Here is a 57,671-nt window from a genome sequence, read left to right on the forward strand (position 1 = left end):
AGGAAGCTGATAAGAAGTACGATACGGGTCATGCGACTGTCAAATCGATGTCGTTTTCGCATACTGGTTGCCTGACTCACAATGGTTCCTTAGGAATACCCGAACAACGGGCGACGGGGACATTAAGTCACACTCTCTTATTAAGATCAATCGTGCTTGCCGCAAAAACAGTGTGAATAAAATATCACCACACTTTATATAAGATAAATTAATTATTTACACCTTAAATAAAAAAGCGCGAGATCGGTAATAATCAGCCGAATATAACCGCGTCGCGGCGGATTACTTGATCTAAAACAATTGTCACTCCGCATTGACCTCTTAAATTTCTTATCATTTGCGCACTGCCACGCTGTTTGGGCTTCGTGTAGTCAGGCTGGAAACCTGTCTTAACCACCTCTCTCGCGTTATGCGGGTTTGCTGAGTGATTATGTCATTGATAAGAAGTTACAACAGATACAAAGACAGATGGTGGGCGCTGCCGCTCATCATCACCCCCGTTTTCTACCCGCTCGTTAATCTGGCAAATACGTTCACCATTATTTCAGGTCAGGAGGTGATGCTCTATTACCTGCCGATGGCCCTGTTCACCACCATGATGACATTCTTTGGCTGGGCCGCATTGCCGGGTGTGATCATCGCCTTAACCTGGCATTATGCCTCTGCTGGCCCGTTCGTCGTGGTGGAGCGATGCGTGCATATGCTGATTCCGCTGCTGCTAAGCTGGTTCGGCTACCGGCTTTTTGTCGCCCGTCGCCATCAAATTGCCTATGGTTCGACGCGGCAGATGACGCAGCGGGTCTTCTGGCAGGTGCTCAGCCCCGCCACGCTCTACCTGATCCTGCTTGAACTGGGTGTCTGGCTGAATCTTGATGTTGCGGTTAATGAGGGCGGGGCGCTGGCGCTTAATGTGCCCACGTTGATTAACTACCAGGCGCTGCTGGTGGGGGCCATCACCGGCGTGCCCTTTAGCTATTTAGTGATCCGTATTTTGCGCCATCCGCGCTATGCGATTGCCTGGTTCTCACAGCTGCGAGCAGAGTTCGACCGAAAAGTTACGCGAATAGAGCTGCTGATCTGGTTAGGCATTATCACCGCCATTTTGCTGCTGTTGCTGCGGCCGCTGAATAATAACAGCTCGATATTCAGCACTAACTACACGCTGTCACTGCTGCTGCCGGTGATGCTGTGGGGCTCAATGCGTTACGGCTTTCGCTTTATGCTCTTTATCTGGACACCGCTGCTGGTGCTCTCGGTTCACTTTTACTATCACTATCTGCCCAATTCGCCGACCTGGGATGTGCAACTGGCGATTGCCTCCTCCAGCTATCTGGTCTTCTCTTTTATGATCCTCGCGATGGCGATTATGGCGACCCGCCAGCGGCAGGTGCACGATCGCGCCCGGCGGCTGGCCTATATCGACCCGGTCACCCATATGCCGAACCTGCGCGCCCTGAGCCGATCGCTTGCGGATACTCCCTGGTCGGTGCTCTGTTTTTTACGCGTGCCGGAGCTGGAGCTACTCGGGCGCAACTATGGCGTCTGGCTGCGTATTCAGTACAAACAGCACATGGCGGACTGGCTTAAGCCGCTGCTCTCGGCAGAAGAGAGTGTCCACCAGCTCTCCGGCCACGATCTGGTGATTCGCCTGAATACCCAATCACACCAGACGCGCATCGAGGCGCTGGATGCGCGGGTCAAACAGTTTCGTTTCGTCTGGGATGAGATGCCGCTCCAGCCGCAGGTCGGCTTTAGCTACTGTTATGTGCGCTCGCCGGTCAAACATCTCTATATGTTGCTGGGGGAGCTGAGCACAATTGCCGATCTGTCGCTGGCGACCCACCACCCGGAAAGCCTGCAAAACCGCGGAGCGGCGAATGTGCAGCGCGGGGTGAAAAGCAAAGTGGAGATGATGAACCGCCTGCAACTGGCGCTGGAGCAGGATCATTTTGTGCTGATGGCGCAGCGGATCCAGGGCGTGCGCGGCGACGATTATCACGAAATCCTGCTGCGGATGCGCGAGGAGAGCGGCGAGATCATCAAGCCCGATCTCTTTTTGCCGGTGGCCCATGAGTTTGGCCTCTCATCGCGCATCGACCTGTGGGTGACGGAGCATGTCCTGCGCTTTATGGCGCAGCACCACGAGGCGCTTCCCGGCCAGCGTTTCGCCATTAACCTCTCTCCATCCTCCCTCTGCCGCACGCACTTCGCCCAAGAGGTGCTCAACCTGCTTGAGATGTACGGCGTTGAGCCGTGGCAGCTTATTTTTGAGATCACCGAAAGCAATGCTTTGCCGAGCCTGGCGCAGGCGATCAATACCTTATCGCAGCTGCAACAGATGGGCTGCCGGGTGGCGATTGATGATTTTGGCACCGGCTATGCCAGCTATGCGCGGCTGAAAACCGTGTCGGCGGATATTTTGAAGATTGATGGTAGTTTTATCCGCAACATTGTTGCCAGCAGTCTCGATTACCAGATTGTGGCCTCGATCTGCCATCTGGCGCGGATGAAGAAGATGCAGGTGGTGGCGGAGTATGTGGAGAGTGAAGAGATACGCAGCGCGGCGGTCGCGCTGGGTATCGATTATCTTCAGGGGTATTTGATTGGCAAACCCGCGCCGCTGGCGGCGCTGGTGGAGGAGTAGCGACTGTGGCGGTTTACGCCGCCACAGTCGGGGACTGCTCCTCTTCGATCTTCAGCCGCCAGCCGGTTACCGCTTCCCAGTACTCCTGCTCTTTTTCCAGATCCAGCAGCACCAGCGCATTCTGGCTAAACCAGTCATGGGGGAAGCTCAGCGTCCAGTGGTTGTCATCGGTTTTCAGCCGCAGCGTCGGCGGCGTGGTGGTCGCCTGGCGCTGGTTATTCAACAGCACGCCGAGACGCAAGATCTGCACCAGCGGTAAAAACTGTTTCTTTTTAAACAGCGTAAAGCGCGGGATCTCATCGAGCTTGATCGCCTTGCGGTGGTAGCGCACCATCGTCGCCATCATCAGCTGCTGCTCCTGGTTAAAGCCGGGCAGATCGCTGTTTTGCAGAATGTAAGCCGAGTGGCGGTGCATGCCGCTGTGGTTAATATTCAGCCCCACTTCATGCAGCATCGCCGCCCATTTCAGCAGTGCCGCCAGCTGCGGGCTGCCAAGTTTCGGGTTCTGCGCTTGCCACTGATCGTAAATCAGGGTGGTGGTATCCAGCACGCGGCGCGCCTGATCGCGGTCGATGTTGTACTGGCTTGCCAGGCTCTGCGCGGTACGGCTGCGAATATCCTGATGGCGGAAACGCCCCTCCATCTCATACAGCACCCCTTCACGCAGCGCGCCGTCGGAGAGCCGCAGTTCGCGGATCGCCAGCGCGTCGAACACGCCGCAAAGGATCGCCAGACCCGGCACGAACACCACTTTACGCTCATCGGAGAGGCCCGGCAGGGTCAGCTCGCTGAAACTCTTAAATTTCAGCACTTCGGCGACCACTCTCTCCAGCCGCTCCGGGGTGATAATGCCATCCTTCTCGCCCAGTGCGATCAGCACTTCATGCACCGCTTTAATCGTGCCGGAGGCGCCAAGCGCCACGTTCCAGCCCTGAATGCGGTACTGCCAGGCCAGCGACTCCAGCTTCTGCGTCGCTGCCATGCGCGCGCGGCGGAAGTTTTCGCCGTTAATGGTGCTGCCCGCAAAGTAGAGCTGGGCAAAGCTGACGCAGCCCATCCGACGGCTCTCAACCAGCTGCGGCTGAAAATCTTCGCCGATTACCAGCTCCGTCGAGCCACCGCCGATATCAACCACCAGCTTGCGGCCTTTCTCCGGCTGCGTGTGCTCAACGCCCATAAAAATCAGGCGCGCCTCTTCGTTGCCGGGGATGATCTCAATCGGGTAGGGGATCACTTTTTCGGCGCGTTTGAGAAACTCTGTCGCGTTCAGCGCCTGGCGCAGCGTATGCGTACCGACGATGCAGACGCTGGCCGGATCGAAGCCCTGTAAGCGTTCGGCAAACAGCGACAGGCAGGCAAGCCCGCGCTCCATCGCCTCTTCGCTCAGCATGTTATTGCTGTCCAGCCCGTCAGCCAGATGCACGCGCTGCTTAAGGCGACCAATGATTTGCATCGCGCCATCCACCACACGGGCAATCACCATGTGGAAACTGTTTGAACCCAAATCGACCGCGGCGAACTCCTCCGGTCTTGGCATCTTCTCTTGTATCGGCATAGATTATTCGGACTGTTCGAGGGATTTGATATAGTCGTAAATCGCTAGTTGGGAGCGTACTTTACGACGATTCCCGCGTGGCACATAGCGATTACTCAGTTCTTTGTCGATATAACGAGCTTTCACCGTATCACTGAATTGCAGCTCCATAATATCCAGCACCCGCTGTTTCAGGCGCGGATCGAGAATGGGCGCGGCCACTTCAATACGGTAATCAATATTGCGCGTCATCCAGTCGGCGGAGGAGAGCCAGACGCGCTTTTCGCCGCCGTGTTCGAAAATATAGATGCGATCGTGCTCAAGATAGCGGTCAACGATACTGATCACCCGAATATTGTCGCTGATGCCTTCAAGATTGGGGATCAGCGAGCACATGCCGCGCACCAGCAAGTTCACCGGCACGCCGGAACAGGACGCCGCATAGAGCCTGTCCACCAGCCCTTTATCAACCAGGTTATTCAGCTTCAGCGTGATGCCGGACGGGTTACCCTTCTGCGCGTTGGCGATTTCCGCATCGATCATGTCATAAAGCAGGCGGCGCGAGTTTTGCGGCGACACCAGCAGATAGTCGAACTGCACCGGTCGATAGGGGTTCTCGATAAAGTTAAACACCCGGCGCACTTCGTTAGTAATACGCGCGTCGGCGGTCAGCAGCGAGTAGTCGGAGTAGATGCGCGCGGTTTTCTCGTTGAAGTTACCGGTGCCGATATGGGCATAGCGCACGATCTCTTCGCCTTCCATACGCGAGATGAGGAACAGCTTGGCGTGAATTTTTAAGCCTGGCGCGGAGAAGATCACCTGCACGCCCGCTTCCGTCAGCCGTTTGGCCCAGTGAATATTGGCCTCTTCATCAAAACGCGCCTGCAGCTCCACCACCACGGTCACTTTTTTGCCGTTGTGCGCGGCGTGGATCATCGAGTCGATGATGCGCGAATCTTTTGCCACGCGGTAGATGTTGATTTTGATTGCCAGCACGTTCGGGTCGAATGACGCCTGGCGCAGCATCTCCAGCACATGCTCAAAGGTGTGGTAGGGATAGTAGAGCAGCACATCGCGCTCGCGGATGGCGTCGAAACCGTTGCGGAATTTATCAAACCAGACGTGACGCAGGCGCGGCAGCGGTTTGTTGACCAGATTGGCTTTGCCGACATTCGGGAAACCAATAAAGTCTTTAAAGTTGTGGTAACGCCCGCCGGGAATAATCGAGTCGTAGCGGGAGATGGTCAGCTTCTCGCGCAGCATCTCAACCATCGCATCCGGCATATCGCGCTGGTAAACAAACCGCACCGGCTCGGCGGTCAGGCGCTGTTTCAGGCTTGAGGACATCAGCTCCATCAGGCTCGACTCCATCTCGTGCACCAGGTCATATTCGGCGTCACGGGTCATTTTCATCGAGTAGGCGTTGAGCGAGTCGTAATCGAAGAAGCCTTTGAAGATATCATCCAGGCAGTAGCGCAGAATGTTATCCAGCAGGATCATTGGCTTGCGGCGGCGCGGCGTCTCCGGCGGCAGGTTGACGAAGCGCGGCACTTTGTCTGAGGGAATTTCCAGCAGCGCGTAGCGGATATCGTCGCCGCGAATGATCTCCACCGCCAGATAGGTGTAATCATCCTTCAGGAAGCGCACCAGATTGGTTTCGCGGGTGATAAGCGTCGGCGTGATGTGCTGGCGCAGGTACTGTTTAAAGTAGCTGCGCAGCCAGCTTTGCTGGTTTTGCGAGAGCTGGCGTTCGTTAATCAGGAAGATCTGATTACGCGCCATCTCCAGCAGCAGGTCGTTATAGAGCCCGTCGAACTCCTGGTCGGCTTTCAATACGCGAGACTGAATTTTGCCCAGCAGATGACGTGAATTGGTCGCCACGCCCTGTTCTTCGCTGATGATCAGCCGCCGCTTAAGCTCGGCGAAACGGACCTTATAGAACTCATCAAGGTTGTTGGAATAGATCCCCAGAAAACGCATGCGTTCGATAAGGGGGTTACTTTTGTCCGCGGCTTCCTGAAGCACGCGTTCGTTAAAGCATAACCAGCTTAGTTCTTTTTCGAGATATAACTTTTCCTGACCCATTCCTGTTTACACTCCGGTTCTTTCTCGAAGCACGGACACTCCCGCTCGCACATGCGGTGCTTCGACTTGCAGGTGAACGTTGCTGGCGTTCCTTCGTATAAGACAACTTATTATGGCGAGCTTTGTTAGCAGATGTCCAACTGTGGCAAAAAAGTATGACAGTAATCAGTTTTATTGCTTAACGTGATGAAAAATAGTGCGGAGTAGTGAGGGAAGGGGGAGGAGCCGGAGATGGTTTCGCCTCTCCGGCACAGAATAGAGCCAGGCTGCGAAAGCCGCAGCCGGGGAAACGCGCAATTATTCGTCCGCTGCATACCCTTCAGGCGGTAAACGCAGGCCATCAAGCCAGGCACCGCCCTCCTGCATGGTCAGGCGACCCTCGACAAACCAGCTCACCACCAGCGGATAGATCGCATGCTCCTGCGCCTGCACGCGGGCAGTAATATCCTCTTCGCTATCACCCGCAAACACCGGTACTTTCGCCTGCAAAATTACCGGGCCGCCATCCAGTTCGTCAGTGACAAAGTGCACGCTGGTGCCGTGCTCCTCATCGCCGTTTTCCAGCACTTGGCGGTGGGTATGCAAACCGGGGTATTTCGGTAACAGGGAGGGGTGGATATTGAGCAGGCGACCGGCGTAGTGGGCAACAAACGCCGGGCTGAGGATGCGCATATAACCCGCCAGCACCACAACATCCGGCGCGTAGGCGTCAATCTCCTGCATCAGCTCACGATCGAATGCGTCGCGGTTGGCAAACTGATCTGCGCTCAGCGCATGAGCGGGAATATTCGCTTCCCGCGCACGCTGAAGGCCGAACGCGTCGGCCTTATTACTGAAAACTGCCCGCAGGGTGCCGTTGATTCTTTTCTGTTTGCAGGCGTCGATAATCGCCTGCAAATTACTGCCGTTGCCGGAAATCAGCACCACAATGTTTTTCATTCAATAACCACACGCTCGCTGGAATCAGAAGCTTTGATCATACCGATTTTCCATGCCTTTTCACCTTTGGCATTCATCAGCTCAATCGCTTTATCCACTTCCTGCGCGGGCAGGGCGATCACCATGCCAACGCCGCAGTTAAAGGTGCGGTACATTTCGTGACGGCTGACGTTACCGGCGCTCTGCAGCCAGTCAAACACCGCCGGCCACTGCCAGGAGGATTCGTCAATAACGGCCTGGGTGTTATCCGGCAGCACGCGCGGAATATTCTCCCAGAAACCGCCGCCGGTGAGGTGCGCAACCGCATGAACCTCAACCTTTTCGATCAGCTCCAGCACGGATTTGACGTAAATGCGGGTCGGTTCCAGCAGATGATCGGCCAGTGATTTGCCTTCCAGCTGCGTGGTCAGCGGATCGGTGCCGCTCACTTCGAGGACTTTGCGCACCAGCGAGTAGCCGTTGGAGTGCGGGCCGCTGGAGCCAAGGGCAACCAGCACATCGCCATCGGCGACTTTGCTACCGTCGATAATCTCTGATTTTTCTACTACGCCGACGCAGAAACCGGCCACATCATAGTCGTCGCCGTGATACATGCCCGGCATCTCTGCCGTTTCGCCGCCGACCAGCGCGCAGCCGGACTGCAAACACCCTTCGGCAATACCGTTAATCACGCTGGCGGCGGTATCGACATCCAGTTTGCCGGTGGCGTAGTAGTCGAGGAAGAAGAGGGGCTCTGCGCCCTGTACCACCAGATCGTTAACGCACATCGCGACAAGGTCGATGCCGATGGTGTCGTGACGTTTCAGATCCATCGCCAGACGCAGTTTGGTGCCTACGCCATCAGTGCCGGAAACCAGAACTGGCTCACGATATTTTTGCGGCAACGCGCACAGCGCGCCGAAGCCGCCCAGCCCGCCCATCACTTCCGGGCGACGGGTCTTCTTCACCACGCCTTTGATTCGGTCTACCAGAGCATTGCCCGCGTCAATATCAACACCGGCATCTTTATAGCTGAGAGAGGTTTTATCGGTCACTGCTTCTGTCCCCACGCGTTTTCTAGCGGTAGCAATAAAAATTCGGCGCAATTCTAACAGCCAAGGCAAACGTTTGCGAGTCCATTGTTGCAGGGCGCGGTCGATTATTGTTTTATACTCTTCTCCAGCTGAATTGATCGCGATCAAGCGGCTGCCTGTAGCGAAACGGGAAAAAAGCGGTATAATCCGGCGATTTTTTTTGTGGTTGCCACCTGTCAGCGGAAGGAGAAGAGTATGAAGGTCGTGGAAGTAAAACACCCACTCGTCAAACACAAGCTGGGCCTGATGCGAGAGAACGACATCAGCACCAAACGCTTTCGTGAACTCGCCTCAGAAGTAGGCAGCCTGCTGACTTATGAAGCTACTGCGGATCTGGAAACCGAGAAGGTGACTATCGAAGGCTGGAACGGCCCGGTAGAGATCGACCAGATCAAGGGTAAGAAAATTACCGTGGTGCCGATCCTCCGCGCCGGTCTGGGGATGATGGAAGGCGTGCTGGAGCATGTGCCAAGCGCGCGCATCAGCGTTGTCGGTATCTACCGCAACGAAGAGACGCTGGAGCCGGTGCCTTACTTCCAGAAACTGGTATCGAACATCGATGAGCGTATGGCGCTGGTGGTTGACCCGATGCTGGCGACCGGCGGTTCAATGATCGCCACCATCGATCTGCTGAAAAACGCCGGCTGCACCACTATTAAGGTGCTGGTGCTGGTGGCCGCGCCGGAAGGCGTCGCTGCGCTGGAGAAAGCGCACCCGGATGTAGAGCTCTACACCGCATCTATCGACCAGGGTCTTAACGAGCAGGGGTACATCATCCCGGGGCTCGGCGATGCCGGCGATAAGATTTTTGGGACGAAGTAACTGACAACACAATGAAAGCCGACTTTGATAGTCGGCTTTTTTTTGGGAAACAGAACACTGCCCGCCGCACCGGACGGGGAGATTAACAACAACACTCAGAGGAAAACACTATGACGCGCCGTGCTATCGGGGTGAGTGAAAGACCGCCGCTTTTGCAGACGATCCCGCTTAGTTTGCAGCACTTGTTCGCCATGTTTGGCGCAACCGTGCTGGTGCCAATCCTGTTTCATATCAACCCGGCCACCGTGCTGCTGTTTAACGGTGTCGGTACGCTGCTCTATATCTTTATCTGTAAAGGGAAGATCCCCGCTTACCTCGGCTCCAGCTTTGCTTTTATCTCGCCGGTGCTGCTGCTGTTGCCGCTGGGTTATGAAGTGGCGCTGGGCGGATTCATTATGTGCGGCGTGCTCTTCTGCCTGGTGGCGCTGATTGTCAAAAAAGCGGGCACCGGCTGGCTGGACGTGATGTTCCCGCCTGCGGCAATGGGCGCCATTGTGGCGGTGATCGGCCTCGAGTTAGCGGGCGTGGCGGCGAATATGGCCGGCTTGCTGCCCGCAGACGGACAGAGCGCTGACAGCAAAACCATCACCATTTCGCTGGTGACGCTGGCGGTGACGGTCTTTGGTTCAGTGCTGTTCCGCGGTTTTCTGGCGATTATCCCGATTCTGATCGGCGTGCTGGCGGGCTATGCGCTCTCCTTCGCCATGGGCGTTGTCGATACCACACCTATCGCCCAGGCGCACTGGTTCGCGCTGCCAACCTTCTACACCCCGCGTTTTGAGTGGTTCGCTATCTTCACCATACTGCCGGCGGCGCTGGTGGTGATTGCTGAGCACGTCGGGCATCTGGTGGTGACGGCGAATATCGTCAAACGCGATCTGATCCGCGACCCGGGCCTGCACCGCTCGATGTTCGCCAATGGCCTGTCGACGATGATCTCCGGCTTCTTCGGTTCGACGCCCAACACCACTTACGGTGAGAATATCGGCGTGATGGCGATTACCCGCGTCTATAGCACCTGGGTGATTGGCGGGGCGGCGATTATCGCTATTCTGCTCTCCTGCGTCGGCAAGCTGGCGGCGGCGATCCAGATCATTCCGGTGCCGGTAATGGGCGGCGTGTCGCTGCTGCTCTACGGGGTGATCGGTGCTTCGGGGATCCGCGTGCTGATTGAGTCGAAAGTGGACTACAGCAAAGCGCAAAACCTGATCCTCACCTCGGTGATCCTGATTATCGGCGTCAGCGGCGCGAAGGTGCATATCGGCGCGGCAGAGCTGAAAGGGATGGCGCTGGCGACCATTGTCGGCGTTGGCCTGAGCCTGATCTTCAAGCTGATTAGCGTGCTGCGTCCGGAAGAGGTGATACTGGATGCGCCAGAAAATGAGCAGGCGAAACCGTAAGTAGCGCACAGAATTGAACCGGGCCTCGCGCCCGGTTCAAACGGCGTCGATTTTTATGATAGACTCACTGCGTTTTTTGTAAGCCCTGTTGAGGTACCTCTGAACACGCCGGCACAGCTCTCCCTGCCATTATTTTTACCCGATGATGAAACCTTTGCGAGTTTCTGGCCGGGTGATAACCCCTCCTTACTGGCGGCGTTACAAAACGTTTTGCGCGAGGCGCACAGCGGTTATATCTATTTCTGGTCACGCGAAGGTGCCGGGCGCAGCCATCTGCTGCATGCCGCCTGCGCCGAACTCTCCCAGCGCGGCGATGCCGTGGGCTATGTGCCGCTCGATAAACGCACCTGGTTTGTCCCGGAAGTGCTGGAAGGGATGGAGCATCTGTCGCTGGTCTGCATCGATAATATCGAATGCATCGCGGGCGATGAGCCGTGGGAGATGGCGATCTTTAACCTCTACAACCGCATTCTGGAGCAGGGTAAAACTCGCCTGCTGATCACCGGTGACCGGCCGCCGCGCCAGCTCAATCTCGGCTTGCCGGATCTGGCCTCGCGTCTCGACTGGGGGCAGATCTATAAGCTGCAACCGCTCTCCGATGAGGACAAACTGCAGGCGCTGCAATTACGCGCGCGCATTCGCGGCTTTGAGCTGCCGGAAGATGTCGGCCGTTTTCTGCTGAAAAGGTTGGATCGCGAGATGCGCACGCTGTTCGACACCCTCGATCAGCTGGATCGCGCTTCGATCACCGCCCAGCGCAAGCTCACCATCCCGTTTGTGAAAGATATTCTGCAGCTGTAGGTGCTTCTTCTGCCGGATGGCGGCGTGCCGCCTTCTCCGGCCTACAAGGGCCTGGAATCTGTTGCGTAGGCCGGATAAGCGTGAGCGCCATCCGGCACTGCACTGCGGCCTCTTCTGCCGGATGGCGGCGTACCGCCTTATCCGGCCTACAAGGGCCTGGAATCTGTTGCGTAGGCCGGATAAGCGTGAGCGCCATCCGGCACTGCACTGCGGCTTCTTCTGCCCGATAGCAGCGTACCGCCTTATCCGGCCTACAAGGGCCTGGAATCTATTGCGTAGGCCGGATAAGCGTGAGTGCCATCCGGCATTGCACTATGGCTTTTCTGCCGGATAGCAGCGTACCGCCTTATCCGGCCTACAAGAGCCTGGAATCTGTTGCGTAGGCCGGATAAGCGTGAGCGCCATCCGGCACTGCAATGCGGCTTCCTCTGCCGGATGGCGGCGTAACGCCTTATCCGGCCTACAAAAGCTTGTGGCCTACGGCCCGGCAATCACACTTACCCGACGATCTCCATTACGCTTTCCGGCGGGCGGCCAATGCGTGCTTGACCGTTGGCTACCACGATGGGCCGCTCGATCAATTTCGGATTCTCCACCATCGCCTGCACCAGCGCCGCTTCGGACAACGCACTGTCGCCGAGATTGAGCGATTTATAGAGCTCCTCTTTCGTGCGCATCAACTCCCGCGCGCTCGACATGCCAAGCCACTGCAACAGCTGTTTAATCGTTGCCGCATCCGGCGGCGTCTCCAGATAGAGCACCACCTCCGGGTCAACACCGTTGGCTTGCAGCAGGCTCAGGGTTTCGCGGCTCTTGGAGCAGCGGGGGTTATGGTAGATTTTTACTGCGTCTGACATCTTCTCTCCTGATTACATCTTTTCGTACGGGCGGAAGCGCTGCTGCATCTGGCGCAACTGGTCGATTCGCGCGTCATAGCGTGCCTGTTGCAGGCTGCCAAGCTTCACCTGCGCGCTAGCACTGCTCAGCAGCGTAATCGCCTGGTCGAGCCTGCCGATCAGCGCCTGGCCTTCGGCACGTGCCGCCAGCTCCTGATCGCGGTTGCCGAGCGCCGCTTCCGTTTGCGCCAGCAGATCCCAGCCGTTGATATCGTCTTTGTTGGTGAAGGTGTAGCGATTGAGGATCTGCGCCGCCTGTGCCGGCTGGCCGCCCTGTAAGTAAGCGTTCGCCAGGTTGAGTTGCAGCACCGGGCTGTTCTTAAGCCCGCTGGCACCATTCAGGCGTTTAATCGCCTCGCCGCTTTTATTCAGGCCAAGATCGATATCCGTCGCCAGATCGAGATACCAGGCATTGTTCGCATCCGCGCTCAGCAGCGGCTGCAACAGTTTCTGCGCCCCGGCAAAATCTTTCGCCTCCATCGCTTTCAGTGCCCGGCCATACTGCGCGGCGCGCTGCTCGCGCACGTTGCCTTTCGCCCAGCTGTCGAGCAGATCGTCGGTCAGCTGGTTACGGCCAGAGTTATACATGCCCAGGGTGCGGGCCTTTGCCATATAGAACGATTCAGAAGATTGCACCACTACCGGGCGCATCTGGTTGGCGCGGTTGCGGGCGTCTGACAGTCGGCTCTCCGGCAGGGGGTGCGTCAGCAAAATTTCCGGCGGTCGGCTGGAGTAGCGGGACTGATCGAGCAATTTTTCGAGGAAGGTCGGCATCGCCTGCGGATCAAACCCGGCGCGTTGCAGCACCTGAATGCCGATGCGGTCCGCCTCCTGCTCATTCTGCTGCGTAAAGCTGATCATCCCCTGCCGCGTGCCGGCCAGTGTACCGGTCAGCGCCGCCATCCCCGCCTGCGGGCTGGCCATCGCCAGCAGAATCGACCCCAGCGCGCCTGCCCAGGTAAGCGGCGCGCTGCTTTTCTGATCTTCCATCGCGCGCGCAAGATGGCGCTGGGTAACGTGCGAAATTTCGTGCGCCATTACCGACGCGAGCTGGCTCTCATTATCCGTGTAACGGAAGAGGGCAGAGTGCAGCACCACGTTGCCGCCAAAGAAGGCGAAGGCGTTAATTTCGTCGTTATTCACCAGGTAGAAGTGGAAAGGGGTTTTCACTGAGTAGGCATGCGCGACCAGCCGCATACCGAGGGAATTGATGTACTGCACCAGCAGCGGATCGTTAATCAACGGCGCGCTGCCGCGCAGCTGGCGCACATAGAAGTCGCCCATCTGCATCTCCTGGCCGATGGAGAGCGTGCTGCCAGCCGAGGTGCCCATATCCGGCAGGCTATCTGCCGAGTCTGCAAAAACCGGCGCAGCCTGGCCTGCGGTAAGGGCGGCGATAAGGGTTGCGACCAGCGTTCGTTTCAACTGCCTGAACATAACCTCTTTCCTGTGTTGGAGGTGACACAACGATAACCGGGTTCCATTCGGCTTACCCGCCCTGCGAGTGTAGCCGCGTTAATGGTCATTGAAAATCTTATTCACGGCAATGATATGTTTCCCGCAAAGGGAACGAAAAGCGAAGTCTTTTTTGTGACATTTCGATAAACTTCCCGTTCTGAACGTCCGCCAGTGAGGCGAAATAAGGAACGTTATGCTCGAAATGTTGACGCAGTGGTATCGCCGTCGCTTCAGCGATCCCGAAGCGATTGCCCTGCTGGTTATTCTGCTTGCCGGTTTTACCATTCTTTTCTTCTTTAGCGGCCTGCTCGCGCCGCTGCTTGTTGCGCTGGTGATTGCCTATCTGCTGGAGTGGCCAACGGCCCGCCTGCAGCGCATTGGCTGCTCGCGCAGTTGGGCGGCAAGCATTGTGCTGGTGTTGTTCGTCGGCATTCTGCTGGTGATGGCTTTTGTGGTGATGCCGATTGCGTGGCAGCAGGGGATCAACCTGATCCGCGATATGCCCGGCATGTTAAACAAGCTCTCCGGTTTTGCTGCCACCCTGCCGCGCCGTTATCCCGCGCTGATGGATGCGGGCATTATTGATGCGATGGCTGAGAATATGCGCTCGCGCATGCTGTCGATGGGTGACTCGGTGGTGAAATACTCCCTCGCCTCGCTGGTCGGGCTGCTTACCCTTGCAGTCTATCTGGTGCTGGTGCCGCTGATGGTCTTCTTCCTGGTGAAAGATAAAGAGCAGATGCTGAGCGCCGTGCGCCGCGTGCTACCGCGTAACCGCGGGCTGGCAGGCCAGGTGTGGAAAGAGATGAATCAGCAGATCACCAACTATATTCGCGGCAAAGTGCTGGAGATGGTGGTGGTCGGCGTCGCCACCTGGATTGGGTTCATTCTTTTTGGGCTCAACTACTCGCTGCTGCTGGCGGTGCTGGTGGGCTTCTCGGTGTTGATTCCCTATATCGGCGCGTTTGTGGTGACCATTCCGGTGGTTGGCGTGGCGCTGTTTCAGTTCGGGCTGGGCACCGAGTTCTGGAGCTGCTTTGCGGTCTATCTGATTATCCAGGGGCTGGATGGCAACCTGCTGGTGCCGGTGCTCTTCTCGGAAGCGGTTAACCTGCACCCGCTGGTGATTATCCTGTCGGTGGTGATTTTCGGCGGCCTGTGGGGCTTCTGGGGCGTCTTCTTCGCCATTCCGCTGGCAACGTTGATTAAAGCGGTGATCCACGCGTGGCCGGATTCGCTGGCCAGCGAAGATGAAGTGATAAGCGGATAAGACGACAGGAAGAGCAGCAGAGGAGGGCGACCCTGACGGGTTGCCCGCAGCAGAAGAGGGGACGTTTAGGCGTTCTCTTTTAACCAGTTCACGACGATATCGTGGTGATTGCTGGTTTTGAAATCATCAAACACATGTTCGATGGTGCCGGCAGCATCAATCAGAAAACTGATGCGGTGAATGCCGTCATAGGTTTTCCCCATAAAGGTCTTCTCACCCCAGACGCCAAACTGCTGGCACACTTCATGGCTTTCATCGGACAGCAGGGTAAAGTTGAGCAGCTCTTTCTCGGCGAAGCGGGAGAGTTTTTCCGGTTTATCAGTGCTGATACCGAGAACTTCTACGCCTGCTTTTTTTAGCTCATCCATATTATCGCGCAGGCCGCAGGCCTGGACGGTACAACCCGGTGTCATGGCTTTCGGGTAGAAATAGACCAGAACACGCTGTCCCTGGAAGTCGGCTAAATTTACTTGTTCACCGTCCTGATCGGGCAAGCTAAATTTCGGTGCGATATCACCGGCTTTCAGTGGATTCATTGCTTCACTCCATCCTGTTCATCATGCTGAGAATAGTTGACGACGTTTATACTGCCTTGCGCATTCAATTCTGTACAGAGCGCCCGAAACGCCTGCTCAATATTTGATGCATCCCGCGAGGCGGGGCTGTGGGCGGTAATCTGAATAAAGAGTTGCGGAACACCATCGACGCTGGCGGGCTGGGTACGGGAAACCAGCTCGGCAATATTCATCTCGTGAGCGTCGAATAACGCCGTAAAGCGTTCAATCAAATGGGGCGAATCCGGTACGTCAACCTGCACCCAAACGGTGGCGGGCATATCAGGACGCGGGCGAGCCTCGGTGCGCTTCATCACAATCAACAGATCCAGTTCGGCGCCTTTCAGCGGCAGGGTCGATTCGATAAGGGTGATGGCGTTCCACGACCCTGAAAGCAGCATGATAAACGTGAACTCTTCTCCCAGCATCGCCAGCCGGCTGTCTTCGATATTACAGCCGCAGCTGCTGACGTGGCGTGTGATCGTATTCACAATGCCAGGCCGGTCGGCCCCCAGCGCAGTGATAACCAAAAAGTGTTGTGATGAGGTTGTCAAACCTGAGCTTCCTGTCAAACATGAGGTAATCATAAGGAAAGCATAAAAAAAACCGGCATACAACCGCCACAGACCGTCAGGTCTCTTGCTTTTCTTACGGCACCGCACGTACCATTGAGGCTCTTGTTTGCACAGAGGATGGCCCATGTTCACGGGAAGTATTGTTGCGCTTATTACGCCGATGGATTCGCAAGGTAAAGTCTGCCGGTCAAGCCTGAAGAAACTGATTGATTATCATGTCGCCAGTGGAACCTCGGCGATCGTTTCGGTAGGGACTACCGGCGAATCCGCAACCCTTAGCCACGACGAGCATGCCGATGTGGTTGAACTGACGGTTGAGCTGGCTGACGGGCGCATTCCTGTTATTGCCGGCACGGGCGCAAACGCCACCGCCGAAGCCATCAGCCTGACGCAGCGTTTCAATAACAGCGGCATCGTCGGCTGCCTCACCGTTACCCCCTATTACAACCGCCCGACGCAGGAAGGTCTGTTCCAGCACTTCAAAGCCATCGCCGAACATACTGACCTGCCGCAGATTCTGTATAATGTGCCGTCGCGTACCGGCTGCGATATGCTGCCGGAAACCGTGGGCCGTCTGGCGGAAGTCAAAAATATTATCGGTATTAAAGAAGCGACCGGGAACTTAAGTCGCGTTCATCAGATCAAAGAGCTGGTTTCAGACGACTTTATCCTGCTGAGCGGCGATGACGCCACTGCGATGGACTTCATGCAGCTCGGCGGTCACGGTGTAATTTCCGTCACCACTAACGTGGCGGCGCGCGAAATGGCCGAGATGTGCAAACTGGCCGCTGAAGGGCAGTTTGCCGATGCCCGCGCGATTAACCAGCGTCTGATGCCGTTACACAACAAACTATTTGTCGAACCCAATCCGATCCCGGTCAAATGGGCATGTAAGGAGTTGGGACTTGTGGCAACCGATACGCTGCGTTTGCCGATGACACCGATTACCGACCACGGTCGTGAGGTGGTTCGTGCGGCGCTTAAGCATGCCGGTTTGCTGTAAAGTTTAGGGAGATTTGATGGCTTACTCAGTACAGAAGTCGCGCCTGGCGAAGGTAGCGAGTGTTTCACTTGTGATGTTGCTCGCCGCCTGCAATTCCGATTCACGTTACAAGCGTCAGGTCAGCGGAGATGAATCCTATCTGGATGCTACGCCGCTTGCTGAGCTTCATGCGCCCGCCGGGCTGATCCTGCCGGTGCAGACTGGGGACTACAATGTCCCTTCCGCCAGCGGCAGCGGTGCCGTCGGTAAAGCGCTGGACATTCGCCCGCCGGCACAGCCGCTGGCGCTGGTGACCGGTGCGCGTACCCAGTTCAACGGCGATACCGCCACGCTGATGGTAGAAAATGGTCGCGGCAATACCTTATGGCCGCAGGTTGTTAGCCTGATTCAGGCGAAAAACTTCACCATCGCCAAACGCGACGATGCCGCGCAGACCCTGACTACCGATTGGGTTGAGTGGAACCGTCAGGATGAAGATCAGCAGTATCGCGGTCGCTATCAAATCGCGGTGAAACCGCAGGGCTATCAGCAGGCGGTGGTCGTCAAGCTGGTGAACCTGGAGCAGGCGGGTAAACCGGTTGCTGATACCGCATCGCTGCAGCGCTACAGCACCGAAATGCTGAACGTTATCTCCGCTGGCCTCGATAAAACTGCCACCGATGCGCAGAACGCCGCTGAGAAGCGCAGCGTGACCACGCTCGACGTGCAGAGCGGCGCGGATGATACCGGTCTGCCGATGCTGGTGGTGCGCGGTCCGTTCAATATCGTCTGGCAGCGCCTGCCGAACGTGCTGGAAAAAGTGGGCATGAAAGTGACCGACAGCACCCGTTCTACCGGCAGCATGGCCGTGACCTACAAACCGCTCTCCGACAGCGGCTGGCAGGCACTGGGCGCGCGCGATCCGGGTCTCAGCTCCGGCGACTATAAACTGCAGGTCGGCGACCTTGATAACCGCAGCAGCCTCCAGTTTATCGATCCGAAGGGCCACACCCTGACGCAATCTCAGAACGACGCGTTAGTCGCCGCCTTCCAGGCCGCGTTTAACCAGTAAGATCCAGGGCCGGAATACCTCCGGCCTTTTTTTATCAGCGTGACGCAAACGTGTGCGTCGGCGTAAGATAGTGCAATTAGCCTTGTAATCACACCTGGAGTAATAAAATGCAAAAGCAAGCTGAGTTGTATCGCGGCAAAGCGAAAACCGTCTACAGTACCGAAAACCCGGATCTGTTGGTGCTCGAATTCCGTAACGATACGTCAGCAGGGGATGGCGCGCGCATTGAACAGTTTGATCGTAAAGGCATGGTGAACAACAAGTTCAACCATTTCATTATGACCAAGCTTGCCGAAGCCGGCATCCCGACCCAGATGGAAGCGCTGCTCTCGGATACCGAATGTCTGGTGAAAAAGCTGGATATGGTGCCGGTCGAGTGCGTAATCCGCAACCGCGCCGCGGGCTCGCTGGTGAAACGTCTGGGCATTGAAGAAGGCATTGAGCTTAATCCGCCGCTGTTTGACCTGTTTTTGAAAAACGACGCCATGCACGATCCGATGGTCAACGAATCCTACTGCGAAACCTTCAACTGGGTGAACAAAGAGAACCTGGCGCGCATGAAGGAACTCTCCTACAAAGCCAACGACGTGCTGAAAAAGCTGTTCGATGACGCAGGCCTGATCCTCGTCGACTTCAAACTGGAGTTTGGCCTGTTCAACGGCGAAGTGGTGCTGGGCGATGAGTTCTCCCCGGACGGCAGCCGCCTGTGGGACAAAGAGACGCTGGATAAAATGGACAAAGACCGCTTCCGCCAGAGCCTCGGCGGGCTGATCGAAGCCTATGAAGCCGTCGCGCACCGCCTGGGCGTGAAACTGGACTGATCCCCTACATTAACGTCTCAGCCAGAGGATGCCCGCATCCTCTGGTTTTTTTACGTCTTTTTCCCAGTGGTAATCCTTCCCTAACCGCCTACGATCATATATACACAGAGTCCATTATTGGCATAGGGAGGCAGTATGCGCTGGCAAGGGCGACGAGAGAGTGACAACGTAGAAGACCGACGGAGCCAGTCGGGCGGCCCCTCAATGGGCGGCGGGGGTTTCCGCCTGCCGCGGGGCAAAGGCGGGTTAGTCCTGCTGGTGATCGTGGTGGTAGCAAGTTATTACGGCGTGGATTTAACCGGCATGTTGACCGGGCAACCCGTCAGTGCGCCGTCGTCACAGCAGGCGGCGGTTAATCCGAAAGAGGATGAGGCCGCGCGCTTCTCCAGCGTGATTTTTGCTTCCACGGAAGATACCTGGGGGCAGCTGTTCCAGAAAATGGGGCGTCAATACCAGCAGCCAAAGCTGGTGCTCTACCGTAATCAGTTCAATACCGGCTGCGGCATGGGCCAGTCAATCATGGGACCGTTCTACTGCCCGGCAGACAGCAAGGTCTATATTGATCTCTCCTTCTACGATGAGATGAAAAACAAACTCGGCGCGGGTGGCGATTTCGCTCAGGGCTATGTGATTGCCCATGAAGTGGGTCACCACGTGCAAAAACTGCTCGGCACCGAGGCGAAAGTGCGCCAGTTGCAGCAGAACGCCAGCGAGAAAGAGGTCAATGCACTTTCAGTTCGCATGGAGCTGCAGGCCGACTGTTATGCCGGTGTCTGGGGCCACAGCATGCAGCAGCAGGGCGTGCTGGAAGAGGGCGATCTCGCAGAGGCGCTGAACGCGGCGCAGGCAATTGGCGATGACCGTTTGCAGCAGCGCAGCCAGGGTCGCGTGATCCCGGACAGCTTTACGCACGGCACCTCGGCGCAGCGCTACAGCTGGTTCAAACGCGGCATGGATAGCGGCGATCCGGCGCAGTGCGACACCTTTAGCGGGCGTCTGTAAGCCCTCACTATGCAATCTCTGGTTACACTGAGCGCGCAGATGGCGCGGGAAGGGATCCGTCGCCTGCTGGTGCTCTCCGGCAGCGCGGCGTGGTGTGCCGATCAAGCAGAAAAACTGCGTGACGCGCTCCCCGGCGACTGGCTGTGGGTGGGTGAAGAGGGCGACGGGCCGCCGCACTGCTCGCCGCGCGCGCTCACCACGTTGCTCGGGCGCGAGTTTAGCCATGCGGTGTTTGATGCGCGCGACGGCTTTGATGTTGCCGCTTTTGCCGCCCTCAGCGGCACGCTAAAAGCGGGAAGCTGGTTGCTGCTACTGGTTCCGCCGCTCGATCGCTGGGCGCAGCAGCCGGACGCTGACAGCCGCCGCTGGAGCGACACCGCCGATCCCATCCCCACGCCGGTTTTTGTTGACCACTTTAGCCGTACCCTTTTTCACGACGGGCAGACGCTGCTCTGGCGTGAAGGCGGCGCGCAACCTGTTCCTGATTTCCCACCCCGCGCTGGCTGGCATCCCGCCAGCGGTGCGCCGCAGCGCAAGCAGGCGGCGATCCTGGCCGAACTGGCTGATATGCCGCCCGGCGTGATGGTAGTAACCGCGCCGCGCGGACGCGGTAAATCCGCTCTTGCCGGAATGCATATCGCAACCCTAACCTCACCCGCAGTGGTAACTGCCCCGACGCGTGCTGCCACCGATGTGCTTGCGCACTACGCGGGCGAAAAGTTTGATTTTATCGCCCCCGATGCACTGGCCGGGCGGATAAACCAGCAGGGAAGCCAGCCCGGCTGGCTGGTTGTCGATGAAGCCGCCGCCATCCCCGGCCCGCTGCTGCATACCCTGACCGCCGCCTTTAGCCATGTGCTGTTAACCACCACGGTGCAGGGGTACGAAGGCACCGGGCAGGGTTTTTTACTGAAGTTTTGCGCCGGTTTCCCGCACTTGCGCCACCGCGCACTGACCACGCCTCTGCGCTGGGCGGCAGGTTGCCCCCTTGAGCGCGCGGTGGCCGATCTGTTACTGCTTGATGACGCTGTTGCCACGGATAAACCCACCGGCCCGCTCACGGTGGCGCCGCTGCCCGCCAGCGCCTGGCAGCGTCATCCTGCGCAGCCTGCCGCACTCTATCGCCTGCTGGCGAGCGCCCACTACCGCACCTCGCCGCTCGATCTGCGGCGCATGATGGATGCGCCAGGCCAGCACTTCTGGCTGGCGAAAAAAGCAGAACAGATTGTCGGCGCGCTCTGGCTGGTGGAGGAGGGCGGTTTATCGCCTGAATTAAGCCAGGCGGTATGGGCCGGTTTTCGCCGCCCGCGCGGCAACCTGGTGGCGCAATCTCTCGCTGCGCACGGCGGCAGCCCGCTGGCCGCGACGCTGCGCGGGCGGCGCATCAGCCGCATTGCCGTGCATCCTCACTGCCAGCGGGAAGGCATTGGCCGCGCGCTGGTGGCGCAGGCGCAGGGCAGCAACTGCGACTATCTGTCGGTCAGCTTTGGCTTTACCCAGGCGTTGTGGCACTTCTGGCAGCGCTGCGGCTTTATGCTGGTGCGCCTTGGCAGCCAGCGAGAAGCGAGCAGCGGCTGCTTTACCGCCATGGCGCTGTTACCGTTAAGCGAGGCCGGGCAGGCGCTGGCGGAGCATGAGCAGCAGCGTCTGGCGCGCGATCTCCCGTGGCTTTCTCACTGGCAGGGGGAAAAGTTAGCTCTGCCACCTATCCTGGAGTCTACCCTTAATGATGAGGACTGGCTGGAGCTGGCCGGGTTTGCTTTTGCCCATCGCCCGCTCTCGGCCGCCACTGGCGCACTTTCACGCCTGCTTGCGCAGAGCGATTTACCGCTCCCGGCGCTGCGTGGACAGCTTGTCCACTCTGAGCGCGAGGCACAGCTCTGCGCGCGTTTAGGCTTACCGGGGCGCAAAGCGCTACTGGCGCAGCAGCGCACCGAAGCCGGTCTGGCGTTGCGGGCAAGTGATGAAGTGCGTACAGACACCCTGAAAAAGCAGGTGCAGGCCAGACAGTTTTTTTAACGATCTCAATCAGTTAAATGGCATTGTCACTCTTTTTGTCCGGCGTAGACTGCACCTGACACGTTAAGGAGATCCTGATGAAAGATGCCCATTTTGTTGTGCAACGCCCGACAAGCCCTGCGAAGCAACTGCTGTTGCTGTTCCACGGCGTCGGCGATAACCCGGTTTCAATGGGCGAGATTGGTCGCTGGTTCGCGCCAGCCTTTCCCGACGCGCTGATTGTCAGCATCGGCGGCGTTGAGGCGAGCGGTGCCGCACCCGGTCGCCAGTGGTTCTCCGTCGGCAATATCAGTGAAGAGAACCGCCAGCAGCGCGTCGATGCGGTGATGCCGCAGTTTATTGAGGTGGTGCGCTACTGGCAGCAGAAGAGCGGCATCAGCCCGCTTGCCACGGCGCTGATTGGCTTTTCGCAGGGAGCGATTATGGCGCTGGAGGGGATTAAGGCGCAGCCGGATCTCGCCTCACGCGTGATTGCTTTTAACGGTCGTTACGCCAGCTTGCCGCAGCGGGTAGCCACTACTAATACCATTCACTTGATCCACGGCGGCGACGATCCGGTGATCGATCTGGCCTGGGCGGTGAAAGCGGAAGAGGCGGTTGCGGCGTTAGGCGGCGATATCACGCTCGATATCGTTGAAGACCTGGGACATGCGATTGACGATCGCAGCATGGCGCTGGCGCTGCATCATTTGCAGTACACCGTGCCGAAGCACTACTTTGATGAGGCGTTAAGCGGCGGCAAGCCGAACGATGATGACATCATTGAGCTGCTATAAAAGATTCACCCCCAGACGGGGGTGAAAAGTTACTTCTTCGGCTGGTCCTTATTCGGCCAGTCATCCTCGTCATCCCACTTATCGTTGAAATCACGATGCGGCGGCAGATCCGGCTTGTTGGCGAGAAACTTTTTATGATCGACGCGGCTAAGATCTTTGATCACGTTGATCAACACGCCGACTAAAAAAACCAGCACCAGAATCCACCAATATTTTGACAGCCAATCCATGCGAACCTCCAGCCCGTCAGGCGATGAGTTGTTCCATAATGCGCTGGTACATCCGCGCCAGCAGTTGCAAATCTGCGGCGTTTACGCATTCGTTAATTTTGTGAATCGTTGCGTTCACCGGCCCAAGCTCGACAACCTGTGCGCCCATCCGCGCGATAAAACGGCCATCGGAAGTGCCGCCGGTGGTCAACAACTGCGGTTTAATCTCATTATAGTGCTCAATGGCGTTAACCACCGCATCCACCAGCTTGCCGCGTCCGGTGAGGAACGGCTGGCCTGAAACCCACCACTCCACGGAGTAGCGCAGCTGATATTTCTCCAGCAGCGCCTGCACCTTCGCTTTGATCATCTCGTCCGTCAGTTCAGTACTGAAACGGAAGTTGAACTGCACAAACAGCTCGCCGGGAATGACATTATTGCTGCCGGTACCGGCCTGAACGTTGGCGATCTGCATGCTGGTCGGCGGGAAGTAGTCATTGCCGCGATCCCACTCAATGCCCACCAGCTCGGTTAACATCGGTACCGCGCGGTGAACCGGGTTATCCGCCAGATGCGGATAGGCCACGTGTCCCTGCACGCCATGAATGGTCAGGTTGCAGGTCATGGAGCCGCGACGGCCATTTTTCACCACGTCGCCCACCACTTCGGTGCTCGACGGTTCGCCTACCAGGCAGTAATCGAGACGTTCGTTGCGCGCCATCAGCGCTTCAACCACTTTTACCGTGCCGTTGGTGGCGCTGGCCTCTTCATCAGAGGTAATAAGAAAGGCGAGGCGGCCTCTGTGCTGCGGGTGCTGTGCCACGAAACGCTCGGCCGCAACCACCATCGCCGCCAGCGAGCCTTTCATATCCGCCGCGCCGCGACCAAACAGCAGGCCGTCGCGAATGGTGGGTTCGAAAGGTGGGTTGATCCAGCGGTCGACATCGCCCGCCGGGACAACGTCCGTATGACCGGCAAACGCCAGCGTCTCTCCCTGGCCGCGCCATGCCCAGAAGTTCTGCGTGTCGCCAAAATCCATCGGCTCAACGGTGAAACCGATAGCGCGCAGGCGTTCAATCATCAGCGCCTGGCATCCCGCATCATCGGGACTCAGAGAAGGGCGACGAATAAGCTGCTGCGTCAGCTCAATAACCGGGCATGACATAAACTACACCTCGTGAATAAACTTCCCATAACTGGATTCATTGAAACCCAGCAGCATAGGCTTACCGGGCGCGCAGAGCAATGGTCGTTTGATCATTGCAGGCATTTCAACCATTAAGGCAATGGCGCTCTCGGCGTCAACGACTGCCGCGCGCTGCGCTTCATCCAGCTTGCGCCAGGTGGTTCCGCGCGTATTCAGCAGCGCTTCCCAGCCAAGCTCTGCGACAGCGGGGCGCAGCAGATCTGCATCAATCCCGTCGACGCGGTAATCATGAAAGCGGTATTCAACCTGCTCAGCCTCCAGCCAGCGGCGGGCTTTCTTGATGGTGTCGCAATTTTTGATGCCATACATGGTGATCATGTTGAATCCTTTTGTCTCTTTTTTGCCTTATTCGAACAGAAAATTAGAATAACGGAATCTAATTCGAATATCATTCGCGTGGTAATAATAATTCACTTAACGGTGAGTTGGGTGATTTTAGTTAAATAACTTTTGGTCACCGCTAGTTCATCGCGTAATAACAAAACTAAAGATTTATCTGACAATGTGATCGCCATTTCATTTAGCCCTCAAGTTTTTGGGAAATATTGCCGTTAATCACAGTATGAGGCCGCAGAGCGGCGCATAGTAAGCCCAAGCCAAAGAGAAATGCCCGGTAAAGAGCGATTAATTCGATTGGTTTAAATAGCTTCACAGCGCATCCGGGCATTGAGTAGAATGGCCGTAATAATAAGAGAGGTAGTTATGATTGAACACGAAATGGGGAACTGGAAAGATTTTATCGAAGGCATGCTTCGTAAATAATTTTCAGACGAATGATTGAGCAGTGACGGCTTAATAATAATATCCACGTAAAAAAGGCGACCTGAATCCAGTCGCCTTTTTTGTTGCCCGCGATTAGCGCGGTTTCGCCTTAAGCGGGAAGCGGCGGCGCACCAGCACAAAGAAGAGCGGGACAAAGAAGATCGCCAGCACCGTGGCGGAAATCATCCCGCCCATCACCCCGGTGCCGACTGCATGCTGGCTGCTTGAGCCTGCACCGGTGCTGGTCGCCATCGGCAGCACGCCAAAGACAAAGGCCAGCGAGGTCATCAGGATTGGCCGCAGACGCTGGCGGCAGGCGTGCAGCGTCGAGGCGAGCAGATCTTCGCCGCGGGCATTCATCTCGTTGGCAAACTCAACAATCAAAATCGCGTTCTTCGCCGAGAGGCCAATCACCGTCAGCAGCCCGACCTGGAAGTAGACGTCGTTCTCCAGCCCGCGCATCCAGGTCGCCACCAGCGCGCCAATCACGCCCAGCGGCACCACCAGCATCACCGAGAAGGGCACCGACCAGCTCTCATACAGCGCGGCCAGGCAGAGGAAGACCACCAGCAGCGAGACGGCGTAGAGCGCAGGCGCCTGCGCGCCGGAGAGCCGCTCCTGATAGGACATCGCCGTCCACTCAAGACCAAAGCCGGTCGGCAACTGGCGCACTAACTTTTCCATCACATCCATCGCCGTACCGGTACTGACGCCCGGCGCAGCTTCGCCGACAATCTCTACCGCCGCATAACCGTTGTAGCGCTCAAGACGCGGCGAGCCGGTTTGCCAGTGCGAGGTGGCAAAGGCGGAGAAGGGCACCATCCCGCCGCTGCTATTGCGGACATACCAGCGGTTAATGTCATCCGGCAGCATGCGGAATTTCGCCGCCGACTGCACATAAACCTTCTTCACGCGGCCGCGATCCATAAAGTCGTTAACGTAGCTGGAGCCCCAGGCGGTCTTCAGCGTGTCGTTAATATCATCAATCGAGACGCCCAGCGCCTGCGCTTTGCGCTGGTCGATATCAATCTGTAACTGCGCGCTGTCATCCAGGCCGTTGTGGCGCACGCGGGTCAGAGCCGGATCCTGCGAGGCGAGCTGAATCAGCTGGTCGCGCGCCGCCATCAGTGCATCGTGACCGGCACCAGCGTGATCCTGCAACTCCATATCAAACCCGGCAGAACTGCCCATACCGCTGATCGCCGGTGGGCTACCGGCAAAGACGCGCGCCTCTTTAATGCGGCTAAAGGCTTTGGTGGCGCGCTCGATAATGGCAAAGGCGCTGCCGTCCGTGGTATCACGCGACTCCCAGTCCTTCAGGCGAATAAAGAGACGGGCAACGTTTTGCCCGTTGCCGCCGGGGCCGGAGCCGACGGTCGCGAACACCGACTGCACATTCTCTTTCTCATGAGTGAAGAAGTACTTTTCGACCTTCTGCACCACCTTCAGCGTCTGCTGCTGCGTTGAACCGCTCGGCAACTGAATGGAGGTGGTAAACATGCCGCGATCCTCCAGCGGCAGAAATGAGGTGGGCAGGCGCATAAACAGCAGCACCATCACGCCAATCAGCAGCAGATAAAGCAGGATCCAGCGAAGAGCGTGGTGGAGGATTTTACCCACCGCATTTTGATAGCGGTCGGCATTACGGTTGAAGACCCGGTTAAAGGCGCCGAAGAAACCTTTCTGCCCGTGCTGCTCGCCTTTGTGCAGCGGTTTAAGCAGCGTGGCGCAGAGGGCAGGTGTCAGGATCATCGCCACCAGCACCGAGAGCACCATCGCTGAAACAATGGTGATTGAGAACTGGCGATAGATGGCGCCGGTGGTGCCGCCGAAGAAGGCCATCGGCACAAACACGGCGGAGAGCACCATCGCAATGCCGACCAGCGCGCCCTGAATCTGCCCCATTGATTTGCGCGTCGCCTCGCGCGGCGAAAGGCCCTCTTCGCTCATGATGCGCTCGACGTTCTCCACCACCACAATCGCATCATCCACCAGCAGGCCGATGGCGAGCACCATCGCAAACATGGTCAGGGTGTTGATGCTGTAGCCAAAGGAGTAGAGCACGCCAAAGGTGCCGAGCAGCACCACCGGCACGGCGATAGTCGGGATCAGCGTGGCGCGGAAGTTCTGCAAAAAGAGGTACATCACTACAAATACCAGCACAATCGCTTCAAGCAGCGTCTTCACCACATCAATGATTGAGGCTTTAACAAACGAGGCGGTTTCATAGGCCACTTTGTACTCAAGGCCATGAGGGAAGTAGTGCGACAGCTCATCGAGCCGCTGGAGTGCCAGCTCTGCCGTCTCCATCTCATTCGCCCCGGAGGCCAGCTTCACGCCAAGCCCGGAGGCGGCTTTGCCGTTATAACGGCTGAGATAGTCATACTTTTCCGCACCCAGTTCGACGGTTGCCACATCGCCAAGGCGCACTTCCGACCCGTCAGGATTGACGCGCAGGGTAATAGCGCGGAACTGCTCCGGCGTCTGTAACAGCGACTGCGCATTGATGGTGGCATTCAGCGCCTGGCGGTCAACGGAGGGCGTACCGCCCAGTTGACCAACGGCAATCTGCGCATTTTGTGAGGTAATCGCACGGGTCACATCGCCGGTGGTGAGTTGATAACTGGTGAGCTTCGACGGGTCGAGCCAGATGCGCATGGCGTACTGCGAGCCGTAGGCGTCGATATCGCCGACGCCGTTGACGCGGCTTAACGGGTCCTGAATGTTACTCGCCACATAGTCGGCAATATCCTGCTTATCCATCGACCCGTCGGTGGAGACAAACGCGATGGTGAGGATGTTGGTATCGCCGGTTTTGCGCACCGTCACCCCCTGGTTCTGCACGGTCTGCGGCAGCTTGCGCATCGCGGACTGCAACTGGTTTTGCACCTGCTGCACCGCTTCATCGGGGTCGGTACCGGCGCGGAAGTTCAGGGTGATCGACGCCTGGCCCGTGGCGCTGCTTTGGGAGGACATATACATCAGGTTATCGAGCCCGGTCATATTCTGCTCAATCACCTGCGTGACGGTGTTTTCCAGCGTCTGCGCCGACGCACCGGGGTAGTTGGCGGTGATACGCACATTTGGCGGCGCTAAATCGGGGTATTGCTCAACGGGCAATGAGCTAATGGCGAGCGCCCCGGTCAGACAGATCAGGATCGCCAGCACCCACGCGAAAATGGGGCGATCGATAAAAAAGTTCGCCATCAGAAACAGGACCTCATATTGCTGCGCATGATTAGGGTGAGAATAACCGCCTCAATGTAGCGGTAATAGCGACACCAATCGTGGAGAAATAAAGGAGAAAGTGTAAATTATCATGCCCGATTGAGGCATCACGAGGCAGAACGCAATTTAAGCCAAATTTTCTGCTGCGCGAACCCACTCTCAACGTCGATTCTTTACCTTTACTTAGCTTTCGTCCAGCAAAGAGACGATTACAGGGACTGTAGACCATCTGGCGCGATTGCGCAGGCCTGCAACTTTTCTGAAAAGCAGAGATAAATTGATCTGCTACATGTTCGTGACAAATAGATAACCTTTCTGGGCAAACGGACATTGCCTGCCCGCAGGCACCCCGGTAAATAGAGTAGTCATATAAAAGATAAGGTTTATCCAGCCAATCAAGAAGGGTGCCATGAACCGTTTTATTATGGCGAATAGCCAACACTGTATTGGATGTCATGCCTGCGAAGTGGCCTGCGTAATGGCGCACAACGACGAGCAGCATCCCCTTACCCCTGATGTGTTTTACCCACGTATTACCGTTATCAAACATCCCCGGCAGAACAGCGCGGTGACCTGCCATCACTGCGAAGCCGCCCCCTGCGCGCGCAGCTGCCCGAACGGTGCCATCACCCGCGTCGATGATGCGGTGCAGGTTAATCAGCAGAAATGTATCGGCTGCAAATCCTGCGTTGTCGCCTGCCCGTTCGGCACGATGCAGGTGCTGGTCACGGGCGCAGACGGGCAGGTGAAAGCGACCGCCCACAAATGCGATCTCTGCGCGCAGCGCACGGCAGGCCCGGCCTGCGTGGAGAACTGCCCGGCGGATGCGCTCACCTTAGTCAACGCAGAGACGCTGGCAAAGATGGCGAAAGCGCGGCGATTGCGCACCGCCAGCCAGCAGGCGCTGCCGTGGCACGATGTTCCGGCGCAGAACGACAGCAAAATGCGCCAGTTGCGCAGTGCCGGCGCGCGCGGCGAGCCGGATAAGCTGGCGATCGCGGCGCGGAAAAGCGGCTTTGATGAGATCTACCTGCCGTTTCAACCCGTGCAGGCGCAGCAGGAGGCGCGGCGCTGCTTAACCTGCGGCGAGCACAGCATCTGCGAATGGCGCTGCCCGCTGCATAACCACATTCCCCAATGGATTGAGCGCGTAAAAGCTGGCGATATCGCCGCGGCGGTGGAGCTGTCGCACCAGACCAACTGCCTGCCGGAGATCACCGGCCGCGTCTGCCCGCAGGATCGTCTCTGCGAAGGGTCTTGTACTCTGCGCGATGCCTCCGGCGCGGTCACCATCGGTAATATTGAGCGCTACATCTCCGATCAGGCGCTGGCGCAAGGCTGGCGGCCCGACCTGCGGCAGGTGAAGCCCGTCGATAAGCGCGTGGCGATTATTGGCGCAGGGCCTGCGGGGCTGGCGTGCGCCGACGTGCTGGCCCGCCACGGCGTCAGCGCCACCGTCTTCGATCGCCACCCGGAAATTGGTGGCCTGCTCACCTTCGGTATTCCGGCCTTCAAACTCGACAAATCCCTGCTGGTGCGGCGGCGCGAAATCTTCAGCGCGATGGGCATCCGTTTCGAGCTTAATTGTGAAATCGGCAAAGATCGCTCAATGGAGCAGTTGCTTGAGGAGTTTGACGCGGTGTTCGTCGGCGTCGGCACTTACCGCTCGATGAAAGCCAACCTGCCCAATGAGGAGGCGCCGGGCGTCTACGATGCGTTACCGTTCCTGATTGCCAATACCAAACAGCTGATGGGGCTTAAGACTACGGTGGATGAGCCGTTTATCGACACCGCCGGGCTTAACGTGGTGGTGCTGGGCGGCGGCGATACGGCGATGGACTGCGTGCGCACCGCGCTGCGTCACGGCGCAGCGCAGGTTACCTGTGCTTACCGCCGGGATGAAGCCAATATGCCCGGCTCAAAAAAAGAGGTGAAAAACGCCCGCGACGAGGGGGCGAACTTTGAGTTCAACGTCCAGCCAGTCAACATTGAAGTGGATGAAGAGGGCAAGGTGAGCGGCATTCGCTTACAGCGCACCCAGCTCGGCGAGCCGGACGCGAAAGGCCGCCGTCGTCCGGTAGCGATAGCGGGCAGCGAGTTTATTATGCCCGCCGATGCGGTGATCATGGCCTTTGGCTTCAACCCCCATTCGATGCCGTGGTTGTCGTGCCTTGGGGTGCAGGTGGATGAGTGGGGGCGCATTGCGGCAAGCGTCAACAGTCCTTACCGCTATCAGACCACTCACCCGCAAATTTTTGCCGGTGGCGATGCAGTGCGTGGTGCCGATCTGGTGGTTACGGCAATGGCGGAGGGGCGTCATGCGGCGCAGGGAATGATGGCGTGGCTCGGGATTAACCCGCCGGAGAAACATTAACGGTACGGCGACAAAGCAGGCCCGGACGCGTACTATAACGCCATTCTGTTTCTCTTCTGGAGCCTGCTATGTCGCTAAAAATCGCTGTGATTAAAGATAAAATCCTCTCCGAAAACTACTTTGTCCTGCGCAATATCACCTACGATTTGACGCGTCAGAACGGCGAGGTCATCCGCCATAAACGTGAAGTGTATGACCGCGGCAACGGCGCGACGATTCTGCTTTATAACCGCGAAAAACAGAGCGTGGTGCTTATTCGCCAGTTCCGTATCGCCAGCTGGGTGAATGGCAACGAGAGCGGCATGCTGATTGAAGCCTGCGCCGGTCTGCTGGACGACGACGAGCCGGAAGTGTGCATTCGCAAAGAGGCGGTTGAAGAGACCGGCTATCAGGTGGGTGAGGTGCGTAAAGTGTTCGAACTCTATATGTCGCCAGGCGGCGTAACCGAAATCGTACACTTTTTTGTCGCCGAATATAGCGATGCCCAGCGCGCCAACAACGGCGGCGGCGTGGAAGATGAAGATATTGAAGTGCTGGAGCTGCCGTTTGAACAGGCGCTGGCAATGGTAGCAAGCGGCGAGATCCGCGACGGCAAGGCGGTCATTTTACTGCAGTATCTGCAAACCTCCGGACTGATGGCGTGACGCGCTTTTTATACCCCCTACCAACTTTCGCATGAAGCTATCCGATAAATCCGATTGAGCCGGTCAACCGCGGGAGTAAAGATACGCCAGTTTTGCGTCTATTCTTCCGGGGTTGCACCATTCATGCGTTATCGCAGCGTACTCACTCTCCTTTTCGGTCTCTGCACCGCACCCGCTCTATGGGCCGCGCCCGCACAGAAAACCTTCTCCGACTGGCAAGTAACCTGTAATAACCAGAATTTTTGCGTGGCGCGCAATATTGGCGAACACGCCGGGCTGGTGATGAGCCTTGAGCGCAGCGCCGGGGCGCGTGCCGATGCTGCGCTGCGCATCGATCTCGGCGGTATCGGTATTCCGGCGGGCAAAGCGCCGCCGATTGCCGGGCGACTGCTGCTTGATGGTCAACCGCTGAAGATGGCCAATACGGAGTGGAAGATCGCGCCGTGGCATCTGATGACCAGCAACCCGCAAACCGTTGCCGCGCTGCTGGAGACTATCCAGGAGGGGCAGACCATTACCTTGCAGAGCGGGCAGGGGCGTATTTCACTCGCCGGGCTGAAAGCCGCGCTGCTGTTTATTGACGCGCAGCAAAAGCGCGTCGGCAGTAAAACGGCGTGGATCAAAAAAGGCGTCAGCCCGCCGCTGAGCGTGCCGCCTGCGCCCGCCTTAAAAGAGGTTGTTCACCCCACTGCGGCCCCCGCGCCCTTAACCCACCAGCAACTCAACGATCTGCTTGATTACGGCAACTGGCGAATGAGCAACACCCAGTGCTCCCTCGACCCGGCGCGCCGCCAGGTGCGGGTCTATGCTCTGACCAATGACAAAGCGCTGCTGATGATTGATTGCGAAGCGGGCGCTTACAACGTGGTCGATCTCGCCTGGCTTGTCTCGCGGCAAAAACCGTTTATCTCCCGCCTGGTGCGCCTGCGCCTGCCCTTCTCCCCGGATAACGGCAACAGCGAGATGGAGCTGATGAATGCCTCGTTTAATGAGAAGAGCCGCGAGCTGACAACGCTGGCGAAAGGGCGAGGCCTCGCAGATTGCGGCGTTGCCAGCCGCTGGCGTTTCGACGGGCAGAATTTCCGCCTCGTGCGTTACGCCCAGGAGCCAACCTGCGATAGCTGGCACGGACCGGATTCATGGCCAACTTTGTGGGTCACGCGATAAGCGAGTGACGAAACCGCCCCGCGCTCATTATAATCCGCCCGCACACCGCAATCGGGAAGGGAATAATGAAACCTCTGTTTACGCCATGGCTTGCCTTAAGCCTGGCTTTTATCGCCGCTCTGCCTGCCAGAGCTGAACTTACCGCCGCCGACAATAAGGCCATCGCTGCGCAGGTTGAGCGCTGGAACAGCCATCTCAACGGCAAGGCCGATGCAAGCGATCTCTATGCCGACCAGGTGAACTGGTTTGGTGAAAACCTCTCCCGCGACGCGGTGCTGCACAAGCAGCAGGATTTCGCTGCCCGCGCGCCGCACTTCACCCAGCGCATCATCACCACGCTTGATATCAATGAAAGCAGCACGGGCAATGTTGAGGTCGATTTTGTCAAACAGGCCGGGCTGGAGGCTGACAAGCTTAAAAATTACCCCGCGCAGTTAACCCTCCAGCATCAACCGGCGGGCTGGCGCATCAGCGGCGAAACGGATCTGCTTACCCGCCTGAATCAGAAAGAGGCGGCGGTGCAGGGCGCGCTGACTAAGGGCAAATTCGACGGCGTTACGAAAGAGACGGTGTGGGTCAGTGCCCGCGATCCGCACTCTGGTGGCAGCTGTACGCAAGAGGGCGACTGCGACTGCTCGCTGTGGAGCAGCAACCCGGCTATCAAACCTGCCACGCTGCCGCAGTGTATTGGCGCCACCGTAGAGACGCTCTCCGGTCTTGACGACAGCGGTCGCGATCGGGTGGTGATCTTCCCGCAATGGTGGACCAGCGCGTGGAACGTGGTCTACGTCTACGATATCCAGCAGGGAGAGTGGATTAAATCCGTGCCCTCCTTCCCCTATAACAGCAATGTGCAGGAAGATGACGACGCTGCCGCGCTGGTGAAGCGCGATCCCCAGCATCCGGGCTTTGTGCTGGTGAAAAAAGCGCTATGGGATGAGAAGCAGGAAGAGATTGTCACGCCGCAAGAGAGCGAAGCGTTGCAGGTAGTGAAATAAGAGAAAGCGCGCCTGCCGAAGCGGGCGCGCCTGAAGATTACTTCTTAAGAACCGCTTTGGCTTTCGCCACGATGTTCTCAACGGTAAAGCCGAAGTAAGGGAAGAGTTTCTCCGCCGGCGCGGACTCGCCATAGCCGGTCATGCCGACAATCGCGCCCTTCAGACCAACATACTTGTACCAGTAATCGGCAATCCCGGCTTCTACCGCGACGCGCGCGCTGACATCCGATGGCAGCACCGATTCGCGCCACGCTTCATCCTGGGCATCAAAGATATCCGTGGAAGGCAGCGAAACTACCCGCACCTTCACGCCTTCGCTGCTCAGTTGCTCAGCGGCCTTCATGGTGATCTCCATTTCAGAGCCGGTAGCAATCAGGATCAGATCCGGCTTGCCGTCGCTATCTTTCAGGATATAACCGCCTTTGCTGATCGCCTTGACCTGCTCCGGGGTTCGCTCCATCTGGGCAAGGTTCTGACGTGAGAGGATCAGCGCTGTCGGGCCGTTATGGCGCTCAATCGCCAGTTTCCAGCCAACTGCCGCTTCCACCTGGTCACAGGGGCGCCAGGTGCTGAAGTTTGGCGTCAGACGCAGGCTGGCAATCTGCTCAACCGCCTGGTGCGTCGGGCCATCTTCGCCAAGGCCGATTGAGTCATGGGTGTAGACCATGATCTGCCGCGCTTTCATCAGCGCCGCCATACGCGCCGCGTTGCGGGCATACTCAACGAACATCAGGAAGGTTGCAGTGTAGGGCACAAAACCGCCGTGGTGGGCGATGCCGTTAGCAATTGCCGTCATGCCGAACTCACGCACACCGTAGTGAATGTAGTTCCCGGCGGCATCCTCTTTAATCGAGGTGGAGCCTGACCAGATGGTAAGGTTACTTGGCGCCAGATCCGCCGAGCCGCCAAGCAGTTCCGGCAGCGCCGGGCCATAGCTGTTAAGGGTGTTTTGCGACGCCTTACGGCTGGCGATTTTCGCCGGGTTAGCCTGCAGGTTGTTGATGTACTCGGAGGTGAGCTGCTCCCAGTTCTCCGGCAGTCCACCGCTCATGCGGCGCTTGAATTCGGCTGCCAGATCCGGGAACTCTTTCTCCCACGCTGCCAGTTTCTCATTCCACGACTGCTGGGCTTTCGCACCGCGATCGTGGGCGTCCCACGCCTGATAGATCTCTTTCGGGATCTCGAACGGGCCATAGTTCCAGCCCAGCTGTTTGCGGGTCAGCGCCACTTCTTCATCACCGAGCGCCGCACCGTGGGACTCCTCTTTGCCCGCTTTGTTCGGCGAGCCAAAACCAATCACCGTGCGGCAGATAATCAGCGTCGGCTTATCTTTCACCTGCTGCGCTTCTTCAATGGCCTTTTTCACCGCTTCCGCAGAGTGACCATCCACTTCGCTGATCACATGCCAGTTATAGGCTTCGAAGCGTTTGGCGGTGTCATCGGTAAACCAGCCTTCGGTTTCGCCATCAATGGAGATGCCGTTGTGATCGTAGAAGCCAATCAGTTTGCCTAAGCCCAGCGTGCCCGCCAGCGAGCAGACTTCGTGGGAGATCCCCTCCATCAGACAGCCGTCGCCCATAAAGACATAGGTGTAGTGATCGACAATGTCGTGACCCGGACGGTTAAACTGCGCCGCCAGCGTGCGCTCGGCAATTGCCAGACCGACGGCGTTCGCCAGCCCCTGGCCCAGCGGGCCGGTGGTGGTTTCTACGCCCGGCGTGTAGCCAATTTCCGGGTGGCCCGGCGTTTTGGAGTGCAACTGACGGAAGTTCTTCAACTCTTCGATCGGCAGGTCATAGCCGCTGAGGTGCAGCAGGCTGTAGAGCAGCATCGAGGCGTGACCGTTGGAGAGAATAAAGCGGTCGCGGTTGTACCAGGTCGGGTCGGCCGGGTTGTGTTGCAGAAAGTCGTTCCACAGCACTTCCGCGATATCCGCCATCCCCATTGGCGCACCGGGGTGGCCGGAATTGGCTTTTTGCACCGCGTCCATACTCAGGGCGCGAATGGCGTTAGCAAGCTCTTTACGGGACATAGTTCACTCCGTGACAAAAGGTTAAAGTTTGGCAGCAAGCAGATCTTCGAGTTTGCGCTGGTCGACGGCGAACTGGCGGATGCCGTCAGAGAGTTTCTCAACCGCCATCGGGTCAAGATTATGTTCCCAGCGGAACTCCGCTTCGGTCATTTTCGCCTGGCGCGAGAAGGTCTGGGACGACGGCACCAGTTTGCGCTCGACGGTGCCTTCATGCTCCTGCAACTCTTGCAGCAGCGCAGGCGAAATGGTGAGGCGGTCACAGCCGGCGAGGGCAAGGATCTGCTCGACGCGGCGGAAGCTGGCGCCCATCACGATGGTCTCGTAGCGGTGCTGTTTGTAGTAGTCATAGATATTGCGTACGGATTTGACGCCCGGATCTTCATCCACCACGTACGGGTCCATCGGTTTGCGGTCGTTGTACCAGTCATAGATGCGCCCGACGAACGGCGAAATCAGATAGACGCCCGCTTCGGCACAGGCGCGCGCCTGCGCAAAGGAGAAGAGCAGCGTCAGGTTACAGTCGATACCCTCTTTTTGCAGCTCTTCCGCCGCGCGGATACCTTCCCACGTGGAGGCAAGTTTGATCAGAATGCGTGACTTATCGATCCCCTGCTCCTGGTAAAGCTCAACGATACGGCGTGCTTTGGCAATGCTCTTCTCTTTGTCGTAGGAGAGACGCGCATCGACTTCGGTGGAGACGCGGCCCGGAATGCTTTTCAGAATTTCCGCACCGATATTGACTGCCAGTTTATCGCTCGCTTCCGCGACCTGCTGCTCCTGGGTTTTGCCGCGCGCTTTGCCATACTCCAGCGCGTCGTCGACCAGATGGGAAAAGTGGCCCAGCCCAGCGGCCTTCAGCAGCAGGGAGGGGTTGGTGGTGGCATCTTCCGGCTGGTAATGGCGAATGGATTCGATGTCGCCGCTGTCCGCCACTACGGTGGTGAACTGTTTCAGGCCGTCTAAATAATTCATGAAGATAACTCCTTAAAAAGCAGTGTGTTATTTACGCGCGTCGCATCGCGCTGTTGTCAGGATGAGAGCTGCATAACAAAAAAGCATAGCAGACGCAGCCCTTTACGGGGTTTTGCAGCAGGTAACAAAGATGGGAGATATACGTAACAGTTTTGTTGATGCGATGGTCAGAGTATGGCGACCTTCAAAGTTTATGCCGCCGACAAAGGCCATACTGGTCGGTGCATTGGAGTGTCATCACGCGTTAACACTCTTGACGCTGAAAGCAACGTGAAAGGAACATCTAATGGACGACCAATTAAAACAGAGTGCCCTCGATTTTCACGAGTTTCCTCGCCCGGGTAAGATTCAGGTTTCCCCCACCAAACCGCTGGCGACCCAGCGCGACCTGGCGCTGGCGTACTCGCCCGGTGTTGCCGCTCCCTGTCTGGAAATTGAGAAAGACCCGCTGGCAGCCTACAAATACACCGCGCGCGGCAATCTGGTGGCCGTTATCTCCAACGGCACCGCCGTGCTCGGCCTTGGCAATATCGGCGCGCTCGCCGGTAAGCCGGTGATGGAGGGCAAAGGCGTTCTGTTTAAGAAATTCGCCGGTATTGATGTGTTCGATATCGAAGTTGACGAGCAGGATCCCGACAAACTGATCGACGTGGTTGCCGCGCTGGAGCCGACCTTCGGCGGCATTAACCTGGAAGATATTAAAGCGCCGGAGTGCTTCTACATTGAAGCGAAACTGCGTGAGCGCATGAACATTCCGGTGTTCCATGACGATCAGCACGGCACGGCGATCATCAGCACCGCCGCTATTCTCAACGGCCTGCGGGTAGTGGAAAAGAACCTCTCTGACGTGCGCATGGTCGTTTCCGGCGCAGGCGCGGCGGCCATCGCCTGTATGAACCTGCTGGTGGCGCTCGGGATGCAGAAACACAACATTGTGGTCTGTGACTCGAAAGGGGTGATCTACAAAGACCGCGAGCCAAACATGGCAGAGACCAAAGCCGCCTATGCGGTGGAGGACAGCGGCAAACGCACGCTGGCAGAAGTGGTGGCGGGCGCGGATATCTTCCTCGGCTGCTCGGGGCCAAAAGTGCTGACCCCGGAGATGGTGAAAGAGATGGCGCGCCAGCCGCTGATCCTTGCGCTGGCTAACCCGGAGCCGGAGATCCTGCCGGATCTGGCAAAATCGGTGCGCCCGGATGCGATCATCTGTACCGGCCGATCGGACTACCCCAACCAGGTCAACAACGTGCTCTGCTTCCCCTTTATCTTCCGTGGCGCGCTGGATGTTGGCGCAACGGCGATCAACGAAGAGATGAAGCTAGCGGCGGTGCATGCCATTGCCGAGCTGGCACACGCCGAGCAGAGCGAAGTGGTGGCCTCGGCCTATGGCGACCAGGATCTCAGCTTTGGGCCTGATTACCTGATCCCGAAACCCTTCGACCCGCGTTTGATTGTCAAAATCGCGCCGGCGGTGGCAAAAGCGGCGATGGAGTCCGGCGTGGCGACGCGGCCGATTAGCGATTTCGACGCCTATGTCGATAAGCTCGCCGAGTTTGTCTATAAAACCAATCTGTTTATGAAGCCGATCTTCTCCCAGGCCCGCAGCGCGCCGAAGCGCGTGGTGCTGACGGAAGGGGAGGAGCCGCGCGTGCTGCATGCCACCCAGGAGCTGGTGACGCTGGGGCTGGCGAAACCGATTCTCATTGGTCGCCCGAGTGTAATTGAGATGCGCATTCAGAAGCTGGGGCTGCAAATTCGCGCCGGTGCGGATTTTGAGATTGTGAATAACGAGTCCGACCCGCGCTTTAAAGAGTACTGGACGGAGTACTTCAACATCATGAAGCGCCGGGGCGTAACGCAGGAGCAGGCGCAGCGTGCGGTGATCGCTAACACCACGGTGATTGGTGCCATCATGGTGCATCGCGGTGAAGCGGATGCGATGATCTGCGGCACCATTGGCGAATACCATGAGCACTTCAGCGTGGTGCGCGACATCTTTGGTTATCGCGACAGCGTGCATGCCGCAGGCGCGATGAATGCGCTGCTGCTGCCAAGCGGCAACACCTTTATCGCCGATACCTACGTCAACGAAGATCCTAGCGCCGATCAGTTAGCAGAGATCACCCTGCTGGCGGCGGAGACGGTGCGCCGTTTCGGCATTGAACCCCGCGTGGCGCTGCTTTCGCACTCGCAGTACGGCTCATCCAATGCGCCAGCGGCGGTGAAGATGCGTGAGACCTTAGCGCTGGTGCGCGAGCGGGCACCGGAGTTGATGATTGATGGCGAGATGCATGGCGATGCGGCGCTGGATGAGTCGATTCGTCAGGACAGAATGCCCGACAGCCCACTGAAGGGAACGGCGAATATCCTGATTATGCCGAATGTCGAAGCTGCACGAATCAGTTACAACCTGCTGCGGGTTTCCAGCGCCGAAGGGGTAACCGTCGGGCCGGTGCTGATGGGGGTGGCGAAGCCGGTGCATGTGTTGACGCCGATCGCCTCCGTGCGGCGGATCGTCAATATGGTGGCGTTAGCGGTGGCCGAGGCGCAGACCGCGCCGTTGTAACCTTCGGCAGGATGAGGTTCGTAGGCCGGATAAGCGTTAGCGCCATCCGGCAATGGGCCTGGCATGTGGCTTCGCTGGAAGGGGTAGCGTAGGCCGGATAAGCGTTTACGCGCCATCCGGCATTATCTCTGCGGCACCGATTGCCGGATGGCGGCTACGCCTTATCCGGCCTACCAAACCGAGCCTACAGCGACACCAGCGTTGCTTTTATCTGCAATATGGCAGCGAGGGGTTGTGTCCCCGCTGAAATCGGCGAACCGAAGCGTGAATGACAAGGTCTGGACGCCATGGATGGCGGACAGAGGCGAACCGAGACAGGATGTCGAGTCGAGCCGGCCGCCGTCAGGCACGCGGGAGGTGAGCGCAGTGCGAAGCACCGATTTCCTCGCGGGGCCGCGGGGATTGACAAGGGGGGAGCGGTCCCCCCCTTGTCCCGTTCACCGCATAAGAGATTAATGAAACTCCCGAACGCCTGGTGAACGGAACCATTCCACCGTGGTAACACCCTTGCCGGATGGCGGCTGCGCCTTATCCGGCCTACAACATCAACGTCACACCCAATCGCGGACTTTTATAAATTCGCTTAACGCCGCTTCGGGGCTGCTTTCGGCGGGCTGGTAATTGTATTCCCAGCGCACCAGCGGCGGCATCGACATCAAAATTGACTCGGTGCGCCCGCCGGTTTGCAGGCCGAACAGCGTCCCGCGATCCCACACCAGGTTAAACTCCACGTAGCGCCCGCGTCGGTAGAGCTGAAAGTCGCGCTCGCGCTCGCCCCACGGCGTGTTTTTACGCCGCTCGACAATCGGCAGATAGGCGTCGGTATACCCTTCGCCCACCGCGCGCATAAAGTCGAAACAGTGGTCAAAATCCGGGGTATTGAGATCGTCGAAAAAGAGCCCGCCGACGCCGCGCTGCTCGTCGCGATGCTTCAGATAGAAGTAGTCGTCGCACCACTTTTTATAGTGCGGGTAGACCTCTTCGCCGAAGGGCTGGCAGAGATCGCGCGCGGTGCGGTGCCAGTGGATGGCATCCTCTTCGAAGCCGTAATAGGGCGTCATATCGAAACCGCCGCCAAACCACCACACCGGATCGGCATCCGGCTTCTGGGCGATAAAAAAGCGTACGTTGGCATGGCTGGTCGGCACATAGGGGTTGCGCGGGTGCACCACTAATGAGACGCCCATCGCTTCGAAACTGCGACCCGCCAGCTCCGGGCGGTGCGCGGTGGCGGAGGCAGGCATCGCGTCGCCGTGAACATGGGAGAAGTTAACCCCCGCCTGTTCAAACACGCTGCCGTCGCGCAGCACGCGGCTACGTCCGCCGCCGCCCGCGTCGCGCTGCCAGGCATCTTCAATAAAACTGCCGCCGTCGATTGCCGCCAGCTTCGCGCAGATAGAATCCTGCAGGGCGAGCAGGGCGTTTTTTACCGGGTCTACATCAGGAGTGCTCATCAGCGCCTCTTCGTGTGGGCTTTGTGATTATCGAACCAGCTAAAGTAGCTCATGACGCCATCGGTGATAGCGGTGGCGATCTTCTGTCGAAACGCAGCGGTGCCGAGCAGCTTCTCCTCCGCCGGGTTGGTAATAAACGAGGTCTCCACCAGCACCGACGGAATGGAAGGCGATTTTAGCACCACAAACGCCGCCTGCTCGGTATTGCGGCTGTGCAGCCGGTGCACCGGCTTGATCTGTTTAATGATATGCGAGCCGAGCGTCAGGCTGTTTTTGATGGTATCCGTCTGGACTAAATCAAACAGCACCTGCTGGAGCAGATGATCTTTATCACGCGCTTTTTTGCCCGCCAGTTCATCCACGGCGTTCTCCTTATCGGAGAGGTATTTCGCCATCGCGCTACTCGCCCCGCGATTGGAGAGGGCAAACACCGACGCGCCCGCGGCGTTCGGGTTGGTAAAGCCGTCGGCGTGAATCGACATAAAGAGATCCGCGCCGTGCTGATGGGCAATCTCAACGCGGTCATAAAGGGGGATAAATTTATCGCTGGTGCGCGTCAGGCGGGCATCAATGCCGCGCGCGCGCAGCTGGGCGCGGACATTTTTGGCAATCGCCAGCACCACATGCTTCTCTTTCGAGCCATTGTGGCCAATCGCCCCGGTGTCAATCCCACCGTGACCGGGATCAAGCATTACGATGCGCTTTGCACCCGCTTTTTTCGCTTTCGGTTTGCTGTGGCTGTTGCTGGTTTTAAGCGGTGTCTCATCCTTAGCGATAGCACGAGACATACCTGACAAGGTTAATGCGGCCAGGCCTGCTTTCAGGATCTGGCGACGCGAGGTGAGTGTTTTTAATGGTTTAAAGGTGCTCATAGCCTGAAATGGGTTATCCGTGGTGGCAGGTGTTATAGCGTATCGTGTTTGCTGTGACGACAGTCCGTAAGAACTATTGTTTTACTTTTCATTTCAATACGTGACAGAGTGACATTATGCCATTTTTCAGCGGCGATGATGCTGGATATTGGCTAACCGCGCGCCACAGGCCATAATCACCGTTTACACAGCTGAAAAATATGGGGGACATCATGGAGATACGTGTTTTCCGGCAGGAAGATTTTGAAGAAGTGATCACGCTTTGGGAGCGCTGTGAACTGCTGCGCCCGTGGAACGATCCGGAGATGGACATTGAGCGTAAGGTCAATCATGACGTAAGCCTTTTCCTGGTGGCAGAGGTGGGTGGCGAAGTGGTGGGAACGGTAATGGGCGGTTATGACGGCCATCGCGGTTCAGCATATTACCTGGGCGTTCACCCGGAGTTTCGCGGTCGCGGCATCGCCAATGCGCTGCTGAGCCGGCTGGAGAAGAAGTTGATTGCCCGCGGCTGCCCGAAGATTAACCTGATGGTGCGCGACGATAACGAGATGGTGATCGGCATGTATGAGCGCCTGGGGTATGAACACACCGACAGCGTTAATCTTGGCAAGCGCCTGATTGAAGATGAAGAGTACTGAAACTGGCCTTTCGCTGTGAGGAGGGCACTTTTTTCACTTTCGGCACTCCAACAGGCGTTTGGTCAATATAAGGAATTGTGCATGAAACCCCTGCGTATGTTTTTTATCGCGCTGCCGCTGGCGTTAACCGGCTGCTCGACGTTCGCCTCCGTCAACTGGTCTGCCGCGTATCCCTGGAACTGGTTTGGTTCCTCCCTCGAAGTCAACGAGCAGGGCGTTGGCGGCCTGACAGCCAGCACGCCGCTCAATGAACAGGCGATTGGCGATGCGTTAGGCGGCGATTACCACCTGCGCAGCGGCATGAAAACCGATAAAGGCACCATTGTTCGCTATTTCGAAGCGCTGAAAGAGAAGCAGCTGGCGCTGGTGGTCAATGGTGAAAACGGTGCCGTTAGCCGGATTGATGTTACCGATCCCGACATTGCCACCGCTAAAGGGGTTAAAATCGGCGCGCCGTTCAACATCCTCTATGACAAAGCATTCGGCAACTGCGTGAAAGCCTCTGACGCCGATATCGGCGGCATCGAGTGTAAAGCGCCCGACAGCCAGCATATCAGCTATCTCTTCAGCGGCAGCTGGAGCGGCCCGGATGGCTTAATGCCGTCGGATGACACCCTGAAAAGCTGGAAAGTGAGCAAGATCATCTGGCGTCGCTAATCGCATCAGAATAGTCTGATACTGACCCAAAAACAGGTACAATACCGCATCGTTTTTGTGGTCAGTTTTCAGGAGATGTGATGTCCCAGGTTCAGAGCGGCATTTTGCCGGAACATTGCCGTGCGGCAATTTGGATTGAGGCCAGTGTAAAAGGGGAGGCCGATGCCCTGCGTGCCGGCAGCCGTGCGTTTGCCGATAAGCTCGCAAACTTCCAGTTGCAGTTCCCCGACGCGGCGCTCGGCGCGGTGGTTGCGTTTGGTTCCCGCGTCTGGCGTGAATTAAGCAACGGGCAGGGCGCTGAAGAGCTGAAAGATTTTCCCGCCTATGGCAAAGGCCTTGCCCCCGCTACTCAGCACGATGTGCTGATCCACATTCTCTCCCTGCGTCACGATGTGAACTTCTCTGTTGCCCAGGCGGCGCTGGCTGCCTTTGGCGATGCGCTGGAGGTGCAAGAGGAGACGCACGGTTTCCGCTGGGTGGAAGATCGCGATCTCAGCGGTTTTGTCGACGGCACCGAGAACCCGGCCGGCGAAGAGAAACGCCGTGAAGTGGCGATTATCCAGGACGGCGTCGACGCGGGCGGCAGCTACGTGATGGTGCAGCGCTGGGAGCACAACCTGAAGCAGCTTAATCGCATGAGCGTCAGCGATCAGGAGATGATGATCGGGCGCACCAAAGCGGATAACGAAGAGATCGACGCCGATGTGCGCCCGGTAACGTCCCATCTCTCGCGTGTCGATCTGAAAGAGGCGGGCAAGGGGCTGAAGATTGTGCGCCAGAGCCTGCCCTATGGCACCGCCAGCGGCACTCACGGCCTCTATTTCTGCACCTACAGCGCGCGGCTCTATAACATTGAGCAGCAGCTGCTGAGCATGTTCGGCGACCGTGACGGCAAGCGCGACGCCATGCTGCGTTTTACCCGCCCGGTTACCGGTGGTTACTACTTCGCACCCGCACTCGACAGGCTCTTTGCCCTGTAACAAACCCGCGTCACATCAGGCCGGGGCAACCCGGCTTATACCCCTTTCTGCTTATACTCTTTTCTGATTCCAAATCACCAATTGGTATATAAAACCGTTACTGCTTTCACTCCCGTTATAAATAAACTGAACATCGTCGAGTGATTAGCTTATAAGGGTGCGCAATGGCCGTTAACATACTGAAAAAAGGATATCTGACGCTGGCAGCGCTGACGCTGTTGAGCGCGCAGGCACAGGCAACGGAACTGCTCAACAGCTCGTATGATGTCTCGCGCGAGCTGTTTGCGGCGCTGAACCCGCCTTTTGAGCAGCATTGGGCGCAGGAGAATGGCGGCGACAAGCTGACCATCAAGCAATCCCATGCCGGTTCGTCGAAGCAGGCGCTGGCGATTTTGCAGGGACTGAAAGCAGATGTTGTTACCTATAACCAGGTGACGGATGTGCAGATCCTGCACGATAAGGGCAAGCTGATCCCCGCCGACTGGCAGAGCCGCTTACCGAATAACAGCTCGCCGTTCTACTCGACGATGGCGTTCCTTGTGCGCAAGGGCAACCCGAAGAATATCCACGACTGGAACGACCTGGTGCGTTCTGACGTGAAGCTGATCTTCCCGAATCCCAAAACCTCCGGCAACGCCCGCTATACCTATCTGGCGGCCTGGGGCGCAGCCGATCAGGCTGACGGCGGTGATAACGCCAAAACCACCCAGTTTATGACCCAGTTTCTGAAAAACGTTGAGGTGTTCGACACCGGCGGTCGCGGCGCGACCACCACTTTCGTTGAGCGCGGCCTCGGCGATGTGCTGATCACCTTTGAGTCGGAAGTGAATAACATCCGCAAACAGTATGAAGCGCAGGGCTTTGAAGTGGTGGTGCCGAAGGTCAATATCCTCGCCGAGTTCCCGGTGGCGTGGGTGGATAAAAACGTGAAAGCCAACGGCACAGAGAAGGCGGCGAAAGCCTACCTCAACTGGCTCTACTCGCCGCAGGCGCAGACCATCATCACCGATTACTACTACCGCGTGAACAACCCGGAAGTGATGAAAAAGCTGGGTGATAAATTCCCGCAGACCGCGCTGTTCCGCGTGGAAGATAAGTTCGGCTCCTGGCCGGAAGTGATGAAAACCCATTTTGCCAGCGGCGGCGAGCTGGATAAGTTGCTGGCGGCGGGGCATAAGTGATGTTGTCTGGATCGAAACGCGTGCTGCCGGGCTTTGGTTTAAGCCTCGGCAGCAGCCTCTTTTTTGTCTGCCTGATTCTGTTATTACCCTTAAGCGCGCTGGTGATGCAACTGTCGCAGATGAGCTGGGAACAGTACTGGGAAGTGGTCACCAACCCGCAGGTGGTGGCCGCCTATAAAGTGACGCTGCTGGCGGCGTTTGTCGCCTCAATCTTCAACGGCGTCTTCGGCATGCTGATGGCGTGGATCCTTACCCGCTACCGCTTTCCGGGACGTACGCTGCTCGACGCGCTGATGGATCTGCCGTTTGCGCTGCCGACGGCGGTGGCGGGCTTGACGCTGGCCTCGCTCTTCTCCGTTAACGGCTTTTACGGCGAGTGGCTGGCGGCGCTGGATATTAAAGTGACCTACACCTGGCTCGGGATTGCAGTGGCGATGGCCTTTACCAGCATCCCGTTTGTGGTGCGCACGGTGCAGCCGGTGTTGGAAGAGCTTGGCCCGGAGTATGAAGAGGCGGCGGAAACCCTGGGTGCCACGCGCTGGCAGAGTTTCCGTAAAGTGGTGCTGCCGGAGCTGTCGCCTGCACTGATGGCGGGCGTTGCGCTCTCTTTTACCCGCAGCCTCGGTGAGTTTGGCGCGGTGATCTTTATCGCCGGGAATATCGCCTGGAAGACGGAAGTGACCTCGCTGATGATCTTCGTACGTTTGCAGGAGTTTGACTACCCGGCGGCGAGCGCGATTGCTTCAGTCATTCTGGCGGCTTCGCTACTGCTGCTCTTCTCCATCAATACCTTGCAAAGTCGCTTTGGTCAGCGTGTGGTAGGTCACTAATGGCGGAAATAAGTGCATTGAAACGCTATGACAAGCCCCGGGTGAACTGGGGGAAATGGTTTTTAATCGGCACCGGTATTTTGCTTTCAGCTTTTATCCTGCTGGTGCCGATGATCTATATCTTTGTGCAGGCCTTCAGCAAAGGGCTGGCTCCGGTGCTGCAAAACCTCGCCGATGCCGACATGCTGCACGCCATCTGGCTGACGGTGCTGATTGCGCTCATCTCGGTGCCGGTCAACCTGGTCTTCGGCACGCTGCTCGCCTGGCTGGTGACGCGCTTTAACTTTCCCGGCCGCCAGTTGCTGCTGACCCTGCTCGATATTCCATTTGCGGTGTCGCCGGTGGTTGCCGGTCTTATCTATCTGCTCTTTTACGGCACCAACGGCCCGCTTGGCGGCTGGCTGGATGAACATAATCTGCAAATCATGTTCTCCTGGCCCGGCATGGTGCTGGTTACCGTCTTCGTCACCTGCCCATTTGTGGTGCGCGAGCTGGTGCCGGTGATGCTCAGCCAGGGAAGCCATGAGGATGAAGCCGCGATCCTGCTTGGGGCCTCCGGCTGGCAGATGTTCCGCCGCGTCACGCTGCCTAATATCCGCTGGGCGCTGCTTTACGGCGTGGTGCTGACCAACGCACGAGCGATTGGTGAGTTCGGTGCGGTGTCGGTGGTGTCCGGATCGATTCGCGGTGAAACCCTGTCGCTGCCGCTGCAAATTGAGTTACTGGAGCAGGACTACAACACCGTCGGTGCCTTTACCGCCGCGGCCCTGCTGACCCTAATGGCGATTTTGACACTGTTTTTAAAGAGTGCGGTGCAGTGGCGTTTGAACACTCAGGAAAAACGCCTGCACGAGGAGGGAAATCATGAGCATTGAGATTGCGAATATTAAGAAGTCGTTTGGTCGCACCCAGGTGCTGAATGATATCTCTCTGGATATCCCGTCCGGGCAGATGGTGGCGCTGCTGGGCCCCTCAGGCTCCGGTAAAACCACGCTGCTGCGCATTATCGCCGGGCTGGAGCACCAGAGCAGCGGGCGCATCCGTTTTCACGGCACCGATGTCAGCCGCCTGCATGCGCGCGAGCGCCGCGTCGGCTTCGTGTTTCAGCACTATGCGCTGTTCCGCCATATGTCAGTATTCGACAACATCGCCTTTGGTTTAACGGTGCTGCCGCGCCGCGAGCGGCCGAATGCCGCCGCCATCAAAGCGAAAGTGACCAAACTGCTGGAGATGGTGCAGCTGGCGCATCTGGCGGATCGCTACCCGGCGCAGCTCTCCGGCGGGCAGAAGCAGCGTGTGGCGCTGGCGCGTGCGCTGGCGGTTGAACCGCAAATCCTGCTGCTTGATGAACCTTTCGGCGCGCTGGATGCGCAGGTACGTAAAGAGCTTCGCCGCTGGCTGCGTCAGCTGCATGAAGAGCTGAAATTCACCAGCGTCTTCGTGACCCACGATCAGGAAGAGGCGACGGAAGTGGCCGACCGCGTGGTGGTGATGAGCCAGGGGAATATTGAGCAGGCGGACGCGCCGGATCAGGTGTGGCGCGAACCGGCGACCCGCTTTGTGCTGGAGTTTATGGGCGAGGTGAATCGCCTGAAAGGGGTGATTCGCGGCGGGCAGTTCCACGTCGGCGCGCACCACTGGCCGCTTGGCCATACGCCGGTTTATCAGGGCGATATCGATCTCTTCCTGCGCCCATGGGAAGTGGACGTCAGCCGCCGCACCAGCCTTGATTCGCCGCTGCCGGTGCAGGTGCTGGAAGCCAGCCCGAAAGGGCACTACACGCAGCTGGTGGTGCAGCCGCTCGGCTGGAACCCGGATCCGTTAACGGTGGTGATGCGCGACGAGCATCCGCCCCAGCGCGGCGAGCGGCTGTTCGTTGGCTTGCAGAACGCGCGGCTCTATAACGGCGATGAGCGTATTGAGCCCGGCGCGGAGCTTGCTCTGGCTCAGTCAGCCTGATAGCTTAAGGAAACGTGGTTTTTGCCGGGTAGCGCGTTGCTCATCCGGCCGACAAGCCCGGTATGCGTCATGCGGACCGGGTTTTTTATTGGACAGCGATCGTGAACACATTAGAAGAGACTATTGGCAATACGCCGCTGGTCAAATTACAGCGCCTCACCCCGGATAACGGCAGTGAAATTTGGGTCAAGCTTGAAGGTAACAATCCGGCCGGTTCGGTAAAAGACCGCGCTGCGCTGTCGATGATTGTGCAGGCGGAACGGCGCGGCGAAATCAAACCTGGCGATGTGCTGATTGAAGCAACCAGCGGCAACACCGGCATTGCGCTGGCGATGATTGCGGCGCTGAAGGGCTATCGCATGAAGCTGCTGATGCCGGACAACATGAGCCAGGAGCGCCGCGCGGCAATGCGTGCTTATGGTGCCGAGCTGATTCTGGTCAGTAAAGAGCAGGGCATGGAGGGGGCGCGCGATCTGGCCCTTGAGATGGCGGCGCGCGGTGACGGCAAGCTGCTCGATCAGTTCAATAATCCCGATAATCCCTACGCCCATTACACCACTACCGGCCCGGAAATCTGGCAGCAGACGCAGGGGCGCATCAGCCACTTTGTCTCCAGCATGGGCACCACCGGCACCATCACCGGCGTTTCACGTTTCCTGCGTGAGCAGGCGAAAAAGGTGACGATTGTTGGCCTTCAGCCGGAAGAGGGGAGCAGCATTCCCGGTATTCGCCGCTGGCCTGCGGATTATATGCCGGGCATTTTTAACGCCGATTTGGTGGATGAGGTGCTGGATATCCAGCAGCGCGAGGCGGAAAATACCATGCGCGCGCTGGCGGTCAAAGAGGGCATCTTCTGCGGCGTCAGTTCTGGCGGCGCGGTCGCCGGCGCGATTCGGGTGGCGAAAGCAAACCCGGGCGCGGTGATTGTCGCCATCATTTGCGATCGCGGCGATCGCTATCTGTCGACCGGCGTGTTTGGTGAAGAGAGTTATTCGCAGGGCGCGGGGATTTAACCCGTCAAGGAGACAAAATGGAGATGATCCTGTTCAGGGATAAAACCCGGGCGCAGCAGGCCGATATCGTCGCGGTTCAGTCGCAGGTGGTTTACGGCAGCGTGGGCAACAGCATTGCAGTACCCAATATTCGTCAGCACCAGCTTAACGTTCTGGCCGTTCCTACGGTGCTGTTCAGCAATACTCCGCATTACGACACCTTTTATGGCGGCGTTATTCCCGATGAGTGGTTCAGCGGCTATTTACAGGCGCTGGAAGAGCGTGATGTACTGCGCAGCGTGAAGGCGGTAACAACCGGCTACATGGGCAGCGCCAGCCAGATCAAGCTGCTGGCGAAGTGGCTGACGGCGCTGCGGGAGAAACACCCGGAGCTGCTGATTCTGGTCGATCCGGTGATTGGCGATATCGACAGCGGCATCTATGTGAAACCGGAAATTCCTGAGGCGTACCGCGAAGTTATGCTGCCGCTGGCGCAAGGCATTACGCCGAATGTGTTTGAGCTTGAAGTGCTGAGTGGCAAACCGTGCCGCGATCTGCAAAGTGCGATTGCCGCGGCGCAGGGATTGCTCTCCTCGTCATTGCGCTGGGTGGCAATCACCAGCGCGCCGGTGGACCGCAACGATGGACAGATCCATGTAGTAGTGGTCTCAGCCGAGGGCGTCAATATCAGCAGCTATCCGCGCGTGGCGACGGATCTGAAAGGGACGGGCGATCTCTTCTGCTCCGAACTGGTGAGCGGCATTATTCAGGGCAAAGCGCTGGATATGGCGGTGCAGGCTGCGGGTGAGCGGGTGGTGGAAGTGATGGGTTATACCCTTGAGAAGGGGTATGACGAGCTGATTTTACCGCCGCGCTAAAACAAAAATGGCACCTTACGGTGCCATTTTTTTAGACTGTAGAGCGCTTACTTCTTGATGCGGATCACCGGGGTTTCACCCACGGTCACGCTACCAGAGAGTTTGATCAGCTCTTTGATCTCATCCATGTTAGAGATAACAACCGGCGTCAGCGTGGATTTTGCTTTCTCTTCCAGCAGCGGCAGGTCGAACTCGATAACCGGATCGCCAACTTTAACGCGCTGGCCTTCTTCCGCGATGCGTTTGAAACCTTCACCTTTCAGTTCAACGGTATCAATACCGAAGTGAACGAAGAGTTCGATGCCGCTATCGGATTCGATAGAGAAGGCATGGTTGGTTTCAAAGATTTTGCCGATAGTCCCGTCAACCGGAGCGACCATTTTGTTGCCGGTCGGTTTGATAGCAATGCCGTCGCCGACGATTTTTTCAGCGAACACCACATCCGGTACATCTTCAATGTTAACGATTTCGCCAGACAGCGGGGCAATGATCTCAATGGCGCCGGTCTCTTTCTTATCGTCAGAAACCAGAGATTTCAGTTTATCGAACAAACCCATGATCTTCTCCTAAGCAGTAATTTGGGCCGCATCTCGTGGATTAGCAGATTGTTTTTTCTTCAATGAACTTGTTAACCAGCGTCATTAACTCGTCCGTTGTCGGTTGAGCAAGAGCCTGCTCTGCTAACACCTTCGCATCTTCGAAGTTCGTGTTACGAATAATCTTCTTAATGCGCGGGATAGAAATGGCACTCATACTGAATTCATCCAGACCCATCCCCAGCAACAGAAGTGTAGCACGTTCGTCGCCAGCAAGCTCACCACACATGCCGGTCCATTTACCTTCAGCATGAGAAGCATCAATAACTTGCTTGATCAGGTTGAGTACGGACGGCGACATCGGCTGGTAAAGATGTGAAATCATATCATTACCGCGGTCAACTGCCAGGGTGTACTGCGTTAAATCATTGGTGCCGATACTAAAGAAGTCCACTTCTTTCGCCAGATGGCGCGCAATCGTCGCGGCGGCAGGGGTTTCTACCATCACGCCGATTTCGATGGATTCGTCAAAGGCTTTGCCTTCGTCGCGCAGTTCCTGTTTGTAGATCTCAATCTCTTTCTTCAGTGCACGCACTTCTTCAACAGAGATGATCATCGGGAACATAATGCGCAGTTTGCCGAAAGCAGAGGCACGCAGGATAGCGCGAACCTGATCGCGCAGGATCTCTTTGCGATCCATGGCGATACGGATGGCGCGCCAGCCGAGGAACGGGTTCTCTTCTTTCGGGAAGTTCATGTACGGCAGCTCTTTGTCGCCGCCGATGTCCATGGTACGTACAATCACGGCCTGGGAGCCACACGCTTCCGCTACCGCTTTGTAGGCGTCGAACTGCTCTTCTTCGGTCGGCAGCGCGTCGCGATCCATAAACAGGAATTCGGTACGGTAGAGGCCAACGCCTTCAGCGCCGTTGCGCTCCGCGCCCGCGACATCGCGAACGGTACCGATGTTGGCGCACACTTCGACCTGATGGCCATCAAGGGTGATCGCCGGCAGATCTTTCAGCTTCGCCAGTTCAGCTTTCTCTTCCGCGACCTGCGCCTGCGCTGCGCGCAGTGCGTCGATCTCGTCGTCGCTCGGGTTGACGTAAACTTTGTTGTTTACCGCATCAAGGATCAGATAGTCGCCGTTTTTCACCTGAGTGGTGACGCTACCGGTGCCCACAATCGCCGGCAGCTCAAGGGAGCGCGCCATGATCGACGTGTGGGAGGTACGACCGCCAATGTCGGTGATAAAGCCGAGCACTTTTTTCAGGTTCAGCTGTGCAGTTTCGGACGGTGTCAGATCGGCTGCGACCAGGATAACTTCATCCTGAATGGCGCTCAGATCGATAATCGGCATACCCAGAATGTTGCGCAGCAGACGTTTACCAATGTCGCGCACGTCAGCCGCACGCTCTTTCAGGTATTCATCGTCCAGCTCTTCCAGGGCGGTTGCCTGACCTTCGATAACTTCATGGGCTGCCGCGTCGGCAGTCATGCTCTTATCTTTAATCAGGGCTATGATTTCCTGCTCCAGCTCCTCATCTTCCAGCAACATGATGTGGCCTTCGAAGATGGCTTCTTTTTCTTCGCCGAAAGTTTCACCTGCTTTCGTTTTGATCGCTTCCAGTTGCGCCGATGCCTTGGCACGACCGCTCAGGAAACGCTCAACTTCCTGATCAACCTTGTCGGCAGAAACTTTCTTCCGGTCGATGACGATCTCATCTTCTTTCAGCAAAAGTGCTTTGCCAAAAGCGATACCCGGGGATGCTAAAATGCCTGAAATCATAACCCTACCTTTACTTGTGACTGATCTTTAAAGAAACCCGCGAAAAACTTACTCGAGTTCCGCCATCAGTTTAACCAGATGTTCAACTGCTTTCTGCTCATCTTCGCCTTCAGCGGTCAGAGTCACAACGGTACCCTGAGTCAGGCCCAGAGTTTGCAGTTTGAACAGGCTTTTTGCGCTGGCGCTTTTGCCGTTGGAGGTCACAGTGATTTCAGAAGAGAAGCCTTTTGCTTCTTTAACAAACTGAGCAGCAGGGCGAGTGTGCAGACCGTTCGGAGCTGTAATGGTAACTTCTTGCTGGAACATTGTATTTCCCCAACTTATAGGTTTAGTGTTGTGGAACTAAAGTCTAGCCTGGCGGCAGGACTTTAGCCTGTATAGTTAGCGCTGGCGTAACGAGCCAAGGTACAGATGCCAGAAAGGCGCGGTCTCGTGCAGACGCTGATGGTCGCTGACGTTTCGCACGTCATTAAACATTATGCCGTGAAAGCCAGAATTGAACCAAATCATAAAAACGATTCAGCCAGGTGAAATCTGACTTCGATTAATTTCGCGCTTCAAAATAAATGTGATGGTTAAATACCAGACCAGGCCATTTTCGGCAATGCCAGGTGGGACAAAAGTTTGATGTATGCCACAAAAAAGCACCCCGATGGGTGCTTTTTTGCGCTGATTTAACAATCTGGCATCACTGTTGCAATTCTTTCTCAGTAAAGAGATCGGCAAACAGTGCAGTGCTGAGGTAACGCTCACCGGAAGAGGGGAGGATAACCACAATATTTTTATTGGTAAAGGCCTCATCTTCCTGAAGTTTGAGCGCGGCCGCAACGGCAGCACCAGATGAGATACCGGCCAGAATGCCTTCCTCTTCCATCAGGCGACGCGCGGTGCTGATCGCCTCTTCATCGGTAATCTTCACCACTTTATCAATTAGCTTCAGATCGAGGTTGCCCGGAATAAAACCGGCACCGATACCCTGAATTTTATGTTTGCCGGGCTTAATCTCTTCGCCCGCCAGCGCCTGTGAAATCACCGGTGAGTCGGTAGGCTCCACGGCCACGGTAATCAGATCGGTTTTGCCCTTGGTGTTTTTGATAAAGCGGGTAACGCCCGTCAGCGTGCCGCCGGTGCCCACGCCAGAGATAAAGACATCCACCTGGCCGTCGGTATCTTCCCAAATTTCAGGACCGGTAGTTTTTTCGTGGATCTCCGGGTTCGCCGGGTTGCTGAACTGCTGAAGCAGCAGGAACTTCGCCGGATCGCTGGCGACAATCTCTTCCGCTTTCTGAATCGCGCCCTTCATCCCTTTCGCGCCTTCGGTCAGCACCAGGTTTGCGCCAAGCGCTTTCAGCAGCTTGCGACGCTCAATGCTCATGGTTTCCGGCATGGTCAGCGTCAGCTTGTAACCGCGCGCTGCGGCAACATAGGCCAGCGCAATCCCGGTGTTGCCGCTGGTCGGTTCGACCAGTTCGACGCCCGGTTTCAGCACACCACGTTTTTCGGCATCCCAAATCATATTGGCACCGATACGGCATTTTATGCTGAAGCTCGGGTTACGCGACTCGACCTTCGCCAGAATGCGTCCGTTACCGATGCGGTTCAGTCGAACCAGCGGCGTATGACCAATGGTCAGCGAGTTGTCTTCATAAATCTTACTCATAGCCCGTCCTTAACTGTATGAAATTTGGGAACCGACCCAGCATACGCACTTACTGATGATGCGGAAGTAAGGATTTCGCATATCTATATGCTGCGACGAAATAATGGTTATCAGTATGGAATAAGAAAAGGAATAGTTCCTTAGCGCCAGCTGGCAAGCTTATTGCGGTAACAGTCGACCCACATGGCCGTCGCGCCGCAGACCGCCACCGGCATCACCACCAGATTGAGCACCGGTATCAGCGTGAAGAGGCTGGTCAGCGCGCCGAACTGCATATTGATTACTTTCCGTTCGCGCAACGCAGAGCGCATGGTTTTAAACGGCACTTTGTGGTTGTCAAACGGGTAGTCGCAATACTGGATCGCCAGCATCCAGGCGCTAAACATGAACCAGAGCACCGGGGCGACGGTCTGCCCGATACCGGGGATAAAATAGAGGATAAGCAGGATCGCGGCGCGCGGCAGGTACCAGGCGAGCTTTTGCCACTCGCGCTTCATGATGCGAGGCAGATCTTTCATCATTCCGAATACGCCAACATCCGGCGGCGTCGCGCCCGTTAATCGCGCTTCCAGTTGCTCGGCCAGCAAGCCATTAAAGGGCGCGGCAATCCAGTTGGCGAGGGTTGAAAAGAAGTAGCCAAACACCAGCAGGATGGAGATAACGATAATTGGCCATAATAGATAGCTAAGCCACTGTAGCCAGTCCGGTACGTGGCTCATCAGCGTTGGGATCCAGCTGTCGAGGCGGGTAAAAAGCCACCAGAATGCGCCGCCCATCAGCAGGATATTGACCAGCAGGGGCAGGATCACGAAGCGGCGAATGCCCGGTAACGTGACCAGTTTCCAGCCTTGAGAAAAGTAGTAAAGACCGCTGCGCGCAGCGCCAGGCGAGGATGAAACCATGATTTGGCTGGACTCCTTTTAAACTCATGCGAAAAAACCGAAGCTTATAATATTCACCGGACGGGGGAAACCTGTTCGGAAATGTTCGAAAAAACAGCAAAAAGTACGATTTAATTCATCTTTATGCGGTGAATGCTTCCCATCCACTTGCACTTGGCCTAATGCGCAAATACTCTTAGTGAGTAAATGTTTGCCGTGGTGGCAAGGTGTTAGAACAACAGAGAATATAATGATGCAGGATTTGCGTCTGATATTAATCATTGTTGGCGCGATCGCCATAATCGCTTTACTGGTTCACGGTTTCTGGACCAGTCGCAAAGAACGCTCTTCTATGTTCCGCGATCGCCCACTAAAACGTATGAAATCGCGACGTGACGACGACGAGTTTGAGGACGAGGACGTCGAAGAGGACGAAGGCGTTGGTGAAGTTCGGGTGCATAAAACCCACAGCGCACCGAAGGCCAGCGTAGAGCAGGAAAATCCGCGTCATGCCGCGCAGCATCAATACCAGCCGCCTTATGCGTCGGCCCAGCCACGCCCGTCGGCTCCGCCGGTTCAGCAGAGCGAGCCCGCGCACCACGCGCCGCAACCCTATTCGCAGCCGCAGCAGCCGGAGCGCCCCGTTGTCGAGCCGCGCATAGTGGAGCCGCAGCCTGTTGCCCAGCCGACCGCGCCTGCCCAGCCGCAGATGGCACCGCAGCACTTTCCGCAACCGCCGTCACATCATCAGCCTTCGGCACATCAAGGTGCCCAACAGCCGCAGATGCAGCCTCAGGTTCACGAGCCTGCACCGAAGCCAGAGCCGGAGCCGGTTGTGGAAGCGCCGGTAGAAAAACCGCAGCGTAAAGAGACGGTGATTATTATGAACGTTGCGGCCCATCACGGCGCGGCGCTCAATGGCGAAGTGCTGCTTAACAGCATCCTGCAGGCCGGTTTCAAATTTGGCGATATGAATATCTTCCATCGTCATCTCAGTCCGGACGGCAGCGGCCCGGCGCTCTTCAGCCTGGCTAACATGGTCAACCCTGGCACATTTGATGTCGAAACCATGGGCGAGATGGCAACCCCTGGCGTAACGATCTTTATGCAGGTGCCGTCTTACGGCGACGAGTTGCAGAACTTCAAGCTGATGCTGCAGTCGGCACAGCATATCGCCGATGAAGTGGGCGGTGTGGTGCTCGATGACCAGCGTCGGATGATGACGCCGCAGAAGCTGCGTGAATACCAGGCGCGTATTCGCGAAGTGAAAGACGCTAACGCGTAACGGCGCGTCACGACACATTCCCTTCCAGAACCCCCGCTCGTCGGGGGTTTTTTACATTGATGGTGCGATATGGAATCAATTGAACAACAACTGACAGAACTGCGAACTACCCTTCGCCATCATGAACATCTCTATCACGTTATGGACGCGCCGGAGATCCCGGATGCCGAGTACGATCGCCTGATGCGCGAGCTGCGCGAGCTGGAAGCGCAGCATCCAGATCTGATTACGCCCGATTCGCCGACCCAGCGCGTTGGTGCCGCGCCGCTCACCGCCTTTACGCAGATACGCCATGAAGTGCCGATGCTGTCGCTCGATAACGTCTTCGACGAAGAGAGCTTTCTGGCATTCAATAAACGCGTACAGGATCGCTTAAAGAGCAGCGATGCACTGATCTACTGCTGCGAGCTGAAGCTCGACGGCCTGGCGGTCAGCCTGCTGTATGAAAACGGCGTGCTGATGCGCGCTGCCACCCGCGGCGATGGCACTACCGGGGAAGATATTACTTCTAACGTGCGCACCATCCGCGCCATTCCGCTGAAACTGCGCGGGGAGAACATTCCGGCGCGGCTGGAAGTGCGCGGCGAAGTTTTCCTGCCGCAATCCGGCTTTGAAAAGATCAATGAAGAGGCGCGCCGCACCGGCGGGAAAGTGTTTGCTAACCCGCGTAACGCCGCCGCCGGGTCACTGCGTCAGCTCGATCCGCGTATCACCGCGAAGCGTCCGCTCACCTTCTTCTGCTACGGCATTGGCATCCTCGAAGGCGGCGAGCTGCCCAACAGCCACCTGGCGCGTTTGCAGCAGTTTAAAGCGTGGGGGCTGCCGGTGAGCGATCGCATCCGCTTGTGCGGCACGCCGGAAGAGGTGCTGGCGTTCTACCATAAAGTTGAGGAAGACCGCCCGACGCTCGGGTTTGATATCGATGGTGTGGTAATCAAAGTCGACTCCCTCGATCTGCAAGCGCAGCTCGGCTTTGTGGCCCGTGCGCCGCGCTGGGCGGTAGCGTTCAAATTCCCGGCGCAGGAGCAGCTGACGTTTGTGCGCGATGTCGAGTTCCAGGTAGGGCGCACCGGGGCGATAACCCCTGTCGCACGCCTTGAGCCGGTACACGTTGCCGGCGTGCTGGTCAGTAACGCCACCCTGCATAATGCCGATGAGATTGACCGTCTTGGCCTGCGTATCGGTGACAAAGTGGTGATTCGCCGCGCCGGAGATGTGATCCCGCAGGTGGTGAATGTGGTGCTCTCGGAACGTCCGGAAGAGACGCGGGAAGTCACCTTCCCGGCGCACTGCCCGGTGTGCGGCTCTGATGTCGAGCGTGTGGAAGGCGAAGCCGTTGCCCGCTGTACTGGCGGCCTCATCTGTGGCGCACAGCGCAAAGAGTCGCTTAAGCATTTCGTCTCGCGCCGCGCGATGGATGTGGATGGCATGGGCGATAAGATTATCGACCAGCTGGTTGAGAAGGAGTACGTCCACACGCCTGCGGATCTCTTCCGCTTAACTGCCGGTAAGCTGACCGGTCTCGATCGGATGGGGCCGAAGTCAGCACAAAACGTGGTCAACGCGCTGGAAAAAGCGAAAGAGACCACCTTTGCCCGTTTCCTCTATGCGCTCGGCATTCGCGAAGTAGGCGAAGCGACGGCGGCAGGGCTGGCGGCCTACTTCGGCACGCTGGAGGCATTGATAGCGGCCTCGGTTGACGAGTTGCAAAAAGTGCCCGATGTCGGCGTGGTGGTGGCAAAACACGTGCATAACTTCTTCAGTGAAGAGAGCAACCGCGACGTGATTCGCCAGCTGACGGAAGAAGTAGGCATTCACTGGCCCGCGCCGCAGGTGGTTAACGCCGAGGAGATCGACAGCCCATTTGCCGGTAAAACCGTGGTGTTAACCGGTAGCCTGAGCCAGCTTTCGCGCGACGAGGCCAAAGAGCGCTTAACGGCGCTGGGGGCGAAAGTGGCTGGCAGCGTATCGAAGAAGACCGATCTGGTAATTGCCGGCGAAGCCGCAGGCTCGAAGCTGGCAAAAGCACAGGAGCTGGGCATTGCGGTCATTGATGAAGATGAAATGATTCGTCTGCTGGGAGCCTGAATGGAGAAGGAGCAGCTGATAGAGATCGCCAATATGGTAATGCCTTTTGGCAAATACCAGGGGCGTCGGCTGATTGATCTGCCGGAGGAGTATCTGCTCTGGTTCGCCC

At 57.4% G+C, this 57,671-nt stretch carries 51 protein-coding genes (2 of these 51 cut by a window edge); 29 read left to right on the forward strand and 22 right to left on the reverse strand.

The annotated features are described in order from the left end of the window. Positions 1-80: the 5' portion of a YfgG family protein gene (locus SOM48_RS04225; protein WP_071789562.1), read on the reverse strand. The gene continues 112 nt to the left of window position 1, outside the view; only the first 80 of its 192 coding nucleotides appear in the window; the start codon lies at positions 78-80; the stop codon falls past the left edge of the window. A gap of 350 nt (positions 81-430) precedes the next feature. Here SOM48_RS04225 and SOM48_RS04230 point away from each other — a divergent pair, with 350 nt between their 5' ends. Then, positions 431-2,644, forward strand: a complete 2,214-nt coding sequence (locus SOM48_RS04230) for a bifunctional diguanylate cyclase/phosphodiesterase (protein ID WP_289745034.1) — start codon at positions 431-433, stop codon at positions 2,642-2,644. Between the two features lie 13 nt (positions 2,645-2,657). Here SOM48_RS04230 and ppx read toward each other — a convergent pair whose 3' ends face one another. The 4 genes from ppx to purM form a co-directional block, all read right to left on the reverse strand. Beyond that, positions 2,658-4,199, reverse strand: coding sequence for an exopolyphosphatase (gene ppx, locus SOM48_RS04235; RefSeq protein ID WP_319550929.1), 1,542 nt, complete (start codon positions 4,197-4,199; stop codon positions 2,658-2,660). A 3-nt stretch (positions 4,200-4,202) separates the two neighbouring features. After that, complete coding sequence (gene ppk1, locus SOM48_RS04240; RefSeq protein WP_076768805.1) at positions 4,203-6,263, reverse strand: polyphosphate kinase 1; 2,061 nt, start codon at positions 6,261-6,263, stop codon at positions 4,203-4,205. Positions 6,264-6,560: 297 nt separating this feature from the next. Continuing rightward, positions 6,561-7,202: a phosphoribosylglycinamide formyltransferase gene (purN, locus tag SOM48_RS04245; protein WP_042713692.1), complete on the reverse strand. Its 642-nt coding sequence runs from the start codon at positions 7,200-7,202 to the stop codon at positions 6,561-6,563. After that, positions 7,199-8,236, reverse strand: a complete 1,038-nt coding sequence (gene purM, locus SOM48_RS04250; RefSeq protein WP_042713694.1) for a phosphoribosylformylglycinamidine cyclo-ligase — start codon at positions 8,234-8,236, stop codon at positions 7,199-7,201. Before purM ends, purN begins: the two co-directional genes overlap by 4 nt. A gap of 234 nt (positions 8,237-8,470) precedes the next feature. Here purM and upp point away from each other — a divergent pair, with 234 nt between their 5' ends. The 3 genes from upp (at position 8,471) to SOM48_RS04265 (ending at position 11,298) form a co-directional block, all read left to right on the forward strand. Beyond that, positions 8,471-9,097 (forward strand): uracil phosphoribosyltransferase, encoded by a 627-nt coding sequence (upp, locus tag SOM48_RS04255; protein WP_023481179.1) that lies wholly within the window; start codon positions 8,471-8,473, stop codon positions 9,095-9,097. Positions 9,098-9,207: 110 nt separating this feature from the next. Next, positions 9,208-10,497 (forward strand): uracil permease, encoded by a 1,290-nt coding sequence (gene uraA / locus SOM48_RS04260; protein ID WP_076768803.1) that lies wholly within the window; start codon positions 9,208-9,210, stop codon positions 10,495-10,497. Between the two features lie 99 nt (positions 10,498-10,596). Then, positions 10,597-11,298, forward strand: coding sequence for a DnaA inactivator Hda (locus SOM48_RS04265; protein WP_034813832.1), 702 nt, complete (start codon positions 10,597-10,599; stop codon positions 11,296-11,298). A 497-nt stretch (positions 11,299-11,795) separates the two neighbouring features. Here the strand turns inward: SOM48_RS04265 and arsC are convergent, their stop codons facing one another. Together arsC and bepA are read right to left on the reverse strand one after the other, a co-directional pair. After that, on the reverse strand, positions 11,796-12,155 hold the full coding sequence (gene arsC, locus SOM48_RS04270) for an arsenate reductase (glutaredoxin) (RefSeq protein ID WP_054803515.1): 360 nt from the start codon (positions 12,153-12,155) through the stop codon (positions 11,796-11,798). A 12-nt stretch (positions 12,156-12,167) separates the two neighbouring features. Then, complete coding sequence (bepA, locus tag SOM48_RS04275; RefSeq protein ID WP_139568401.1) at positions 12,168-13,631, reverse strand: beta-barrel assembly-enhancing protease; 1,464 nt, start codon at positions 13,629-13,631, stop codon at positions 12,168-12,170. Between the two features lie 214 nt (positions 13,632-13,845). On the opposite strand from bepA, the gene SOM48_RS04280 reads away from it, so the two are divergent. Next, a complete protein-coding gene (locus tag SOM48_RS04280; RefSeq protein WP_023481206.1) occupies positions 13,846-14,922 on the forward strand; it encodes an AI-2E family transporter in 1,077 nt (358 codons plus the stop codon). A 65-nt stretch (positions 14,923-14,987) separates the two neighbouring features. On the opposite strand, the gene bcp is transcribed toward SOM48_RS04280, so the two are convergent. Both bcp and SOM48_RS04290 read right to left on the reverse strand, forming a co-directional pair. Next, positions 14,988-15,458, reverse strand: coding sequence for a thioredoxin-dependent thiol peroxidase (gene bcp / locus SOM48_RS04285; RefSeq protein ID WP_023481155.1), 471 nt, complete (start codon positions 15,456-15,458; stop codon positions 14,988-14,990). Beyond that, positions 15,455-16,030: a glycine cleavage system transcriptional repressor gene (locus tag SOM48_RS04290; protein WP_023481158.1), complete on the reverse strand. Its 576-nt coding sequence runs from the start codon at positions 16,028-16,030 to the stop codon at positions 15,455-15,457. The genes bcp and SOM48_RS04290 overlap by 4 nt, the downstream gene beginning before the upstream one ends. Before the next feature lie 145 nt (positions 16,031-16,175). Between SOM48_RS04290 and dapA the strand changes: the two genes are divergently transcribed. The 6 genes from dapA to ypfH all read left to right on the forward strand — a co-directional run bounded on the left by dapA (position 16,176) and on the right by ypfH (position 22,723). Continuing rightward, positions 16,176-17,054 carry a 4-hydroxy-tetrahydrodipicolinate synthase gene (dapA, locus tag SOM48_RS04295; protein ID WP_023481177.1) on the forward strand — a complete coding sequence of 293 codons (879 nt, stop codon included), beginning with the start codon at positions 16,176-16,178 and terminating at the stop codon, positions 17,052-17,054. A gap of 16 nt (positions 17,055-17,070) precedes the next feature. Continuing rightward, the gene (gene bamC, locus SOM48_RS04300) at positions 17,071-18,105 is read left to right on the forward strand and encodes an outer membrane protein assembly factor BamC (RefSeq protein ID WP_076768801.1); all 1,035 of its coding nucleotides are present in this window, start codon (positions 17,071-17,073) and stop codon (positions 18,103-18,105) included. Between the two features lie 107 nt (positions 18,106-18,212). Further along, the gene (gene purC, locus SOM48_RS04305; RefSeq protein ID WP_054803517.1) at positions 18,213-18,926 is read left to right on the forward strand and encodes a phosphoribosylaminoimidazolesuccinocarboxamide synthase; all 714 of its coding nucleotides are present in this window, start codon (positions 18,213-18,215) and stop codon (positions 18,924-18,926) included. 135 nt (positions 18,927-19,061) lie between these two features. Continuing rightward, positions 19,062-19,928 carry a KPN_02809 family neutral zinc metallopeptidase gene (gene ypfJ / locus SOM48_RS04310; protein ID WP_042717307.1) on the forward strand — a complete coding sequence of 289 codons (867 nt, stop codon included), beginning with the start codon at positions 19,062-19,064 and terminating at the stop codon, positions 19,926-19,928. A gap of 9 nt (positions 19,929-19,937) precedes the next feature. After that, on the forward strand, positions 19,938-21,947 hold the full coding sequence (locus SOM48_RS04315) for a tRNA(Met) cytidine acetyltransferase TmcA (RefSeq protein WP_320511500.1): 2,010 nt from the start codon (positions 19,938-19,940) through the stop codon (positions 21,945-21,947). A gap of 77 nt (positions 21,948-22,024) precedes the next feature. After that, a complete protein-coding gene (ypfH, locus tag SOM48_RS04320; protein ID WP_076770256.1) occupies positions 22,025-22,723 on the forward strand; it encodes an esterase in 699 nt (232 codons plus the stop codon). Positions 22,724-22,752: 29 nt separating this feature from the next. On the opposite strand, the gene SOM48_RS04325 is transcribed toward ypfH, so the two are convergent. From SOM48_RS04325 to SOM48_RS04335, 3 genes are read right to left on the reverse strand one after another with little or no spacing between them, the layout of a single operon-like run. Further along, a complete protein-coding gene (locus tag SOM48_RS04325; protein WP_023481257.1) occupies positions 22,753-22,953 on the reverse strand; it encodes a YpfN family protein in 201 nt (66 codons plus the stop codon). 16 nt (positions 22,954-22,969) lie between these two features. Beyond that, positions 22,970-24,097, reverse strand: coding sequence for a succinyl-diaminopimelate desuccinylase (gene dapE / locus SOM48_RS04330; protein WP_076770255.1), 1,128 nt, complete (start codon positions 24,095-24,097; stop codon positions 22,970-22,972). Positions 24,098-24,100: 3 nt separating this feature from the next. After that, complete coding sequence (locus tag SOM48_RS04335; protein ID WP_023481242.1) at positions 24,101-24,457, reverse strand: ArsC family reductase; 357 nt, start codon at positions 24,455-24,457, stop codon at positions 24,101-24,103. 384 nt (positions 24,458-24,841) lie between these two features. Here SOM48_RS04335 and ypfM point away from each other — a divergent pair, with 384 nt between their 5' ends. Beyond that, on the forward strand, positions 24,842-24,901 hold the full coding sequence (ypfM, locus tag SOM48_RS04340) for a protein YpfM (RefSeq protein WP_124971302.1): 60 nt from the start codon (positions 24,842-24,844) through the stop codon (positions 24,899-24,901). Positions 24,902-24,994: 93 nt separating this feature from the next. Here ypfM and acrD read toward each other — a convergent pair whose 3' ends face one another. Continuing rightward, complete coding sequence (gene acrD, locus SOM48_RS04345; RefSeq protein ID WP_128482392.1) at positions 24,995-28,108, reverse strand: multidrug efflux RND transporter permease AcrD; 3,114 nt, start codon at positions 28,106-28,108, stop codon at positions 24,995-24,997. A 430-nt stretch (positions 28,109-28,538) separates the two neighbouring features. Here acrD and aegA point away from each other — a divergent pair, with 430 nt between their 5' ends. From aegA to SOM48_RS04365, 4 genes are all read left to right on the forward strand, one after another. Beyond that, positions 28,539-30,503, forward strand: a complete 1,965-nt coding sequence (gene aegA / locus SOM48_RS04350; protein WP_320511501.1) for a formate-dependent uric acid utilization protein AegA — start codon at positions 28,539-28,541, stop codon at positions 30,501-30,503. A 68-nt stretch (positions 30,504-30,571) separates the two neighbouring features. Beyond that, positions 30,572-31,147: a GDP-mannose pyrophosphatase NudK gene (gene nudK / locus SOM48_RS04355; protein ID WP_128482394.1), complete on the forward strand. Its 576-nt coding sequence runs from the start codon at positions 30,572-30,574 to the stop codon at positions 31,145-31,147. Between the two features lie 123 nt (positions 31,148-31,270). Continuing rightward, positions 31,271-32,314, forward strand: coding sequence for a DUF1176 domain-containing protein (locus SOM48_RS04360; protein ID WP_076770252.1), 1,044 nt, complete (start codon positions 31,271-31,273; stop codon positions 32,312-32,314). A gap of 65 nt (positions 32,315-32,379) precedes the next feature. After that, entirely contained in the window at positions 32,380-33,312 is a 933-nt protein-coding gene (locus tag SOM48_RS04365) for a hypothetical protein (RefSeq protein ID WP_076770251.1), read from the forward strand. Positions 33,313-33,349: 37 nt separating this feature from the next. Here the strand turns inward: SOM48_RS04365 and tkt are convergent, their stop codons facing one another. Further along, positions 33,350-35,344, reverse strand: coding sequence for a transketolase (gene tkt, locus SOM48_RS04370; protein ID WP_128482396.1), 1,995 nt, complete (start codon positions 35,342-35,344; stop codon positions 33,350-33,352). A gap of 21 nt (positions 35,345-35,365) precedes the next feature. Next, the gene (tal, locus tag SOM48_RS04375) at positions 35,366-36,316 is read right to left on the reverse strand and encodes a transaldolase (RefSeq protein ID WP_023481168.1); all 951 of its coding nucleotides are present in this window, start codon (positions 36,314-36,316) and stop codon (positions 35,366-35,368) included. A 286-nt stretch (positions 36,317-36,602) separates the two neighbouring features. Between tal and maeB the strand changes: the two genes are divergently transcribed. Further along, entirely contained in the window at positions 36,603-38,882 is a 2,280-nt protein-coding gene (gene maeB, locus SOM48_RS04380; protein WP_320511502.1) for an NADP-dependent oxaloacetate-decarboxylating malate dehydrogenase, read from the forward strand. 551 nt (positions 38,883-39,433) lie between these two features. Here the strand turns inward: maeB and hemF are convergent. After that, the gene (hemF, locus tag SOM48_RS04385; protein WP_320511503.1) at positions 39,434-40,336 is read right to left on the reverse strand and encodes an oxygen-dependent coproporphyrinogen oxidase; all 903 of its coding nucleotides are present in this window, start codon (positions 40,334-40,336) and stop codon (positions 39,434-39,436) included. Then, positions 40,336-41,208, reverse strand: a complete 873-nt coding sequence (amiA, locus tag SOM48_RS04390; RefSeq protein WP_034812345.1) for an N-acetylmuramoyl-L-alanine amidase AmiA — start codon at positions 41,206-41,208, stop codon at positions 40,336-40,338. The genes hemF and amiA overlap by 1 nt, the downstream gene beginning before the upstream one ends. Before the next feature lie 212 nt (positions 41,209-41,420). Between amiA and SOM48_RS04395 the strand changes: the two genes are divergently transcribed. The 9 genes from SOM48_RS04395 to pdxK all read left to right on the forward strand — a co-directional run bounded on the left by SOM48_RS04395 (position 41,421) and on the right by pdxK (position 49,323). Continuing rightward, a complete protein-coding gene (locus SOM48_RS04395; RefSeq protein WP_042718790.1) occupies positions 41,421-41,846 on the forward strand; it encodes a GNAT family acetyltransferase in 426 nt (141 codons plus the stop codon). A gap of 81 nt (positions 41,847-41,927) precedes the next feature. Beyond that, positions 41,928-42,503: an RpoE-regulated lipoprotein gene (locus SOM48_RS04400; protein WP_320511504.1), complete on the forward strand. Its 576-nt coding sequence runs from the start codon at positions 41,928-41,930 to the stop codon at positions 42,501-42,503. Between the two features lie 80 nt (positions 42,504-42,583). Then, positions 42,584-43,483, forward strand: a complete 900-nt coding sequence (locus SOM48_RS04405; RefSeq protein WP_320511505.1) for a Dyp-type peroxidase — start codon at positions 42,584-42,586, stop codon at positions 43,481-43,483. 164 nt (positions 43,484-43,647) lie between these two features. Beyond that, a complete protein-coding gene (locus tag SOM48_RS04410; RefSeq protein WP_320511506.1) occupies positions 43,648-44,664 on the forward strand; it encodes a sulfate ABC transporter substrate-binding protein in 1,017 nt (338 codons plus the stop codon). Beyond that, entirely contained in the window at positions 44,664-45,494 is an 831-nt protein-coding gene (gene cysT, locus SOM48_RS04415; RefSeq protein ID WP_023478964.1) for a sulfate/thiosulfate ABC transporter permease CysT, read from the forward strand. The genes SOM48_RS04410 and cysT overlap by 1 nt, the downstream gene beginning before the upstream one ends. After that, complete coding sequence (cysW, locus tag SOM48_RS04420) at positions 45,494-46,369, forward strand: sulfate/thiosulfate ABC transporter permease CysW (RefSeq protein ID WP_076770246.1); 876 nt, start codon at positions 45,494-45,496, stop codon at positions 46,367-46,369. The genes cysT and cysW overlap by 1 nt, the downstream gene beginning before the upstream one ends. After that, positions 46,359-47,453, forward strand: a complete 1,095-nt coding sequence (gene cysA, locus SOM48_RS04425; RefSeq protein WP_320511507.1) for a sulfate/thiosulfate ABC transporter ATP-binding protein CysA — start codon at positions 46,359-46,361, stop codon at positions 47,451-47,453. The genes cysW and cysA overlap by 11 nt, the downstream gene beginning before the upstream one ends. A 101-nt stretch (positions 47,454-47,554) precedes the next feature. Further along, a complete protein-coding gene (gene cysM / locus SOM48_RS04430; RefSeq protein WP_023478965.1) occupies positions 47,555-48,466 on the forward strand; it encodes a cysteine synthase CysM in 912 nt (303 codons plus the stop codon). A gap of 17 nt (positions 48,467-48,483) precedes the next feature. Beyond that, positions 48,484-49,323, forward strand: a complete 840-nt coding sequence (pdxK, locus tag SOM48_RS04435) for a pyridoxine/pyridoxal/pyridoxamine kinase (protein ID WP_023478980.1) — start codon at positions 48,484-48,486, stop codon at positions 49,321-49,323. 47 nt (positions 49,324-49,370) lie between these two features. Here the strand turns inward: pdxK and crr are convergent, their stop codons facing one another. The 5 genes from crr to cysZ all read right to left on the reverse strand — a co-directional run bounded on the left by crr (position 49,371) and on the right by cysZ (position 54,210). Next, a complete protein-coding gene (crr, locus tag SOM48_RS04440) occupies positions 49,371-49,880 on the reverse strand; it encodes a PTS glucose transporter subunit IIA (protein WP_023478954.1) in 510 nt (169 codons plus the stop codon). Positions 49,881-49,920: 40 nt separating this feature from the next. Beyond that, a complete protein-coding gene (gene ptsI / locus SOM48_RS04445) occupies positions 49,921-51,648 on the reverse strand; it encodes a phosphoenolpyruvate-protein phosphotransferase PtsI (protein ID WP_076770244.1) in 1,728 nt (575 codons plus the stop codon). Between the two features lie 48 nt (positions 51,649-51,696). Next, complete coding sequence (gene ptsH, locus SOM48_RS04450) at positions 51,697-51,954, reverse strand: phosphocarrier protein Hpr (protein WP_007370907.1); 258 nt, start codon at positions 51,952-51,954, stop codon at positions 51,697-51,699. A gap of 382 nt (positions 51,955-52,336) precedes the next feature. Then, positions 52,337-53,308 (reverse strand): cysteine synthase A, encoded by a 972-nt coding sequence (gene cysK, locus SOM48_RS04455; protein ID WP_128482402.1) that lies wholly within the window; start codon positions 53,306-53,308, stop codon positions 52,337-52,339. A gap of 140 nt (positions 53,309-53,448) precedes the next feature. Next, the gene (gene cysZ, locus SOM48_RS04460) at positions 53,449-54,210 is read right to left on the reverse strand and encodes a sulfate transporter CysZ (protein ID WP_320511508.1); all 762 of its coding nucleotides are present in this window, start codon (positions 54,208-54,210) and stop codon (positions 53,449-53,451) included. A gap of 229 nt (positions 54,211-54,439) precedes the next feature. Between cysZ and zipA the strand changes: the two genes are divergently transcribed. The 3 genes from zipA to SOM48_RS04475 form a co-directional block, all read left to right on the forward strand. Beyond that, positions 54,440-55,474, forward strand: a complete 1,035-nt coding sequence (gene zipA, locus SOM48_RS04465) for a cell division protein ZipA (RefSeq protein WP_320511509.1) — start codon at positions 54,440-54,442, stop codon at positions 55,472-55,474. Between the two features lie 69 nt (positions 55,475-55,543). Next, on the forward strand, positions 55,544-57,562 hold the full coding sequence (gene ligA, locus SOM48_RS04470) for an NAD-dependent DNA ligase LigA (protein WP_320511510.1): 2,019 nt from the start codon (positions 55,544-55,546) through the stop codon (positions 57,560-57,562). Continuing rightward, positions 57,563-57,671, forward strand: partial view of a DUF3820 family protein gene (locus tag SOM48_RS04475; RefSeq protein ID WP_023478979.1) — the 5' portion only. Its footprint extends 107 nt past the window's final position; the window shows 109 of its 216 coding nt (coding positions 1-109); its start codon is at positions 57,563-57,565; the stop codon falls past the right edge of the window.

This window comes from Kosakonia sp. CFBP8986 (genome assembly GCF_034044935.1).
GTDB classification, from domain to species: domain Bacteria; phylum Pseudomonadota; class Gammaproteobacteria; order Enterobacterales; family Enterobacteriaceae; genus Kosakonia; species Kosakonia cowanii.

What these genes read in the sequence shown, in the direction of transcription:
- ptsH (WP_007370907.1), bottom strand. Translation starts at nt 51,954, where the DNA reads ATGTTCCAGCAAGAAGTTACCATTACAGCTCCGAACGGTCTGCACACT.
- SOM48_RS04315 (WP_320511500.1), top strand. Translation starts at nt 19,938, where the DNA reads ATGCAATCTCTGGTTACACTGAGCGCGCAGATGGCGCGGGAAGGGATC.
- SOM48_RS04395 (WP_042718790.1), top strand. Translation starts at nt 41,421, where the DNA reads ATGGAGATACGTGTTTTCCGGCAGGAAGATTTTGAAGAAGTGATCACG.
- SOM48_RS04405 (WP_320511505.1), top strand. Translation starts at nt 42,584, where the DNA reads ATGTCCCAGGTTCAGAGCGGCATTTTGCCGGAACATTGCCGTGCGGCA.
- bepA (WP_139568401.1), bottom strand. Translation starts at nt 13,631, where the DNA reads ATGTTCAGGCAGTTGAAACGAACGCTGGTCGCAACCCTTATCGCCGCC.
- tkt (WP_128482396.1), bottom strand. Translation starts at nt 35,344, where the DNA reads ATGTCCCGTAAAGAGCTTGCTAACGCCATTCGCGCCCTGAGTATGGAC.
- purN (WP_042713692.1), bottom strand. Translation starts at nt 7,202, where the DNA reads ATGAAAAACATTGTGGTGCTGATTTCCGGCAACGGCAGTAATTTGCAG.
- dapE (WP_076770255.1), bottom strand. Translation starts at nt 24,097, where the DNA reads ATGTCATGCCCGGTTATTGAGCTGACGCAGCAGCTTATTCGTCGCCCT.
- purC (WP_054803517.1), top strand. Translation starts at nt 18,213, where the DNA reads ATGCAAAAGCAAGCTGAGTTGTATCGCGGCAAAGCGAAAACCGTCTAC.
- SOM48_RS04360 (WP_076770252.1), top strand. Translation starts at nt 31,271, where the DNA reads ATGCGTTATCGCAGCGTACTCACTCTCCTTTTCGGTCTCTGCACCGCA.
- aegA (WP_320511501.1), top strand. Translation starts at nt 28,539, where the DNA reads ATGAACCGTTTTATTATGGCGAATAGCCAACACTGTATTGGATGTCAT.
- ppk1 (WP_076768805.1), bottom strand. Translation starts at nt 6,263, where the DNA reads ATGGGTCAGGAAAAGTTATATCTCGAAAAAGAACTAAGCTGGTTATGC.
- acrD (WP_128482392.1), bottom strand. Translation starts at nt 28,108, where the DNA reads ATGGCGAACTTTTTTATCGATCGCCCCATTTTCGCGTGGGTGCTGGCG.
- hemF (WP_320511503.1), bottom strand. Translation starts at nt 40,336, where the DNA reads ATGAGCACTCCTGATGTAGACCCGGTAAAAAACGCCCTGCTCGCCCTG.
- ligA (WP_320511510.1), top strand. Translation starts at nt 55,544, where the DNA reads ATGGAATCAATTGAACAACAACTGACAGAACTGCGAACTACCCTTCGC.
- pdxK (WP_023478980.1), top strand. Translation starts at nt 48,484, where the DNA reads ATGGAGATGATCCTGTTCAGGGATAAAACCCGGGCGCAGCAGGCCGAT.
- SOM48_RS04365 (WP_076770251.1), top strand. Translation starts at nt 32,380, where the DNA reads ATGAAACCTCTGTTTACGCCATGGCTTGCCTTAAGCCTGGCTTTTATC.
- bamC (WP_076768801.1), top strand. Translation starts at nt 17,071, where the DNA reads ATGGCTTACTCAGTACAGAAGTCGCGCCTGGCGAAGGTAGCGAGTGTT.
- zipA (WP_320511509.1), top strand. Translation starts at nt 54,440, where the DNA reads ATGATGCAGGATTTGCGTCTGATATTAATCATTGTTGGCGCGATCGCC.
- dapA (WP_023481177.1), top strand. Translation starts at nt 16,176, where the DNA reads ATGTTCACGGGAAGTATTGTTGCGCTTATTACGCCGATGGATTCGCAA.
- arsC (WP_054803515.1), bottom strand. Translation starts at nt 12,155, where the DNA reads ATGTCAGACGCAGTAAAAATCTACCATAACCCCCGCTGCTCCAAGAGC.
- SOM48_RS04230 (WP_289745034.1), top strand. Translation starts at nt 431, where the DNA reads ATGTCATTGATAAGAAGTTACAACAGATACAAAGACAGATGGTGGGCG.
- SOM48_RS04335 (WP_023481242.1), bottom strand. Translation starts at nt 24,457, where the DNA reads ATGATCACCATGTATGGCATCAAAAATTGCGACACCATCAAGAAAGCC.
- ptsI (WP_076770244.1), bottom strand. Translation starts at nt 51,648, where the DNA reads ATGATTTCAGGCATTTTAGCATCCCCGGGTATCGCTTTTGGCAAAGCA.
- ypfH (WP_076770256.1), top strand. Translation starts at nt 22,025, where the DNA reads ATGAAAGATGCCCATTTTGTTGTGCAACGCCCGACAAGCCCTGCGAAG.
- amiA (WP_034812345.1), bottom strand. Translation starts at nt 41,208, where the DNA reads ATGAGCACCTTTAAACCATTAAAAACACTCACCTCGCGTCGCCAGATC.
- upp (WP_023481179.1), top strand. Translation starts at nt 8,471, where the DNA reads ATGAAGGTCGTGGAAGTAAAACACCCACTCGTCAAACACAAGCTGGGC.
- ppx (WP_319550929.1), bottom strand. Translation starts at nt 4,199, where the DNA reads ATGCCGATACAAGAGAAGATGCCAAGACCGGAGGAGTTCGCCGCGGTC.
- tal (WP_023481168.1), bottom strand. Translation starts at nt 36,316, where the DNA reads ATGAATTATTTAGACGGCCTGAAACAGTTCACCACCGTAGTGGCGGAC.
- cysW (WP_076770246.1), top strand. Translation starts at nt 45,494, where the DNA reads ATGGCGGAAATAAGTGCATTGAAACGCTATGACAAGCCCCGGGTGAAC.
- cysK (WP_128482402.1), bottom strand. Translation starts at nt 53,308, where the DNA reads ATGAGTAAGATTTATGAAGACAACTCGCTGACCATTGGTCATACGCCG.
- SOM48_RS04280 (WP_023481206.1), top strand. Translation starts at nt 13,846, where the DNA reads ATGCTCGAAATGTTGACGCAGTGGTATCGCCGTCGCTTCAGCGATCCC.
- cysT (WP_023478964.1), top strand. Translation starts at nt 44,664, where the DNA reads ATGTTGTCTGGATCGAAACGCGTGCTGCCGGGCTTTGGTTTAAGCCTC.
- nudK (WP_128482394.1), top strand. Translation starts at nt 30,572, where the DNA reads ATGTCGCTAAAAATCGCTGTGATTAAAGATAAAATCCTCTCCGAAAAC.
- bcp (WP_023481155.1), bottom strand. Translation starts at nt 15,458, where the DNA reads ATGAATCCACTGAAAGCCGGTGATATCGCACCGAAATTTAGCTTGCCC.
- uraA (WP_076768803.1), top strand. Translation starts at nt 9,208, where the DNA reads ATGACGCGCCGTGCTATCGGGGTGAGTGAAAGACCGCCGCTTTTGCAG.
- SOM48_RS04410 (WP_320511506.1), top strand. Translation starts at nt 43,648, where the DNA reads ATGGCCGTTAACATACTGAAAAAAGGATATCTGACGCTGGCAGCGCTG.
- SOM48_RS04400 (WP_320511504.1), top strand. Translation starts at nt 41,928, where the DNA reads ATGAAACCCCTGCGTATGTTTTTTATCGCGCTGCCGCTGGCGTTAACC.
- cysZ (WP_320511508.1), bottom strand. Translation starts at nt 54,210, where the DNA reads ATGGTTTCATCCTCGCCTGGCGCTGCGCGCAGCGGTCTTTACTACTTT.
- maeB (WP_320511502.1), top strand. Translation starts at nt 36,603, where the DNA reads ATGGACGACCAATTAAAACAGAGTGCCCTCGATTTTCACGAGTTTCCT.
- crr (WP_023478954.1), bottom strand. Translation starts at nt 49,880, where the DNA reads ATGGGTTTGTTCGATAAACTGAAATCTCTGGTTTCTGACGATAAGAAA.
- ypfJ (WP_042717307.1), top strand. Translation starts at nt 19,062, where the DNA reads ATGCGCTGGCAAGGGCGACGAGAGAGTGACAACGTAGAAGACCGACGG.
- SOM48_RS04325 (WP_023481257.1), bottom strand. Translation starts at nt 22,953, where the DNA reads ATGGATTGGCTGTCAAAATATTGGTGGATTCTGGTGCTGGTTTTTTTA.
- cysA (WP_320511507.1), top strand. Translation starts at nt 46,359, where the DNA reads ATGAGCATTGAGATTGCGAATATTAAGAAGTCGTTTGGTCGCACCCAG.